Source organism: Streptomyces sp. NPDC085927 (assembly GCF_044540975.1).
Lineage (GTDB): Bacteria > Actinomycetota > Actinomycetes > Streptomycetales > Streptomycetaceae > Streptomyces > Streptomyces hirsutus.
Genome location: NZ_JBITSN010000014.1, coordinates 57,672 through 112,136, shown reverse-complemented (window position 1 = coordinate 112,136; position 54,465 = coordinate 57,672). Strand labels below are relative to the sequence as shown.

Annotated in this window: 53 protein-coding genes, 2 tRNA genes, 1 pseudogene and 1 riboswitch (2 of these 57 running past the window's edge); of the genes and pseudogenes, 19 read left to right on the top strand and 37 right to left on the bottom strand. The window is 71.2% G+C overall.

Annotated features, from left to right (window positions below; all coding sequences use genetic code 11):
- Together ACIF80_RS29225 and ACIF80_RS29220 are read right to left on the bottom strand one after the other, a co-directional pair.
- On the bottom strand, nucleotides 1-321 hold the 5' portion of the coding sequence (locus ACIF80_RS29225) for a hypothetical protein (RefSeq protein ID WP_399810124.1). The gene continues 30 nt to the left of window position 1, outside the view; the window shows 321 of its 351 coding nt (coding positions 1-321); its start codon is at nucleotides 319-321; its stop codon lies beyond the left edge, outside the window.
- Nucleotides 322-591: 270 nt separating this feature from the next.
- Entirely contained in the window at nucleotides 592-1,746 is a 1,155-nt protein-coding gene (locus tag ACIF80_RS29220) for a peptidoglycan-binding protein (protein WP_399810122.1), read from the bottom strand.
- 210 nt (nucleotides 1,747-1,956) lie between these two features.
- On the opposite strand from ACIF80_RS29220, the gene ACIF80_RS29215 reads away from it, so the two are divergent.
- Nucleotides 1,957-2,256, top strand: a complete 300-nt coding sequence (locus ACIF80_RS29215) for a hypothetical protein (RefSeq protein ID WP_399810120.1) — start codon at nucleotides 1,957-1,959, stop codon at nucleotides 2,254-2,256.
- A gap of 21 nt (nucleotides 2,257-2,277) precedes the next feature.
- On the opposite strand, the gene ACIF80_RS29210 is transcribed toward ACIF80_RS29215, so the two are convergent.
- Together ACIF80_RS29210 and ACIF80_RS29205 are read right to left on the bottom strand one after the other, a co-directional pair.
- Nucleotides 2,278-3,771, bottom strand: coding sequence for an MFS transporter (locus ACIF80_RS29210; protein ID WP_399810118.1), 1,494 nt, complete (start codon nucleotides 3,769-3,771; stop codon nucleotides 2,278-2,280).
- 93 nt (nucleotides 3,772-3,864) lie between these two features.
- The gene (locus tag ACIF80_RS29205; RefSeq protein ID WP_399810116.1) at nucleotides 3,865-5,250 is read right to left on the bottom strand and encodes a DUF445 domain-containing protein; all 1,386 of its coding nucleotides are present in this window, start codon (nucleotides 5,248-5,250) and stop codon (nucleotides 3,865-3,867) included.
- Between the two features lie 477 nt (nucleotides 5,251-5,727).
- Between ACIF80_RS29205 and ACIF80_RS29200 the strand changes: the two genes are divergently transcribed.
- Complete coding sequence (locus ACIF80_RS29200) at nucleotides 5,728-7,104, top strand: SGNH/GDSL hydrolase family protein (protein ID WP_399810114.1); 1,377 nt, start codon at nucleotides 5,728-5,730, stop codon at nucleotides 7,102-7,104.
- Between the two features lie 41 nt (nucleotides 7,105-7,145).
- Here ACIF80_RS29200 and ACIF80_RS29195 read toward each other — a convergent pair whose 3' ends face one another.
- The 4 genes and pseudogenes from ACIF80_RS29195 to ACIF80_RS29180 form a co-directional block, all read right to left on the bottom strand.
- Nucleotides 7,146-8,003 (bottom strand): DUF1707 domain-containing protein, encoded by an 858-nt coding sequence (locus ACIF80_RS29195; RefSeq protein ID WP_399810113.1) that lies wholly within the window; start codon nucleotides 8,001-8,003, stop codon nucleotides 7,146-7,148.
- A gap of 189 nt (nucleotides 8,004-8,192) precedes the next feature.
- Nucleotides 8,193-9,143, bottom strand: a pseudogene (locus ACIF80_RS29190) (ATP-binding cassette domain-containing protein); the annotation flags it as partial.
- Between the two features lie 89 nt (nucleotides 9,144-9,232).
- The gene (locus tag ACIF80_RS29185; protein WP_399810112.1) at nucleotides 9,233-10,123 is read right to left on the bottom strand and encodes an ABC transporter permease; all 891 of its coding nucleotides are present in this window, start codon (nucleotides 10,121-10,123) and stop codon (nucleotides 9,233-9,235) included.
- A gap of 19 nt (nucleotides 10,124-10,142) precedes the next feature.
- Nucleotides 10,143-10,928: an ABC transporter permease gene (locus tag ACIF80_RS29180; RefSeq protein ID WP_399810263.1), complete on the bottom strand. Its 786-nt coding sequence runs from the start codon at nucleotides 10,926-10,928 to the stop codon at nucleotides 10,143-10,145.
- A 409-nt stretch (nucleotides 10,929-11,337) separates the two neighbouring features.
- Here ACIF80_RS29180 and ACIF80_RS29175 point away from each other — a divergent pair, with 409 nt between their 5' ends.
- Nucleotides 11,338-13,680 (top strand): transglycosylase domain-containing protein, encoded by a 2,343-nt coding sequence (locus tag ACIF80_RS29175; RefSeq protein ID WP_399810110.1) that lies wholly within the window; start codon nucleotides 11,338-11,340, stop codon nucleotides 13,678-13,680.
- Between the two features lie 48 nt (nucleotides 13,681-13,728).
- On the opposite strand, the gene sugE is transcribed toward ACIF80_RS29175, so the two are convergent.
- The 3 genes from sugE to ACIF80_RS29160 all read right to left on the bottom strand — a co-directional run bounded on the left by sugE (nucleotide 13,729) and on the right by ACIF80_RS29160 (nucleotide 15,084).
- Nucleotides 13,729-14,049: a quaternary ammonium compound efflux SMR transporter SugE gene (gene sugE, locus ACIF80_RS29170; protein ID WP_055597119.1), complete on the bottom strand. Its 321-nt coding sequence runs from the start codon at nucleotides 14,047-14,049 to the stop codon at nucleotides 13,729-13,731.
- A gap of 57 nt (nucleotides 14,050-14,106) precedes the next feature.
- Nucleotides 14,107-14,166, bottom strand: a riboswitch (guanidine-III (ykkC-III) riboswitch).
- A 99-nt stretch (nucleotides 14,167-14,265) separates the two neighbouring features.
- Nucleotides 14,266-14,622 (bottom strand): co-chaperone GroES, encoded by a 357-nt coding sequence (locus ACIF80_RS29165; protein ID WP_055597118.1) that lies wholly within the window; start codon nucleotides 14,620-14,622, stop codon nucleotides 14,266-14,268.
- 132 nt (nucleotides 14,623-14,754) lie between these two features.
- On the bottom strand, nucleotides 14,755-15,084 hold the full coding sequence (locus ACIF80_RS29160; RefSeq protein ID WP_399810261.1) for a DUF3618 domain-containing protein: 330 nt from the start codon (nucleotides 15,082-15,084) through the stop codon (nucleotides 14,755-14,757).
- A 153-nt stretch (nucleotides 15,085-15,237) separates the two neighbouring features.
- Between ACIF80_RS29160 and bcp the strand changes: the two genes are divergently transcribed.
- Entirely contained in the window at nucleotides 15,238-15,705 is a 468-nt protein-coding gene (gene bcp / locus ACIF80_RS29155) for a thioredoxin-dependent thiol peroxidase (protein ID WP_399810108.1), read from the top strand.
- A gap of 170 nt (nucleotides 15,706-15,875) precedes the next feature.
- A tRNA-Leu gene (locus tag ACIF80_RS29150) sits at nucleotides 15,876-15,959 on the top strand.
- 52 nt (nucleotides 15,960-16,011) lie between these two features.
- Here ACIF80_RS29150 and rdgB read toward each other — a convergent pair.
- The 4 genes from rdgB to ACIF80_RS29130 all read right to left on the bottom strand — a co-directional run bounded on the left by rdgB (nucleotide 16,012) and on the right by ACIF80_RS29130 (nucleotide 18,339).
- The gene (gene rdgB / locus ACIF80_RS29145) at nucleotides 16,012-16,614 is read right to left on the bottom strand and encodes an RdgB/HAM1 family non-canonical purine NTP pyrophosphatase (protein ID WP_399810107.1); all 603 of its coding nucleotides are present in this window, start codon (nucleotides 16,612-16,614) and stop codon (nucleotides 16,012-16,014) included.
- 70 nt (nucleotides 16,615-16,684) lie between these two features.
- Nucleotides 16,685-17,083: a hypothetical protein gene (locus ACIF80_RS29140; RefSeq protein WP_399810105.1), complete on the bottom strand. Its 399-nt coding sequence runs from the start codon at nucleotides 17,081-17,083 to the stop codon at nucleotides 16,685-16,687.
- A 143-nt stretch (nucleotides 17,084-17,226) separates the two neighbouring features.
- Nucleotides 17,227-17,964 carry a ribonuclease PH gene (gene rph / locus ACIF80_RS29135; protein ID WP_399810103.1) on the bottom strand — a complete coding sequence of 246 codons (738 nt, stop codon included), beginning with the start codon at nucleotides 17,962-17,964 and terminating at the stop codon, nucleotides 17,227-17,229.
- Between the two features lie 141 nt (nucleotides 17,965-18,105).
- Nucleotides 18,106-18,339: a glucose PTS transporter subunit EIIB gene (locus tag ACIF80_RS29130; RefSeq protein WP_399810102.1), complete on the bottom strand. Its 234-nt coding sequence runs from the start codon at nucleotides 18,337-18,339 to the stop codon at nucleotides 18,106-18,108.
- Between the two features lie 222 nt (nucleotides 18,340-18,561).
- On the opposite strand from ACIF80_RS29130, the gene ACIF80_RS29125 reads away from it, so the two are divergent.
- Both ACIF80_RS29125 and ACIF80_RS29120 read left to right on the top strand, forming a co-directional pair.
- Nucleotides 18,562-19,869 carry a PTS transporter subunit EIIC gene (locus ACIF80_RS29125; protein WP_399810100.1) on the top strand — a complete coding sequence of 436 codons (1,308 nt, stop codon included), beginning with the start codon at nucleotides 18,562-18,564 and terminating at the stop codon, nucleotides 19,867-19,869.
- A gap of 308 nt (nucleotides 19,870-20,177) precedes the next feature.
- Nucleotides 20,178-21,428, top strand: coding sequence for a PTS transporter subunit EIIC (locus tag ACIF80_RS29120; RefSeq protein WP_399810099.1), 1,251 nt, complete (start codon nucleotides 20,178-20,180; stop codon nucleotides 21,426-21,428).
- Nucleotides 21,429-21,582: 154 nt separating this feature from the next.
- Here the strand turns inward: ACIF80_RS29120 and ACIF80_RS29115 are convergent, their stop codons facing one another.
- Nucleotides 21,583-22,335, bottom strand: coding sequence for an MBL fold metallo-hydrolase (locus ACIF80_RS29115; RefSeq protein WP_399810097.1), 753 nt, complete (start codon nucleotides 22,333-22,335; stop codon nucleotides 21,583-21,585).
- A 203-nt stretch (nucleotides 22,336-22,538) separates the two neighbouring features.
- Between ACIF80_RS29115 and ACIF80_RS29110 the strand changes: the two genes are divergently transcribed.
- Complete coding sequence (locus tag ACIF80_RS29110) at nucleotides 22,539-23,027, top strand: type II toxin-antitoxin system PemK/MazF family toxin (protein ID WP_399810095.1); 489 nt, start codon at nucleotides 22,539-22,541, stop codon at nucleotides 23,025-23,027.
- 106 nt (nucleotides 23,028-23,133) lie between these two features.
- Here the strand turns inward: ACIF80_RS29110 and ACIF80_RS29105 are convergent, their stop codons facing one another.
- The 7 genes from ACIF80_RS29105 to clpS all read right to left on the bottom strand — a co-directional run bounded on the left by ACIF80_RS29105 (nucleotide 23,134) and on the right by clpS (nucleotide 28,257).
- Entirely contained in the window at nucleotides 23,134-24,084 is a 951-nt protein-coding gene (locus tag ACIF80_RS29105; RefSeq protein WP_399810093.1) for a PLP-dependent cysteine synthase family protein, read from the bottom strand.
- A 5-nt stretch (nucleotides 24,085-24,089) separates the two neighbouring features.
- Nucleotides 24,090-24,431, bottom strand: a complete 342-nt coding sequence (locus ACIF80_RS29100; protein WP_399810092.1) for a MoaD/ThiS family protein — start codon at nucleotides 24,429-24,431, stop codon at nucleotides 24,090-24,092.
- A 124-nt stretch (nucleotides 24,432-24,555) separates the two neighbouring features.
- Nucleotides 24,556-24,651, bottom strand: a complete 96-nt coding sequence (locus ACIF80_RS29095) for a putative leader peptide (RefSeq protein WP_324618299.1) — start codon at nucleotides 24,649-24,651, stop codon at nucleotides 24,556-24,558.
- A 164-nt stretch (nucleotides 24,652-24,815) separates the two neighbouring features.
- Nucleotides 24,816-25,238, bottom strand: a complete 423-nt coding sequence (locus tag ACIF80_RS29090; protein ID WP_388439585.1) for a Mov34/MPN/PAD-1 family protein — start codon at nucleotides 25,236-25,238, stop codon at nucleotides 24,816-24,818.
- A gap of 84 nt (nucleotides 25,239-25,322) precedes the next feature.
- On the bottom strand, nucleotides 25,323-26,750 hold the full coding sequence (locus ACIF80_RS29085; protein WP_399810089.1) for an amino acid permease: 1,428 nt from the start codon (nucleotides 26,748-26,750) through the stop codon (nucleotides 25,323-25,325).
- 502 nt (nucleotides 26,751-27,252) lie between these two features.
- Nucleotides 27,253-27,855 (bottom strand): DUF2017 domain-containing protein, encoded by a 603-nt coding sequence (locus tag ACIF80_RS29080; RefSeq protein WP_399810088.1) that lies wholly within the window; start codon nucleotides 27,853-27,855, stop codon nucleotides 27,253-27,255.
- 84 nt (nucleotides 27,856-27,939) lie between these two features.
- Nucleotides 27,940-28,257 carry an ATP-dependent Clp protease adapter ClpS gene (clpS, locus tag ACIF80_RS29075; protein ID WP_399810086.1) on the bottom strand — a complete coding sequence of 106 codons (318 nt, stop codon included), beginning with the start codon at nucleotides 28,255-28,257 and terminating at the stop codon, nucleotides 27,940-27,942.
- Between the two features lie 99 nt (nucleotides 28,258-28,356).
- Here clpS and ACIF80_RS29070 point away from each other — a divergent pair, with 99 nt between their 5' ends.
- Both ACIF80_RS29070 and ACIF80_RS29065 read left to right on the top strand, forming a co-directional pair.
- The gene (locus ACIF80_RS29070) at nucleotides 28,357-29,709 is read left to right on the top strand and encodes a nicotinate phosphoribosyltransferase (RefSeq protein ID WP_399810085.1); all 1,353 of its coding nucleotides are present in this window, start codon (nucleotides 28,357-28,359) and stop codon (nucleotides 29,707-29,709) included.
- A 104-nt stretch (nucleotides 29,710-29,813) separates the two neighbouring features.
- On the top strand, nucleotides 29,814-30,401 hold the full coding sequence (locus tag ACIF80_RS29065) for a nicotinamidase (RefSeq protein ID WP_399810084.1): 588 nt from the start codon (nucleotides 29,814-29,816) through the stop codon (nucleotides 30,399-30,401).
- A 60-nt stretch (nucleotides 30,402-30,461) separates the two neighbouring features.
- Here the strand turns inward: ACIF80_RS29065 and ACIF80_RS29060 are convergent, their stop codons facing one another.
- Both ACIF80_RS29060 and ACIF80_RS29055 read right to left on the bottom strand, forming a co-directional pair.
- Nucleotides 30,462-30,824 carry a hypothetical protein gene (locus ACIF80_RS29060; protein ID WP_399810082.1) on the bottom strand — a complete coding sequence of 121 codons (363 nt, stop codon included), beginning with the start codon at nucleotides 30,822-30,824 and terminating at the stop codon, nucleotides 30,462-30,464.
- 123 nt (nucleotides 30,825-30,947) lie between these two features.
- Nucleotides 30,948-33,320: an immune inhibitor A domain-containing protein gene (locus tag ACIF80_RS29055; RefSeq protein WP_399810080.1), complete on the bottom strand. Its 2,373-nt coding sequence runs from the start codon at nucleotides 33,318-33,320 to the stop codon at nucleotides 30,948-30,950.
- A 379-nt stretch (nucleotides 33,321-33,699) separates the two neighbouring features.
- On the opposite strand from ACIF80_RS29055, the gene ACIF80_RS29050 reads away from it, so the two are divergent.
- Nucleotides 33,700-33,990, top strand: coding sequence for a hypothetical protein (locus ACIF80_RS29050; protein WP_399810078.1), 291 nt, complete (start codon nucleotides 33,700-33,702; stop codon nucleotides 33,988-33,990).
- Between the two features lie 52 nt (nucleotides 33,991-34,042).
- Here ACIF80_RS29050 and ACIF80_RS29045 read toward each other — a convergent pair whose 3' ends face one another.
- Nucleotides 34,043-34,774, bottom strand: coding sequence for an RDD family protein (locus ACIF80_RS29045; protein WP_399810076.1), 732 nt, complete (start codon nucleotides 34,772-34,774; stop codon nucleotides 34,043-34,045).
- 146 nt (nucleotides 34,775-34,920) lie between these two features.
- Nucleotides 34,921-36,537 (bottom strand): RDD family protein, encoded by a 1,617-nt coding sequence (locus ACIF80_RS29040; protein ID WP_399810075.1) that lies wholly within the window; start codon nucleotides 36,535-36,537, stop codon nucleotides 34,921-34,923.
- A gap of 227 nt (nucleotides 36,538-36,764) precedes the next feature.
- Between ACIF80_RS29040 and ACIF80_RS29035 the strand changes: the two genes are divergently transcribed.
- Nucleotides 36,765-37,175 (top strand): SsgA family sporulation/cell division regulator, encoded by a 411-nt coding sequence (locus ACIF80_RS29035; RefSeq protein ID WP_399810074.1) that lies wholly within the window; start codon nucleotides 36,765-36,767, stop codon nucleotides 37,173-37,175.
- Nucleotides 37,176-37,204: 29 nt separating this feature from the next.
- Here the strand turns inward: ACIF80_RS29035 and ACIF80_RS29030 are convergent, their stop codons facing one another.
- Complete coding sequence (locus tag ACIF80_RS29030) at nucleotides 37,205-38,620, bottom strand: FAD-binding oxidoreductase (RefSeq protein ID WP_399810073.1); 1,416 nt, start codon at nucleotides 38,618-38,620, stop codon at nucleotides 37,205-37,207.
- 116 nt (nucleotides 38,621-38,736) lie between these two features.
- On the opposite strand from ACIF80_RS29030, the gene ACIF80_RS29025 reads away from it, so the two are divergent.
- Nucleotides 38,737-40,260 (top strand): tetratricopeptide repeat protein, encoded by a 1,524-nt coding sequence (locus ACIF80_RS29025; RefSeq protein ID WP_399810072.1) that lies wholly within the window; start codon nucleotides 38,737-38,739, stop codon nucleotides 40,258-40,260.
- Between the two features lie 78 nt (nucleotides 40,261-40,338).
- On the opposite strand, the gene hppD is transcribed toward ACIF80_RS29025, so the two are convergent.
- Entirely contained in the window at nucleotides 40,339-41,487 is a 1,149-nt protein-coding gene (gene hppD, locus ACIF80_RS29020) for a 4-hydroxyphenylpyruvate dioxygenase (protein WP_399810071.1), read from the bottom strand.
- A 131-nt stretch (nucleotides 41,488-41,618) separates the two neighbouring features.
- Between hppD and ACIF80_RS29015 the strand changes: the two genes are divergently transcribed.
- The 5 genes from ACIF80_RS29015 (at nucleotide 41,619) to ACIF80_RS28995 (ending at nucleotide 46,013) form a co-directional block, all read left to right on the top strand.
- Nucleotides 41,619-42,119 (top strand): Lrp/AsnC family transcriptional regulator, encoded by a 501-nt coding sequence (locus ACIF80_RS29015; RefSeq protein ID WP_399810070.1) that lies wholly within the window; start codon nucleotides 41,619-41,621, stop codon nucleotides 42,117-42,119.
- A 76-nt stretch (nucleotides 42,120-42,195) separates the two neighbouring features.
- A complete protein-coding gene (locus ACIF80_RS29010; protein WP_399810069.1) occupies nucleotides 42,196-42,843 on the top strand; it encodes an ABC transporter permease in 648 nt (215 codons plus the stop codon).
- Nucleotides 42,836-44,140 (top strand): ABC transporter ATP-binding protein, encoded by a 1,305-nt coding sequence (locus ACIF80_RS29005; RefSeq protein WP_399810067.1) that lies wholly within the window; start codon nucleotides 42,836-42,838, stop codon nucleotides 44,138-44,140. Before ACIF80_RS29010 ends, ACIF80_RS29005 begins: the two co-directional genes overlap by 8 nt.
- A complete protein-coding gene (locus ACIF80_RS29000) occupies nucleotides 44,137-45,048 on the top strand; it encodes an ABC transporter permease (RefSeq protein WP_399810065.1) in 912 nt (303 codons plus the stop codon). The genes ACIF80_RS29005 and ACIF80_RS29000 overlap by 4 nt, the downstream gene beginning before the upstream one ends.
- The gene (locus tag ACIF80_RS28995; protein ID WP_399810063.1) at nucleotides 45,045-46,013 is read left to right on the top strand and encodes a glycine betaine ABC transporter substrate-binding protein; all 969 of its coding nucleotides are present in this window, start codon (nucleotides 45,045-45,047) and stop codon (nucleotides 46,011-46,013) included. Before ACIF80_RS29000 ends, ACIF80_RS28995 begins: the two co-directional genes overlap by 4 nt.
- A 31-nt stretch (nucleotides 46,014-46,044) precedes the next feature.
- Here ACIF80_RS28995 and ACIF80_RS28990 read toward each other — a convergent pair whose 3' ends face one another.
- The 6 genes from ACIF80_RS28990 to ACIF80_RS28965 form a co-directional block, all read right to left on the bottom strand.
- Nucleotides 46,045-46,836, bottom strand: coding sequence for a S16 family serine protease (locus ACIF80_RS28990; RefSeq protein WP_399810061.1), 792 nt, complete (start codon nucleotides 46,834-46,836; stop codon nucleotides 46,045-46,047).
- 79 nt (nucleotides 46,837-46,915) lie between these two features.
- Nucleotides 46,916-47,554, bottom strand: coding sequence for an IclR family transcriptional regulator (locus ACIF80_RS28985; RefSeq protein WP_055593937.1), 639 nt, complete (start codon nucleotides 47,552-47,554; stop codon nucleotides 46,916-46,918).
- Between the two features lie 284 nt (nucleotides 47,555-47,838).
- Nucleotides 47,839-49,629 (bottom strand): DEAD/DEAH box helicase, encoded by a 1,791-nt coding sequence (locus ACIF80_RS28980; protein ID WP_399810059.1) that lies wholly within the window; start codon nucleotides 49,627-49,629, stop codon nucleotides 47,839-47,841.
- Nucleotides 49,630-49,810: 181 nt separating this feature from the next.
- Complete coding sequence (locus ACIF80_RS28975; RefSeq protein WP_399810057.1) at nucleotides 49,811-50,182, bottom strand: type II toxin-antitoxin system death-on-curing family toxin; 372 nt, start codon at nucleotides 50,180-50,182, stop codon at nucleotides 49,811-49,813.
- Complete coding sequence (locus ACIF80_RS28970) at nucleotides 50,179-50,376, bottom strand: hypothetical protein (protein ID WP_055572601.1); 198 nt, start codon at nucleotides 50,374-50,376, stop codon at nucleotides 50,179-50,181. The genes ACIF80_RS28975 and ACIF80_RS28970 overlap by 4 nt, the downstream gene beginning before the upstream one ends.
- A 32-nt stretch (nucleotides 50,377-50,408) precedes the next feature.
- Nucleotides 50,409-51,896, bottom strand: a complete 1,488-nt coding sequence (locus ACIF80_RS28965; RefSeq protein WP_399810054.1) for an MFS transporter — start codon at nucleotides 51,894-51,896, stop codon at nucleotides 50,409-50,411.
- A 232-nt stretch (nucleotides 51,897-52,128) separates the two neighbouring features.
- Between ACIF80_RS28965 and ACIF80_RS28960 the strand changes: the two genes are divergently transcribed.
- Nucleotides 52,129-52,200, top strand: a tRNA-Cys gene (locus tag ACIF80_RS28960).
- A 20-nt stretch (nucleotides 52,201-52,220) separates the two neighbouring features.
- On the opposite strand, the gene ACIF80_RS28955 is transcribed toward ACIF80_RS28960, so the two are convergent.
- Together ACIF80_RS28955 and ACIF80_RS28950 are read right to left on the bottom strand one after the other, a co-directional pair.
- Entirely contained in the window at nucleotides 52,221-53,444 is a 1,224-nt protein-coding gene (locus ACIF80_RS28955) for an SUKH-4 family immunity protein (protein ID WP_399810053.1), read from the bottom strand.
- Between the two features lie 354 nt (nucleotides 53,445-53,798).
- Nucleotides 53,799-54,465, bottom strand: partial view of a xanthine dehydrogenase family protein molybdopterin-binding subunit gene (locus ACIF80_RS28950; RefSeq protein WP_399810051.1) — the final stretch only. It continues 1,676 nt past the right edge of the window; only the last 667 of its 2,343 coding nucleotides appear in the window; the start codon falls outside the window, past its right edge; its stop codon occupies nucleotides 53,799-53,801.

Below are 54,465 nucleotides of genomic sequence, written 5' to 3'. Positions count from 1 at the left end.
GTCCGTGCCGGTGAAGGTGAAGGTGAACTGTTCCCGGACGCCGGAGCTGCAGGCGGACTTCGTGCGGTAGGCGCCGTTGCCGGCGTTGATGCGGACCACGGCGCACTTGCCGTCCATACGGGTGTCCTCGAGCCAGCCGTACACCTTCACACCGTCGCCCGAACAGCTCAGGGTCCAGTGGGCCTTCGCCCCGCTGATCACCGGGGAGGCGGAGGACGGGCAGGTGGCCGCGCTCGCCGGGCCGGCGGCGCCGACGGCCAGTCCTCCGGCGAGGACGACGGCGGACACGAGGGAGGCGAGGGTGGTGCGGGCAGCAGGCATGGGTGACCCCTTCAGGGTGGAGTGCTGACAGGAAGCGGACCGGCGGGAGGCCCCGGACGTGTCACCCGCCGACGGGGGCGGGCTGTCCGGGAGTGCCGGTCGCAGAACCAGGATCACCGACGGGACCGGGCAGGAGAAGACGTTTCCGACCGCTTGCCGAGGTGCATCGATGCACCCTGCCTGACTCCGCCTTGACCTGCCGTTATGCCCTGATGCAGGAAGGCTGCACGGCATGTGCCGCAGGGGCCGGCACCACGCGTTCCGCTCTTCTCACGCGGACGCGGACGCAGGCGCGGACACGAGTACGGACGCGGAGGGCGGCGGGCTTTCGGGCCGCTGGTACGCCGGGGCTCCGGTGGGTGGGAGCTGCGCCGCCAGCAGGGCCAGCCAGGTGTCCACGTCCACCCTGCCGGTCACGGGCAGGTCCTGTGTGCGCTGGAAGAACCTCAGGTCCTCGGCGGTCACCGCGGTGAACTCCCCCGACACCACCGTGCCGCCCTGGCCCACGTTGTTCAGAAGCTCCTGGGCGGCCCGTACCTCGTGGGTCCCGGATCCGGGCTTGACCTCCTTCACCAGCTCCGGCCAGGTGTGCTTGCCGACCTTGCCGTCGGGCGACAGGCCTCTCTTCCGCTGGAAGGCCATGACGGCGTCCCGGGTGCCCTCCCCGAAGAAGCCGTCCGCTCTCACCTCGTAGCCGTGCGCGGTCAGCAGGTTCTGCAGGGCCCGGGCAGGGGTGAACTGGTCCTGCTCGCCCATGACCAGCAGGGGCCACTGGCGCGGCACCTCACTCGCGGCCACGGGGCCCCCACCACCGGCGGTGCCGTCGGTCGTGGCGGCCCGGCGGTCCTGGACGGCGAAGCGTTCGTGCACGAGCATTCCGGCGGCGAACGCCACCACCACCGCGGCCCACACCAGTACGTGCAGGTGCCACCGGAAGCGAGGGCGGCCGGCACCGCTGCCGCGTCCCCCGCCCGGCCCGTGCGGGGCGACGGGGCCGGAGGGGTCGGCGGAGTCGACGGAGTCGGCGGGACCGGCGGTCGCACGGGAACCGACGGGCTCACCCGATCCGTCCGTGACATCGGTCGCGGCGGTGGGTTCCCCTCCGCCGCCGACGGTTCGCCGGCCGCTGTTCTCCCGCAGCGCCGCCCGGCACAGCGTCCGTGCCCGGTCCAGCTCCGCGGCCGGAGCGCGCAATTGGGCGTGCAGGGCCTCCACCACCCTCAAGGGGGCGGTCGACGTGTGCTTCGGATTCAGGTAGCGCGAGAGCGTCGTCTGGTCGACGCCCAGCCGCGCGGCCAGCGCCTGCTGCGTCGGCCGTGCGCCGCCGGACGAACCGCCGGCCTCTTCCCACCAGCGTCGGAGCAACCTCGCCAACCGCTCCCCGGCCCCTTGCTCCTGGCCCCGGCCCCCTTGTTCCTGCGCCATGTGCGTGTCTCTCCCCGTCGTCCTGTGGAACAGCCGGCCTCCGCACCGCCCGTCTCACGGCATAACGACATAACAGCAGGTCAGGCACGCGCATCACTGCTGCATCGGAGGCATCGGAGGCGTCGGGGGAGCATGGAGGCGCTCCGGGGCCGGGCGGAGCGGTGCCGGAGCGCTCGTCCCTTCGGATTCCGGCTGTGGAAAGCTCCTCGCGTGCCCACCTGGATGACACCGCGCCGCTTGGGCGCCACCGCCGCCCTGTACGCCGTGTTCGTCGGCGGCTGGTACCTCGGCCAGCCCCTCCCCTACGTCGGCTGCGGCTCACCCGAACCGGTGACCGCCTCCGAGGTGACGATCGCGGAGCCCGGCGACGTCACCGAGGACTTCGCCAGGAGCTTCCACTCCGCCTCCCAGACCCTCACCGCGGAGATCGTCGCCATCGACGGCGTCGTGCCGTGCGACGCGACACCCGACCCCCGTCTCCTGGCCTGGCTGACCGGCGACTGGCGCTGACCCGCGGCGGGGCCGGCCGTTTCACCCGCGCGTGCTCTCCGCCTTCGGTTCCGTGGCGGAGAGCGGGGTGGCGATGTCCTCCAGCGAACGGCGTTCCGCGTTCACCGCCAGGAACGCCGCCACCACACCGGCCGCGCACATCAGCCCGGCGCCGATCTGGAAGGCCAGGACCGTCTCGCCGACCACGCCGGACTCGGTCAGTTCGGCGAAGATCAGCGGGCCGCTGATACCGCCGGCGGCGGTGCCGACGGCGTAGAAGAAGGCGATGGCCATGGCGCGGGTCTCCATCGGGAAGATCTCGGAGACGGTCAGGTACGCGCTGGAGGCTCCCGCCGACGCGAAGAACAGCACCACGCACCAGCAGGCGGTCATGGTCGTGGCCGTGAGCGAGCCGTTGTCGAAGAGCCAGGCCGTGCCGAAGAGCAGGATGCCCGACAGCAGATACGTGCCCGAGATCATGATCCGGCGGCCGACCGTGTCGAAGAACTTGCCCAGGAACAGCGGGCCCAGGAAGTTGCCCGCGGCGATGACGGCGAAGTAGTAGCCGGTACTGCCGGTCGGCACGTCGAAGAAGGTGATGAGAATGGCGCCGAAGCCGAAGGTGATGGCGTTGTAGAGGAAGGCCTGGCCGATGAAGAGGGAGAGGCCGAGGATCGCGCGGCGCGGGTAGCGGCCGAAGACGGTCTTGGCGATCAGGCCGAAGCCGATGCTCTTGCGCTGGTGGATGGTGATCTCACCGGCGGGCGGTGGCAGCGGTTCCCCCTTCTCCTCCTCGATCTCCCGTTCGACGGACGACACGAGCGCGTCGGCCTTCTCGCCCTGGCCGTGGATGAACTGCCAGCGTGGGCTCTCCGGAACGTGCCGGCGGACCAGGAGGACGACCAGGCCGAGGACGACGCCGAGGGCGAAGCTGAGCCGCCAGCCGAGGTCCTTGGGGAAGATGTCGGTGTCCAGCATCACGATGGACAGCAGGGCGCCGCCGATCGCGCCGAGCCAGTAGCTGCCGTTGATGATGAGGTCGACCCGGCCCCGGTAGCGGGACGGGATCAGCTCGTCGATCGCGGAGTTGATGGCCGCGTACTCGCCGCCGATACCGAAGCCGGTGAGGAACCGGAAGAGGAAGAACCACCAGGTCTCGAAGGAGAGGGCGGTCAGCGCGGTCGCCCCCAGATAGACCATCAGCGTCGCCATGAACAGCTTCCGGCGGCCGTAACGGTCGGTCAGCCAGCCGAAGAACAGGGCCCCGGAGCACGCGCCCGCCACGTACAGGGCGGCGGCGAGACCCGTGATCTGGGCGGAGGTGATGTCCAGGCCGCTGCCTTCCTCGGCGATGCGGCCGGCGACGTTGCCGACGATCGTGACTTCCAGTCCGTCCAGGATCCAGACGGTGCCCAGGCCGATCACGATCATCCAGTGCCACCGTGACCAGGGCAGCCGGTCCAGACGGGCCGGGACGGCGGTGGTGACGGTTCCGGTGGAGGCGGCCACTGAGGCCGGCGACGATTCCCCTGTCATGGCTCCCTCTCCGTCGGGCGAATGCCTCCCTTGTGCCCTGGGCCGGGAGGAACACGCCCGCCGTTCCGGGAGGCAGGGCCCGCCGGGCGGGCCCTACGCGCCCAGCATGCGGGAGACCGTGTAGATCAGCAGCCCGGCGAGAGAGCCGACGACCGTGCCGTTGATGCGGATGAACTGGAGGTCGCGGCCGATGTTGGCCTCGATCTTCTTCGTCGTGTGCTCGGCGTCCCAGCCCGCCACGGTGTCCGTGATCAGGGAGGTGATCTCCCCCCGGTAGGTGGTGACGACGTACACCGCGGCGCTCTCCAGCCAGCCGTCGACCTTGCCCTGCAGCCTGGCGTCGGCCGACATGCGCGCGCCCAGTGACAGCAGCGAGGCGCGGACGCGCAGCCGCAGCTCGCTGCGCTCGTCCTCCGCCGCGGAGACGATCATGGATCGCACGGCCGTCCAGACGGACGCGATCAGGTCCTGGACCTCGTCGCGGCCGATGATCTCGCTCTTGAGGCGTTCGATCCGGGCGCGGGTCTCGGTGTCGGACTGGAGGTCGGAGGCGAAGTCGGTGAGGAAGCGGTCCAGGGCGCCGCGCGCGGGGTGGGCGGGCATGTCGCGCATCTCGGTGACGAAGCGCAGCAGCTCCTTGTAGACGCGGTCGCCGATCTTCCGGTCCACGAACCGCGGGGTCCAGCCGGGAGCGCCGCCCTGCACGGCGTCCATCACGGAGTCGCCGTGCGTCACGAGCCAGTCGTGGGCGCGGGTGAGGATGACGTCGACGGCCTTCTTGTGACCGCCGTCGGCGACGATCTTCTCCAGCATCTTGCCCATGCCGGGCGCGATCTCCTGGGCGTCCGCGCGGCGGGTGATCGCCTCGCCGACCACCGCCTGGACGTCGGAGTCGCGCAGGACGGTCAGCGCGCCGCGCAGGGCGGCCGACAACTCGGCGGTGACCCGGTCGGCGTGCTCGGGCACCGCCAGCCAGGCGCCGAGCCGGCTGCCGATGCCGACGGAGCGCAGCCGCCCGCGGACGACGTCCTCGGAGAGGAAGTTCTCGCCGACGAAGTCGCCCAGGGAGACGCCGAGCTGGTCCTTCTTGGTGGGAATGATCGCGGTGTGCGGGATGCGCAGGCCCAGCGGGTAGCGGAACAGGGCGGTCACGGCGAACCAGTCGGCGAGCGCGCCGACCATGCCCGCCTCCGCCGCCGCGGCGACGTAGCCCGCCCAGGCGCCGGCGCCCGCGTGGGACGCCCACTCGGCGAGGACGTACACCACGGCGACGAACAGCAGCAGCCCGGTGGCGATGAGCTTCATCTGGCGCACTCCGCGCCGCTTCTCCTCGTCCGCCGGACTGAACGTCGTCATCGTGCGGTGCGTGACACCGCCGGCGCGGGCCTGCGTACGCGGGCGCGGGCCGTCCCCACCTCCGTCTCCCGTGGCCGCGGTGCCCTCCGTGTCCGCGGTGTCCGTGGCGTCCGCCTCACTCATCCGCCCGATCCGTTCATTCGTTCCGTCCCGCTCCATCCGCTCCGCCCGTTCGGTGATCCCTCACACATTGTCCCTTCCTGACCGACTCCCGGAACGGAACAGGAGTTCCCGGCGTCTGTCCAATGGACGGCCCGACAGCTCCCCGATGAGCGCCCCGGCAGGGGAACCGGAGGGGGATTCCGCCCGGGGAGCAGGAGGAAAGCGGGAGGAGACCGGGGGGAATCAGGGGAAAATCAGGGGAAAATCAGGGCAATCCGCGGCGCGGGGCCGGGGTGGACCTCAGGGGGAAACCAGAGGGAAGTCAGGGGTGAAGCCGGGTGACTGCCCGCGCGATCCCAGTGGAATCCCGGCGAAGTCGCAGTGGGGTCACGGCCGGGCCCCGGCGGGGTCCTGTCGGACCGCCGTCCGTCCATGCCGCATCATGGGCTCATCCGTACGGAGTCTCGGACTCCGACCGTCCGAGGAGAACAGAACAGCATGACCGGGGGACGTGACGGGGGCGCGGGGGCGTCCACCGCGAAGTACCGCGCCCTGCTCGCCGCGGTGATCGCCGCGATCGTGGCGGTGTCCGCGGCCATATACGTCGGCGTGTCGTCCGACCTGTACGGCGACGGCACCAGAGAGCGTGACACCCTCGCCGACGGCCGCGACGGACGCCGGAACCCGGCCGCACCGGCCTCCACCGGCACCTGGGTCTCCTCCTGGTCGGCCTCCCCGGTCGGCGGCGAGCCCGGCACCGAGATGACCGGCCTCGCGGACCGCTCGCTGCGCAACGTCGTGCACACCAGCGTCGGCGGCACCGCCGCCCGGATCACCCTGTCCAACCTCTACGGCCAGTCCCCGCTCACCATCAGCCACGCCTCGATCGCCCTGTCCGCGGGCCGGGGCGACGCGGCGGCCCTCGCCGGCACCATGCGGCAGGTCACCTTCAAGGGGCGGACCACCGTCGTCGTCCCGGCCGGGGGCCAGGTGACGAGCGACGCCGTACGCCTCACCGTCCCGCACGACGGAGACGTGCTGGTCACCACGTACTCCCCCACCGGCTCCGGACCGGTCACCCGCCACACGTACGCACGCCAGACCTCGTACGCCGCCGTCGGCGAGCACACCGAGGACACGACCGGCACCGTGTACACCGAGGAGAGCGCCTTCTGGCGCTACCTGACCGGGCTGGACGTGCTGAGCAGGGACTCGGAGGGCACCGTCGTCGCCCTCGGCGACTCGCTCACCGACGGCAGCACCTCCACCGTCGGCGCCAACAACCGCTGGCCGGACATCCTGTCCGACCGGCTGCGCGAAGCGGCCGCGGCAGGACGGGACGTACCGCGCTACAGCGTCGTCAACGGCGGCATCAGCGGCAACCGCGTCCTCGCCGACGGCCTCGGCCGCCCCGCGGAGAACCCCAGCGCCCTGAACCGCTTCGACCGTGACGTCCTCGGCCGGACGAACGTCAAGGTCCTCGTCGTCGACCTCGGCATCAACGACATCCTGCGCGACCCGGACCTCGCCGACCCCGACGCGATCGTCGGCGGCCTGAAGACCCTCGTCGACCGGGCCCACGCCCGCGGGCTGAAGGTCGTCGGCGCGACCCTGATGCCGTTCGGCGGCCACCGCGGATACACCGACGCGCGCGAGACGGTGCGGCAGCGGATCAACGCGGAGATCCGCGCGGGGCGCGTCTTCGACGCCGTCGTCGACTTCGACCGGGCCCTGCGCGACCCGTACGACCCGCGCCGGCTGCGCTCCCTCTACGACTCGGGCGACCATCTGCACCCGAGCGACCGGGGGTACACGCGGATGGCCGAGACCCTCGACCTGGACGACCTGAAGGGCGGGGCGCCGGCGCAGCTGTAGGGAAGGGAGCGGCCGGCCGGCGGCCTGGCCAGTGGTTCCGGTCAGCGGTCCCGGTCGTGGCGGCGTTCGCCCTGCTCCTCGGCCCGTCGGCCGTGCGGGGACTCGAAGCCGAAGGAACCGTGACCGAAGCCGCCGTGGCCGTGGCCGAGGGCGGCCTGGCCGGACGAGGAGGCGCCCAGCTCATGGCGGTCCGCGTCGTCGTCCGCTCCCTCCCCGCGACGGTTCGCCCTGCGCTCCAGCTTCTCGCGGCGGCGCTCCTCGCGGAGCCGCTGCTTCTCCGCCCGGGGCAGCTTGCGCCTGACGCCGACACCGCCCCAGAAGGCGAAGCCCGAGACGACCACGCGCGGGGCGCCCGGCTCGCCCGGCACGCCCTCCTCACGGTGGTCGAAGCCGCCCATGACGCCGATGCCGCGGACGACGACCTCGACACCCGGCGGGACGATGACATCGATGCCGCCCATGATCGCGAACGCGTTGATCACGATCTCGCGGTCCGCGAAGTCCGCCTCGCGCAGATCGATCTCGCCGCCGCCCCAGAAGGCGAAGCAGGTGAACTTCCGCGGCGCCGTCCACCGGCCCTTGCGCTGGAACCCCGACATCACGGCGACGGCCCACGTCGACGGCGCGTCACCACCGACGCCCACCCGGCTCGCCCAATCGTCGCCCGGCTCGGGGGACTTCGTCAGGGAGACGACGGGAACGGACACGCCGGAGGCGGGCAGGTCGCGGGTGATCGGCTCGAGTTCCCGGTAGGTCCGCGCCTTGTACGTCGCGTCCAGCCGCTCCTCGAACTCCTCCATGTCCAGGCGCCCCTCGGCGACGGCGTCCCGCAGAACGGCGGCGACGCGCTCGCGGTCGGCATCGGAGGCGCGGAGGTCCGGGACTGCGTCGTCGGTCATACCCAGCAGCCTACGAGGTCCCCCTGCCGAGGGCTACGAGACCACCCGCCCGACGCCCTCGTCCCGGCCCTCCGGGGCGTCCCCGGCGACGGCCCCCCTCCCCTCCGCCCGCACCGTTCGCCCCACCCGTCCTGCCCGTCCTGCCTGCCCCGCCCGTCCTGCCTGCCCCGCCCGTCCTGCCTGCTCCACCCGTCCTGCCTGCTCCGCGTACATCTTCGCGATCACGGCCTCGATGTCCGGCTCCCGCACCGAAAGGTCCACCAGCGGGTACTCCGCCGCGATCCGCGCCACCAGCGGGGCCGCCGACTCCGCCGCCGGGAACGCCAGCCACTGCCTCGGCCCCTCCACCCGCACCACCCGCGCGGGCGCCGGCGCGTCGATGGGCGGCATCTCCCGTTCCAGGTCCACCACCAGCGTGCGTTCGCTCTCCCCCGCCCGGTGCAGGCCGGTGAGCGGACCGTCGTACATCAGGCGGCCGTGGTCGATGACCATCACACGCGAGCACAACTGCTCGATGTCCTGCAGGTCGTGCGTGGTCAGCAGCACCGTCGTGGCCCGCTCGGTGTTCAGCTCCCGCAGGAAGTCCCGCACCCTGGTCTTGGAGACGACGTCCAGACCGATGGTCGGCTCGTCCAGGTACAGCACCTCCGGATCGTGCAGCAGCGCCGCCGCGATGTCGCCGCGCATCCGCTGCCCCAGGGAGAGCTGCCGCACCGGCGTGTCCAGCAGGTCGCCCAGGTCGAGCAGTTCGACGAGCCGGTCCAGGTTCGCGCGATAACGGGCGTCGGGGATCCGGTACATGCGGTGCATCAGCCGGTACGAGTCGAGCAGCGGCAGATCCCACCACAGCGTCGTCCGCTGCCCGAACACCACCCCGATACGGTGCGCCAGCCGCATCCGCTCCCGGGTGGGGTCGATGCCGGCCACCCGCAGCCGGCCACCGCTGGGGGTGAGAATCCCGGTCAGCATCTTGATCGTGGTCGACTTGCCCGCGCCGTTCGGCCCGATGTAGCCGACCATCTCCCCGCGGGCCACGGAGAACGAGAGCGAGTCCACGGCCCGCACCCGCCGCCGCTCCCGCTTCAGGAACCCGGTCTTCTTCCGCACGTCGAAGACCTTCTCCACCCCTTCGAGGAGGATGAACTCCCGCTCGTCGCGGCCGGCCCCGCCGCCCTCGCTGCCGTTGCCGCTGCCGTCACTCCCGGCAGGTGCGCTGTCGTCGCCCACGGTCAACTCCCTGTACTCCGATACGAACGAAGCCCCGCCCGCCACGCCAGCCCCGCCAGCGCGCAGCACACCGCCGCCACCGGCGGTGCCATGAACGCCGCCCACTGCGGCAGGTCCAGCGGATACGGCCGCCCCAGCACGTAGGACGCGGGCACCCAGTTGACGAAGGCGAGCGGCAGCACGAACGTCACGCCGCGCACCAGTTCCTGCGCGAACACCACCGGCGGATACTGCAGCATCGTCTGACCGCCGTAGGTGAACGCGTTCTGCACCTCGGACGCGTCCTGCGCGACGAACTGGAAGGCCGCTCCCGCCACGAACACCGCGCAGAAGATCGCCGCGCCGCTGACCACCGTCACCGGCATCAGCAGCAGCTTCGGCACGGTCCAGACGATGTCCAGCGAGGCGACGGCCCAGCCGAGGACCAGCAGCCCCTGCAGCAGGCGCCCGACGCGGCGCAGCGCGAAGCGGTCCGCGGCGACCTGCGCGAGCACCGGCACCGGCCGCACCAGCAGCGTGTCGAGCGTGCCGTCCCGCACCCGGCGCCCCAGCCGGTCCATCGAGCCCAGCGTCAGGTCCGCGATGCCGAACGACACGATGGACAGGCCGTACAGGAAGGCCACCTCGGCCAGGGCGTGGCCGGCCAGCACGTCGACGTGCGAGAACATCAGCGCGATGCCGACGAAGTCAAGGCCGGTCACCACCACCCCGCCGATGGTCGTCAGTACGAACGACGTCCGGTACACCATGGTCGAGCGGATCCACATCCCCGCGATCAGCCCGTACGCGCGCACCCCCTGCACCAGCCCGGACCTCCGACCGGCCCCCCGATCGTCCCTCCGACCGGACCCCTCCCCGGCCCGGCCACCGGCCCGCCCGGCGATCTCAGCCACGCCGGGTCGCCCTCCGCCCTCAGCCACCCTGGACCACCACCCGCCGCGTCGCCGCCGACTGCAGCAGCCGCCCCGCCGTCAGCAGCGCCACCGCCCAGGCGCCCTGGAGCGCGAAGACCCGCAGCGCGCTCGTCTCCCCCATCAGGACGTCGGCCGGCCCCTGGAGCAGCGCCGCCCAGGGCAGCATCCGTACGACCTCGCCGAACGCGCCCGGGAACACGTTCAGCGGCAGCACCATGCCCGAGCAGAGCATCCCCACGATCATCAGCATCTGCATCGCCCCCGCACCGTCCATCAGCCAGAACGCGCTCAGCGCCACCAGGTAGCGGATCGCGTAACTGACCACCATCGCGAGCAGCACCGTCGTCAGGAAGGCGGCCCAGGTCGGCGGATCGTCCGGCAGCGCCACCGGGAAGACCGTCACCCCGAACAGGAAGGGGATCACACCCCGCCCCAGCAGCTGGAACACCGCCCGGCCCAGATCCTGCGCCAGCCACCACCCCTGCAGGTCGGCGGGCCGGTACAGGTCGATCGCGATGGCACCCGTACGGATCCGCTCCATCAGCTCGACCTCGAAGCCGCCGCCCTGGATGGCCAGCGTCGCGTACAGCGCCTGCCCCAGCCACACGTACGTGACCGCCTGCGCCTGCCCGTATCCCCCGAGGTCCGGCCGCTCGTTCCACAGCGCCAGATAGGTGTACACGAGGATCAGGCCGAAGACGGTGTTGGTGAACACCCCGGCCGCCGTCGCCGCCCGGTACGTCGCGTACCGCCGGAAGCCGCCCACCGCGACCACCCCGTACAACCGGGCCGACGACCGGACCGACGACCAGGCCGACAACCGGGCCGAGTCTCCCCCCACAACCCGCCTCCGGTTCCCGCCGCGCCCGGCGTCGCTCTCCTCCGGCGTCCTCGCCGACGTCCAACCGCATGAACCTAGTACCGGCAGCCGAGGCCCTGCCAGGCATTTTCCGGCTGCCGAGGGCCATACGTGTGAGAAGCCGTACAGCGGGCCGACACGCGTCGCCGACGGGAACGGGCCCGCCGGATGCGACAGTCTTCTCCAAGGGGACGCACGACGCGTACACGCACGCACCACGTGTACCGGCCGAATCAGCCGTAACAGCTGAACCGGCCGTAACAGGTGTAACGGCAGTAACGGCCGCAATGGCCGTACCCTCAGAAAAAAGGCGAAACAGGAGTCCGTGCACGACATGAGCGACGAGCCGCAGCCCCAGCAGCCCGCCGAGGGCAAGCGCAAGCGCACCGGATGGCGCCGGATCGTCCCCACCTGGCGGACGACGCTGGGCGCCTTCCTCCTCGGCGCACTCCTGCTCACCGGTGGTTTCTTCCTCGGCTACCACCTCGTGCACATCCCGTCCGCCAACGCCCTCGCGATCAAGCAGGCCAACGTCTACCTGTACGCCGACGGCTCCGTCATCGCCCGGGACGGCGAGGTCAACCGGGAGAACGTCGGCCTCGGCCGGATCTCCAAGGACGCGCAGCACGCCGTCCTCGCCGCCGAGGACCGCGACTTCTACACCGAGTCCGCCGTCGACCCCCAGGCCATGGTCCGCGCCGCCTGGAACACCGCCACCGGCAAGGGCAAGCAGTCCGGCTCCACCATCACCCAGCAGTACGTGAAGAACTACTACCTCCAGCAGGAGCAGACCGTCACCCGCAAGGTGAAGGAGTTCTTCATCGCGATCAAGCTGGACCGCGAGCAGACCAAGGACAAGATCCTCGAGGGCTACCTCAACACCAGCTACTTCGGCCGCAACGCCTACGGCATCCAGGCCGCCGCGCAGGCCTACTACGGCATGGACGCCCAGGACCTCGACGCCGGCCGCGCCGCCTACCTCGCCGCCCTGGTCAACGCCCCCAGCCAGTACGACGTCGTCTCCCACCCGGAGAACCGCCCCGCGGCCGAGGCCCGCTGGAACTACGTCCTGGACGGCATGGTCGAGAAGGGCTGGCTGAGCGAGACCCGGCGCGCCGGCCTGAAGTTCCCCCCGCCCAAGGAGAGCACCAACTCCACCGGCATGTCCGGCCAGCGCGGCTACATCGTGCGGACCATGAAGGACCACCTCATCCAGAACAAGATCGTGGGCGAGGAGGAACTCGACGCGGGCGGCTACCGCATCACCACCACCCTCCAGAAGGACAAGCAGAACGCCTTCGTCGACGCCGTCAACGACAACCTGATGGACCGGCTCGACCAGAAGCAACGCAAGGTCGACACGTACGTCCGCGCGGGCGGCACCGCCGTCGAACCGAAGACCGGCAAGGTCCGCGCCATGTACAACGGCATCGACTACGTCAAGCAGTACACCCCCAACGCCACCCGCCGGGACTACCAGGTCGGCTCCATCTTCAAGCCGTTCGTGTTCGCCGCCGCCGTCGAGAACGGGTCCAGCACCCAGGACGGCCTCCCCATCACCCCCAACACCGTCTACGACGGCACCAACAAACGCCCCGTCCAGGGCTGGCCCGGCGGCCTCTACGACCCCGCCAACGAGGACGACCGCTCGTACGGCGACATCACCGTCCGCGAGGCCACCGACAAGTCCGTCAACGCCGTCTACGCCCAGATGGCGGTCGACGTCGGCTCCGACAAGGTCCAGCAGACCGCCATCGACCTCGGCCTCCCCTCCACCACACCCGAACTGACCCCCTCCCCCTCCATCGCCCTCGGCGTGGCCACCGCCAGCACCCTGGACATGGCCGAGGCGTACGCGACCCTCGCCAACCACGGCGTGCACAGCGACCCCGTCCTGATCGAGAAGATCACCAAGGACGGAAAGGAAACCGTGCCGCTGCCCGAACACAAGAGCCAACGAGCGGTCAGCCGCGAAGCCGCCGACACCACCACCGCCGTCCTGCGCGGCGTCGTCCAGAACGGCACCGCGGCCGCCGCCCTGGGCGCGGGCCGCCCCGCCGCCGGCAAGACCGGCACCGCGGAGGAGGACAAGGCCGCCTGGTTCGCCGGCTACACCCCCGAACTCGCCACCGTCGTCGCGGTCATGGGCCAGAACCCGGACACCGCCGCACAGGAGAAGCTGTACGGCGCGATGGGCCTGCCCCGCATCAACGGCGGCGGGCCCCCCGCCGAGATCTGGGCCCAGTTCACCCGGGAGGCACTGCAGGGCGAGCCCGTCAGTGACTTCGACCTCGAACTGCAGGCGGACGCCGAACGGACCGCGCCGCCGACCGCCGGCACCGGTTCCCGTCCCCCCACGACCACCCCGGGCGACGGCACACCCACCGCCCCCGGACCGGACGAGAACACGAGCCGGAACCCGGGCCCGGACGACAGCACCGGCGAGGGCCGCACCGGAGGCGGGGCCAACGAAGGCACCGGCGGCGACACCACCACCGGCGGCACGGACGACGACGCCTCCACCGGCGGCACCACGGACGGAACCACCGGCGGCGGCACCACCGGCGGCACGGGCAGCGGCGGAACCGGAGGGAGCGGCACGACCGACGGGGAGAACCCCGGCACGGGCAGCCGCGGCGGCCTCGCCGGCTTCATCCCACGCCCCCGCGGAGAGTGACCGCGGGGGCGTGACCGCTGGGCGTGACCGCGCTCAGCGATCAGCCACTCAATGCCCCGACGTCGCCTTCAGCCCCACCACGGCGACCACCAGCAGGCACACGAAGAAGATCCGGGCGGCGTTCACCGGCTCCCCCAGCACCACCATGCCCAGCACCGCCGCCCCGGCGGCACCGATCCCCACCCACACGCCGTACGCCGTACCGATCGGCAGCGTCTTCGCCGCGTACGACAGCAGCACCATGCTCGCCACGATGCCGGCACCGGTGAGCACGCTGGGAACCAGCCGGGTGAAACCCTCGGTGTACTTCATCCCGATCGCCCAGCCGACCTCGAGCAGACCGGCAACGATCAACAGAACCCACGCCACGACAGGCACCTCCGGAACACACGTCGACGATTCGTCGAATCGTCGGATCCAAACGGGAGTGCGTCGTCTTTGCCTCACCCCGGTACGGCGCGTCTCGTCGGGGCCCAGTGGGTCCCCCCACTCTAAAGCCCTGGCCAGGACGGCCGGAAGGGCTGGTGACCATGGTCACCAGCCCTTCCGGCCACCACCACGGCAACGCCGCGACGGCCCACGGGTCTACAGGTACAGGCCCGTCGAGTCCTCCGACCCCTCGAAGCGGTCCGCGGCCACGGCGTGCAGATCACGCTCCCGCATCAGCACGTACGCGGTGCCCCGCACCTCGACCTCCGCACGGTCCTCCGGGTCGTACAGCACCCGGTCACCCGTCTCCACCGTCCGGACGTTCTGCCCCACCGCGACGACCTCGGCCCAGGCCAGCCGGCGGCCGACCGCCGCCGTCGCGGGAATCAGGATGCCGCCCCCGGACCGCCGCTCGCCCTCACTCGCGTCCTGCCGCACCAGTACGCGGTCGTGCAGCATCCGGATGGGCAGCTTGTCGTGCCGGGGGTCGTGCTCGTTCTTCTTCGCGCTCACGCCTGAAACCTACCTGCCTTGGCCACGGCCGTACGCGATCGGGTCCACGTACGCCCCGGCCCGAGTACGAGTCCTGGTACGAGTCCTGGTACGGAGACGGATACGAGTATGGATACGGGTCCGAGTTACGGATCAGCGCCTGCGCCGACGCGACCCCAGAGCCAGCAGCCCCACCACACCCACCAGCACCACCGCGGCCGGCACGACCCGCTCCAGCCGCGGCGCGCCGTTCAGGTCCACGAACTGCGCCTTGACGTCACTCACCACACGATTCACGCCGACATACGCCCTGCCGAGCGTGTGATCGATGTGGGAGGCGACCCTGGCCTTCGCGTCCCCGACGACCGTCTTCGGATGCACCCGCACGCCGATCTCGTCCAGGGTCTCGGCCAGCACCGCGCGCCGGCGCTTGATGTCCGCCTCGATCTCCGCCGGGGTTCTGGTGTCCGCCGTGTCCGCCACCGTGTCGCCTCCGAAATCCGCTGAAACCATAAAAGCCGTACCTGTGCCGGACAGTCTGTCAGCTTCACGCCGCGCTGCACGGTCAGGGCACCCGGTTACCCTCGATCCCGGCACCCGATCCCCCCAGCGTGTACGTACGAGGAGACCAGACCGATGAGCGAACGCCTCGAGCCCGGAGCCACGGCCCCCGCCTTCACCCTGCCCGACGCCGACGGCAACGAGGTGTCCCTGGCCGACCACAAGGGCCGCAAGGTCATCGTCTACTTCTACCCGGCGGCACTCACCCCCGGCTGCACCAAGCAGGCCTGCGACTTCACCGACAACCTCGACCTGCTGACCGGCGCGGGCTACGACGTCATCGGCATCTCCCCCGACAAGCCCGAGAAGCTCGCCACGTTCCGCGAGAAGGAGTCCCTGAAGGTCACCCTCCTCGCTGACCCCGACAAGCAGGTCCTGGAGGCGTACGGCGCCTTCGGCGAGAAGAAGCTGTACGGCAAGACCGTCGTCGGCGTGATCCGCTCCACGATCGTCGTCGACGAGGAGGGCAAGGTCGAACGCGCCCTCTACAACGTCAAGGCCACGGGCCACGTGGCCAAGATCATCAAGGATCTGGGCGTCTGACCCGAAGCACCCCCGAACGGCCCGTACCGGCAACCCGGTACGGGCCGTTCCGCATGACGACCGGCGCGAGAACTTGTGGTTGCTGTGCCCCAACTGCCATGCGATCACCAGCACGTGGTGCAGGGGAGGCGCCAGGCGGTGCACGACCCCCGGTACGATGACAGGCACCAGCGGCGGTGGCGCAACGGCGACGCGGCAGACTTAGGATCTGTGGCCCTTGATCGGGCTTGAGGGTTCGAATCCCTTCCGCCGCACACTAACGGCCTGCGAATCGAAGGATGATGCGCAGGCCGTCGTCATGCGCACTCACCCCAGCAGCTCCCGCACCGCCGGTACCAGCGCGCGGAAGGCCTTGCCTCGGTGACTGATGGCGTTCTTCTCCGCCGCCGAAAGCTCGGCGCAGGTGCGGGTTTCGCCGTCCGGCTGGAGGATCGGGTCGTAGCCGAAGCCGCCGGTGCCGGCCGGGGTGTGGCGCAGGGTGCCCTTCAGCCGGCCTTCGACGACGCGTTCCGTGCCGTCGGGGAGGGCCAGGGCGGCGGCGCAGGCGAAGTGGGCGCCGCGGTGGGTGTCGGCGATGTCGGAGAGCTGGGCCAGGAGCAGGTCGAGGTTGGCCCGGTCGTCGCCGTGGCGGCCCGCCCAGCGGGCGGAGAAGATGCCGGGGGCGCCGCCGAGGACGTCGACGCAGAGGCCGGAGTCATCGGCGACGGCGGGGTGGCCGGTGGCGCGGGCGAGGGCGTGGGCCTTGAGGAGGGCGTTCTCGGCGAAGGTGGTGCCGGTTTCCTTGACGTCGGGGACGTCGGGGTAGGCGTCGGCGCCGACGAGTTCGTGGGGCAGTCCGGCTTCGGCGAGGATCGACCGCAGTTCGGTGATCTTTCCGGCGTTGCGGGTGGCGAGGATCAGGCGGGTCATGGGGTCCAGTATTCCTGGCCCCGTTCCTGGCCCCGTCCCGCCGACCGCTCCCCGCCGTGTCCTGAGGGTCCTACGGGGTGCAGACCTTCGTCAGTTCGCCGGCCGCGTCGGTGACGGGGCTGAGGTCGGGGGTGGTGTCGCCGTTCTCGACGGAGGTGCGGACGTTGCCGACGGCCTTGTCCAGGTCGTCGACGGCCTTGCCGACGTCGGCGTTGTCGGTCTGGTCGCCTATCTCGCCGAGGTTCTGGTCGATGGAGTCGAGGGACTCCTCGAGCTGGGTGGCGTCGTTGGAGGCGTTCTCGACGGCCTGCTGGAGTTCGGTGACGCTGTCGGCGATGGCGTCGGCGGTCCGGACGCAGTCGAGCGCCTTGTCGACGGCACCGCAGCCGGTGGTGAGTCCGGCGGTGAGGGCGACTGCCGCCAGTGTGGCGGCGACGGCTGTGGTGCGGCGTCGGCGGCTCGCGGCCATGGAACGGTCCCTCCCTGTGGGGCCGGGTGGCCCTCGTCGCTGGCCGGGTGTGCGGAGTCGGTCCGTCCGTACGCCCGTACCTCTACAGACGCGGGGGTGGCCGGCGCGGTTGCCCGCGTCGGCCACGTCCTTTGGTACGTCCTTTACCTTTCGAGGACGCTATCAAGTGCGGTGCGCTGCGCGGTAGTCAGTTCGGCACAGCCGGCGAGGGCGAGGTCGAGGAGGGTGTTCAGTTCGGTCCGGTCGAAGGGCGCGGCCTCGGCGGTGCCCTGGACTTCGACGAAGCGGCCGTCGCCGGTGCAGATGACGTTCATGTCGGTGTCGGCGCGGACGTCCTCCTCGTAGCAGAGGTCGAGGAGGGGGACGCCGCCGACGATGCCGACGGAGACGGCGCTGACGGTGCCGGTGAGGGGCTGGCGGCTGGCGCGGATGAGCTTGTTGTCCCTGGACCAGTTGATGGCGTCGGCGAGGGCGACGTAGGCGCCGGTGATGGCGGCGGTGCGGGTGCCGCCGTCGGCCTGGAGGACGTCGCAGTCGAGGACGATGGTGTTCTCGCCGAGTTGCTTGTAGTCGATGACGGCGCGCAGGGACCGGCCGATGAGGCGGCTGATCTCGTGGGTGCGTCCGCCGATGCGGCCCCGGACGGATTCGCGGTCGCCGCGCGTGTTGGTGGCGCGGGGGAGCATCGAGTACTCGGCGGTCACCCAGCCCTCGCCGCTGCCCTTGCGCCAGCGGGGGACGCCCTCGGTGACGGAGGCGGTGCAGAGGACCTTGGTGTCGCCGAAGGAGACGAGGACGGAGCCTTCGGCGTGCTTGCTCCAGCCGCGTTCGATGGTGACCGGGCGGAGTTGTTCGGGGGTGCGGCCGTCGATTCGAGACATGGTGTCGAGCCTAGCCGTATACGGGAGGGGCCCCTTCCCCGTGCGGCGGGTGCGCTGCCGCCGGGAAGGGGCCCTCGGGTGCCGGGAGTTCCCGGTGCCGTGGATCTCCGGATGCTCCGGGTGTTCAGGAGGTTCCGGTGGTCACATCATGTCTTCGATCTCGGCCGCGAGGGGGTCGGCGTCGGTGCCGATGACGACCTGGACGGCGGTGCCCATCTTGACGACGCCGTGGGCGCCGGCGGACTTCAGTGCGGCGTCGTCGACCTTGGAGGGGTCGATGACTTCGGTGCGGAGGCGGGTGATGCAGCCTTCGATCTCTTCGATGTTGTCGATGCCGCCGAGCCCGGCAACGATCTTCTCAGCCTTGGTGGCCATGTTCGCTCTCCCTGATCCGAACCGCTTTTGTCGCAGTAACCCACAGTTGGCCCATCTTCGCGAGCGGTCGTGCCGTCTGTGCCGAAGGATGGCGTCACGACAGCGGAACCGTCTCCAACTGGTCTACACCACCGGGGGGACCGTCGCCAAACCCTTCCGTCGAACCCTCCCGGCAGACCTCCTCGTGAGCTTCCCAGTCAGCCTCCCAGTGAAGGGGACCGGATGAGTACGCAGAGTTCCGCCGGCGCCGGTCCCGAGGCCGGTCCCCTGCGTGAGCGCCGGCAGCGTCTGTTCCAGGGTCTGCAGAAGATGGGCCGCAGTCTGCAGCTGCCGATCGCGGTGCTGCCGGCGGCGGGCATCCTCAACCGGCTGGGCCAGCCGGACGTGTTCGGGGACGACGGTCTGGGCTGGACGAACGTCTCCAAGGTGATGGTGGGCGCGGGCGGTGCGCTGCTGGACGGTTCGCTGGGGCTGCCGCTGCTGTTCTGCGTCGGTGTGGCCATCGGCATGGCGAAGAAGGCGGACGGGTCGACGGCGCTGGCGGCGGTGGTGGGGTTCCTCGTCTACTACACGGTGCTGCGTCAGTTCCCGCTGGACTGCCCGGAGGGCTCGAAGGCGGTTCCGAATGTCGGCTGTCAGGTGACGGACGGGACGGTGACGGTTTTCGAGTACCAGAATCCCGGGGTGTTCGGCGGCATCGTCATCGGTCTGATGGCGGCGTCCTTCTGGCAGCGGTTCCACCGGACGAAGCTGGTGGACTGGCTGGGCTTCTTCAACGGCCGGCGGCTCGTGCCGATCATCATGGCGTTCGCTGCGATCGTGTTCGCCGCCCTGTGTCTGTGGATCTGGCCGCCGATCGGTGCGGCGCTGGAGAGTTTCAGTGACTGGATGGTGGGTCTGGGCGCGTGGGGTGCGGGCGTGTTCGGCGTCGCGAACCGGGCGCTGCTGGTGGTGGGGCTGCACCAGTTCCTGAACGTGCCGGTGTGGTTCCAGTTCGGCAGTTACACCAAGCCGGACGGGACGGTGGTGCACGGTGACATCAACATGTTCCTGGCGGGCGACCCGGACGCCGGGCAGTTCCTCTCCGGGTTCTTCCCGATCATGATGTTCGCGCTGCCGGCGGCGGCGCTGGCGATCACGCACTGCGCGAAGCCGGCGCGCCGCAAGGAGGTCGGCGGCCTGATGCTGTCGGTGGCGCTGACGTCGTTCGTCACCGGTATCACGGAGCCGCTCGAGTACTCGTTCCTGTTCGTCGCGCCGGCGCTGTACGTGGTGCACGCGGTGCTGACGGGTGTGTCGATGGCGGTGACGTGGGGGCTGGGGGTGCACGACGGGTTCAGCTTCTCGGCGGGGCTGATCGACTACGTCATCAACTGGAACCTGGCGACCAGGCCGTGGGCGATCATCCCGATCGGGCTGTGTTTCGCGGTGGTGTACTACGTGATCTTCCGGTTCGCGATCACGAAGTTCGATCTGAGGACTCCGGGCCGGGAGCCGGAGGAGGAGGTGGAGGACACCACCAAGGCCTGACCGCGGTGCCGCCCGCTGGAGCCGCGCGGGCGGAGGCGCCGCCTGCGGAGGTGCCGCCCGCGGAGGTGCCGCCTGCGGGCATCGCGTTTCCGGGCGTCGTCTCCTAGTCTGGAACCGGTCGTCCAAGCCCTCGGACCGTGGTCCGGGGGCCTTTCGGTGCGCCCGGAGGACCGGGGAGGAACAGCCGCGGGGCAGGCACGGAGTGTAGTCCTCCGGTTGCGGAATCCGAGGGTTCCTTATATCGCCTTCATCATGCTAGAAACAGGTCTACACCACTCAGTGGTGTAGACCACCACGATGGAGGAAGTATGAGCACCGCCACCGCCTCGGCGGCTCCCGCAAAGAAGCGGGGATCCGGCCTGTTCCAGGGCCTGCAAAAGGTGGGTCGCAGTCTCCAGCTCCCGATCGCCGTGCTGCCGGCGGCGGGCATTCTGGTGCGGCTCGGCCAGCCCGACGTGTTCGGCGCCGACGGGTTCGGCTGGGACAAGGTCGCGGCCGTGTTCGCCACCGCGGGCGGCGCGATCTTCGACAACCTGCCGCTGCTGTTCTGCATCGGTGTGGCCATCGGCTTCGCCAAGAAGTCCGACGGCTCCACGGCGCTCGCCGCCCTGGTCGGCTTCCTGGTCTACAGCAACGTCCTGAAGGCGTTCCCCGTCACCGAGGCGAAGGTGCAGGCCGGCGAGGACATAGCCGCGACCTACAACAACCCCGGTGTGCTCGGCGGCATCCTGATGGGTCTGCTGGCGGCGGTGCTCTGGCAGCGCTACCACCGCAAGAAGCTGGTGGACTGGCTCGGCTTCTTCAACGGCCGCCGGCTCGTGCCGATCATCATGGCGTTCGTCGGCACCGCGATGGGTGTCTTCTTCGGCCTGGTCTGGGAGCCGATCGGTGACGGCATCTCGGCGGTCGGCGAGTGGATCACCGGGCTCGGCGCGGTCGGCGCGGGTCTGTTCGGCCTGATCAACCGCGCGCTGATCCCGATCGGCATGCACCAGTTCGTGAACACCGTCTCCTGGTTCCAGATCGGCGACTTCACCAACGCCGCGGGCGAGGTCGTGCACGGTGACCTGAACCGCTTCTTCGCGGGTGACCCGGACGCCGGAATGTTCATGTCGGGCTTCTTCCCGATCATGATGTTCGGTCTGCCGGCCGCCGCGATCGCCATCGCGCACGCCGCCCGCCCGGAGCGCCGCAAGGCCGTGATGGGCATGATGGTCTCCCTCGCGCTGACCTCCTTCGTGACCGGTGTGACCGAGCCCATCGAGTTCGCGTTCATGTTCATCGCCCCGGCGCTGTACGTGATCCACGCGGTGCTCACCGCCCTGTCCATGGCGATCACCTGGGCGCTCGGGGTGCACGCGGGCTTCACCTTCTCCGCGGGCGCCATCGACTACGGGCTCAACTGGAACCTGGCGACCAGGCCATGGCTGATCATCCCCATCGGTCTGGTGTTCGCGGCGGTCTACTACGTGCTCTTCCGCTTCGCCATCGTCAAGTTCAACCTGCCGACCCCGGGCCGTGAGCCCGAGGAGGAGGTCGAGGACACCACCAAGGCGTGAGCGGTCCTCGTCGTCCCACGGCGACAGCGTGACCGAGGCCCCGGAGCCGTCGAGGACGACGGTTCCGGGGCCTCGGTGCGTGCGGGCACGGGTGTGTGCGGGCGCGGATGTGTGCGCGGGTCTGCGGACCTGCGGGCGGGCGGGGTACGGGTGGTCAGATCACGTACGTCACGCCGGGCGCCGCCAGTTCCACCGGCCCGTCGTAGACCGCGCGCGCGTCGGCGAGGTTGACCTGCGGGTCGGTCCACGGGGCGATGTGGGTGAGGACCAGCCGGCGGGCGCGGGCGCGGGCCGCCGACTCACCCGCCTCGCGTCCGTTGAGATGCAGGTCGGGGATGTTCTCCTTGCCGGCGGTGAAGGCGGCCTCGCACAGGAACAGGTCGGTGTCGTGGGCGAGTTCGTCGAGCGCCGTGCTCACTCCGGTGTCGCCGGAGTACGTCAGCGACTTCCCTCCGTGCTCGAGACGGATGGCATACGCCTCCACCGGGTGCGCGACGCGTTCGGTGTGCACGACGAACGGGCCGAGCTCGAAGGTGGACGGCTTGACCGTGTGGAAGTCGAAGACCTCGCTCATGGAGGAGGCCGAGGGGGTGTCGGCGTAGGCCGTGGTCAGCCGGTGCTCCGTGCCCTCGGGTCCGTAGACCGGGAGCGGGTCGCAGCGGCCTCCGTCGTGCCGGTAGTAGCGCACCACGAAGTACGCGCACATGTCGATGCAGTGGTCGGCGTGCAGGTGGCTGAGGAAGATCGCGTCCAGGTCGTAGAGACCGCAGTGTCGCTGCAACTCGCCCAGGGCGCCGTTGCCCATGTCGAGAAGCAGCCGGAAGCCGTCGGCCTCGACGAGGTAGCTCGAACAGGCCGATTCCACGGACGGGAACGACCCCGAGCAGCCGACGACGGTGAGCTTCATGAAGCAGAAACCTCCGCTGGCGGGGGAGTGAAAACGGGGGTCGTGCGGTCCGTCGAGCGTAAGGCGCAAAACCTTTGGTCGCTCCTCCGCCAAGGGCTGTTGTGGGGGAACTCACCTGTGCTGTCACCGGTTCGGCTGGAAGCGGATCACGCGGGGCGTGCGAGAGGGCGCACGGCCGCGGCCCACGCCGGTACGGTCGGGTCATGAACACGTCGTGGTGGCTCGCACTCGTCGCGGTGGTACTGCTCGCGCTGGTCGCCGCACTCGTCGACGGATGGGGCCGGGGGCACCGTCCCCGCGTCCGGAGTGCGCCGGCCGGAGCGGGGACCGGCACGGACGACGGGGGCGGCCGGCCCCGGCCCGCGGAGATCTGGTGGGCGGACGTGCCCTACGAGGATGTGCCGCGGGCGGGGAACGGGGTGCCGGCGGAGGGCGGGGCGTCGAAGGACCGGCCGTGCCTGGTGCTGGCGGTGCGCGGGGAGCGGGCGACGGTCGCGAAGATCACGACACGCTTCCGGGACGGACGCGCCGGGGTGATCCCCCTGCCGCCGGGGTCCGTCGGGGACGCCCGGGGCCGGGCGAGTTTCCTGGAGACCGACGAGCTGCGCGAGGTCCCGGTACGGGAGTTCCGGCGCAGGGTGGGGCCCGTCGACCCGGCGGTGTGGAACCGGATCCGGTATCTGGCGGAGTGATCACGTCGGAACATGTGGCGGAACACGGGCCGGAGGACGGCGAAGGGGCCGGAGTGGATCTCCGGCCCCTTCGTGTTCTGCCCTTGTGTCCGTCCTGCCCCGCGGGTCACGCCCAGAGCTGGCCCTGGAGCGTTTCGATGGCCTCTTCCGTCGTGGCGGCGGTGTAGACACCGGTCGACAGGTACTTCCAGCCGCCGTCGGCGACGACGAAGACGACGTCGGCCGCCTCCCCCGCCTGGAGCGCCTTCTTCGCGACGCCGATCGCGGCGTGCAGGGCGGCCCCGGTGGAGACACCGGCGAAGATGCCTTCCTGCTGGAGGAGTTCACGGGTCCGGGTGACGGCGTCGGCGGAGCCGACCGAGAACCGGGTGGTGAGGACGGAGGCGTCGTACAGCTCGGGGACGAAGCCCTCGTCGAGGTTGCGCAGCCCGTAGACGAGGTCGTCGTAGCGGGGTTCGGCGGCGACGATCTTCACGTCGGGCTTGTGCTCGCGCAGGTAGCGGCCGACGCCCATGAGGGTGCCGGTGGTGCCGAGGCCGGCCACGAAGTGCGTGATCGAGGGCAGGTCGGCGAGGATCTCCGGGCCGGTGGTCGCGTAGTGGGCGCCCGCGTTGTCCGGGTTGCCGTACTGGTAGAGCATCACCCAGTCCGGGTGCTCGGCGCCGATCTCCTTGGCGACCCGCACGGCGGTGTTGGAGCCGCCGGCGGCCGGGGAGGAGATGATCTCCGCCCCCCACATGGACAGCAGGTCGCGCCGTTCCTGCGAGGTGTTCTCGGGCATCACGCACACCATGCGGTAGCCCTTGAGCTTGGCGGCCATGGCCAGGGAGATGCCGGTGTTGCCGGACGTCGGCTCCAGGATGGTGCAGCCCGGGGTCAGCCGGCCGTCCTTCTCCGCCTGTTCGATCATGAACAGGGCCGGACGGTCCTTGATCGAGCCGGTCGGGTTGCGGTCCTCGAGCTTCGCCCAGAGACGGACGTCGGCGGACGGCGAGAGCCGCGGCAGGCGCACCAGGGGGGTGTTGCCCACCGCGGCCAGGGGGGAGTCGTAGCGCATCCGGATCAGGCCATTCCCGCCCGCCGCCCGGCCGCCACCCCAGCCGGACGCGGCTTCGCCGCGACAGATCCACCTGCCACGGCCGGCAGGATCGTGACGCTGTCGCCGTCGGTCAGCTTGGTGTTGATGCCGTCGAGGAAGCGGACGTCCTCGTCGTTGAGGTAGACGTTGACGAAGCGGCGCAGCTGGTCGCCCTTGGTGTCGTCGATGAGGCGGGCCTGGATGCCCGCGTGCCGGGTCTCGAGGTCGGCGAAGAGCTCGGTGAGGGTGTTTCCGGTACCCTCCACCGCCTTCTGACCGTCGGTGTACTGGCGGAGGATGGTGGGGATCCGGACCTCGATGGCCATGGCGTGGGACTCCTGTCGGTGTTGTCGTCTGGTCGGTGGGCGCGCGGCGGCGCGGGCGGTGCGTGGGGGTGCGTACGCGGTGAAGCCGCCGGGGCTCACGGGCCGTACGGCGGGAGGCTCGGTGTCAACAGATGGCGCTGGCGAGTCTGCACAGGTCGACGTGCAGCCGCGCCACGAGCAGCTTGCCCGGCGTCCTGTCGCTCACGTCATGGAGAACCATGGGCTCATCGTATCGATTCCCGATGGCGGGATCCGAGTGTCGTCTCACACTTCGGAAGACGGACGACCGGTATGTGGGAACGGGCAGGTGGGGGCTCCGCCGGGTACTGCTCGAACGGGCTCCGGGAGGGGCCGGGAAAGGGCCGGAAGAGGGCGGGGAAGGGATCAGTACGCCTCGACGACCTTGATCTCCTCCTCGGTGACCTCGCCGTCCACGATCCGGAACGAGCGGAACTGGAAGTCGCCGAGGCCGTCGGTGTCGGCGGTGGAGACCAGGACGTAGTGGGCGCCGGGCTCGCTCGCGAGGGCGATGTCGGTGCGGGAGGGGTGGGCCTCGGTCGCGGTGTGGGAGTGGTAGACGATCACCGGCTCCTCGTCGTTGTCGTCCATCTCGCGGTACAGCTTGAGCAGGTCCTTCGAGTCGAACTCGTAGAACGTGGGCGAGCGGGCCGCGTTCAGCATGGGGATGAAGCGCTCGGGGCGGCCGGAGCCCACCGGGCCCGCCACCACGCCGCACGCCTCGTCGGGGTGGTCCTCGCGCGCGTGGGCGACGATCCGGTCGTACAGCTCCTGGGTGATGGTCAGCATGGGGCTCAGGATAAGCATGCGGGCCGCTCCGTACCGAGGGGTGGTACGGAGCGGCCCGCATGCCGGACAGGGAGTGGGTGCGCCCTAGCCGTCGATCTTCTCGAGATCCGGCTCACGACGCCGGACGACCTGCGGGTTCCGGTCCTTGAGGACCACCCAGCCGACCCCCAGGGCGGCGGCCCAGCCGGCCATCACGTAGAGGCAGATCCTCGCGTCCGCGTCGATCGCGATGAGGACGGTGACGAAGAGCAGGAACGCGATGGCGATGTAGGAGCACAGCGAGCCGCCCGGGGCGGGGAAGGAGGAAGCGGGGAGCCTTCCCGCGACGACCTGCCGGCGGTAGAGGACGTGGCTGATGAGGATCATCAGCCACGTCCAGATGCCGGCCGCGGTGGCGATGGAGGTGACGTAGCCGAAGGCCTTCTCCGGGACGACGTAGTTCAGGACGACGCCGATGCCCATGAAGACCACGGAGGTGGCGATGCCGAGCGCCGGGGTCTTGGTGGAGGACAGCCGCCGGTAGATGCCCGGGGCCTCGCCGTTGTCCGCGAGGGTGCGCAGCATGCGGCCCGTGGAGTACATCCCGGAGTTGCAGGAGGACAGGGCGGCGGTCAGGACGACGAAGTTGACGATGCCGGCGCCGGCCGGGATGCCGATGACCGCGAACGCCTTCACGAAGGGGCTGGCGCCGCCGGCGAACTCGGTCCACTCGACCACGCACAGGATGACGGTCAGGGCACCGACGTAGAACAGGGCGATGCGCCAGGGCAGGGTGTTGATCGCCTTGGGGAGGGTCTTCTCCGGGTTCTGGGACTCGCCGGCCGTGACGCCGACGAGTTCGACGGCGAGGTAGGCGAACATGACGCCCTGGAGGGTCATCAGGGACGAGCCGATGCCCTTGGGGAAGAAGCCGTCGACGGCCCAGAGGTTGGAGACGGACGCGGTGTCCCCGGCGGCGCTGAAGCCGAAGGTGAGGACGCCCAGGCCGATCACGATCATGCCGATGATCGCGGTGACCTTGACCATCGAGAACCAGAACTCGATCTCGCCGAACAGCTTGACCGAGATCAGGTTCGCCCCGAAGAGGAGGACCAGGAAGACCAGGGCGGTGACCCACTGCGGGATCTGCGGGAACCAGTAGTTGATGTAGATCGCGGCGGCCGTGAGTTCGGCCATGCCGGTGACGATCCACATCAGCCAGTAGGTCCAGCCGGTGAAGTAGCCGAAGAACGGGCCGAGGAACTCCCGCGAGTACTCGGCGAAGGAGCCCGAGACCGGGCGGTAGAGCAGGAGCTCACCGAGCGCCCGCATGATGAAGAAGATGATCACGCCGGCGAGGGCGTACATCACGATCAGGCTGGGTCCGGCCTTGGCGATGTTCGCCCCGGCCCCCAGGAAGAGGCCGACGCCGATGGCGCCGCCGATCGCGATCATCTGGACCTGACGGCTGTTGAGGCCGCGCTCGTACCCTTCTCCGGGTACGGACTCCGTGTCGACCTGCGGTGAGGCCATGTGTGCCGCGCCTTTCTCCATGCCGATCCGGGCCGCTGGCCGGCCCCGGATCGGGTCTCGATCCCCCCGGACTGATGGAGCTGAGCGTGTCCGCTCGTGCCTGGCCGGCGGTCGCCGGCTCGGTGGCGCACCCGGCGAGTACACGGGTGGTGTTCGCCGGGCGATCGTGCAGATTTATCACGGCCGCCATAGTGATCAATCGGGCCGCGCGTGGCGCACGCCACAAGGAGAAGGGGGCAAAGCGTGACCGAAAAGCCCATAGGCGGCGGGCGCGGTCACAGGATTGTCACGCGGATTTGAGTGTCCTCTGAGCGAACACTTCACCGGAATTGTCCGGACATTCCCACCGGATGTCCGGATGTACGGCATGGATGACGCGAGCCGCGCGACCGTGTGGCCGCGCGGCTGCGTGGTGGGACTGCGGAGGGCGGCCGGTCGGCGCACGGGCGGGCCGCCGCGCGGTCGGGCGGCCGCACGAGAGCACGGTGCGGGCCGCGTGGGGTTACGGCATCAGCGTGGAGACGAGGGTCTCCTGGAGGCCGCCGAGCCACAGGTACGCCATCACCATGGGCTTGCGCGGGTCCTCGTCCGGGAGACGGAAGAGGAGATCGGTGTCGTCCTCGTCGTCGATCTCCAGCCGGGACCCGATCGCCAGCCGCAGGTCGTTGAGCGCGCCGAGCCACTGCCGGGACTCCTCGGCGGAGAGCTTGAGCACCGCCCCTCCCCCGCCGGCCTCGGTGAGCCCGTCCAGGGAGCGGATCACCGCGAGGGCGTTCTCGCGCTTGCCGGCCCGCAGGTCGTTCTCGGTGAAGCGGCGGAACTCCGCGGAGTGCGCGCGCTGTTCCTCGGCGTCCTTGGCCGAGGTAGGCGTCTCGGGGCCGCCGTAGGCGTCCGGGAAGAGCCGGCGCAGCACGGGGTCGGCGGGCGGTTCGCTCGGGCCCTCGGCGAAGAGTTCGGCGAGCGGGTCACCGGAGGCCTCCGCGGCCGGGCCGGGACCGATCAGCTCCATGAGCTGCACGGCGAGGGACCGGATGATGGAGATCTCGACGTCGTCGAGGGCGACGGCCGCGCCGCCGCCGGGGAGCGGTTCGAAGTGTCCTGACATGGAGGCGATTCGCTACTTCCGGTCCTGCGGGCGGGGGCGGGTCACGGGCGGGCTGCTGTTCGGTTTTCCGGTCCTGTCGGCGGGCTACTTCCGGTCCTGCTGGAGAGTGGCCCACAGGCCGTAGCCGTGCATGGCCTGGACGTCGCGTTCCATTTCCTCGCGGGTGCCGCTGGAGACGACGGCCCGGCCCTTGTGGTGGACATCGAGCATGAGCTTGGTGGCCTTGTCCTTGGAGTAGCCGAAGTACGTCTGGAAGACGTACGTCACGTAGCTCATGAGGTTGACCGGGTCGTTGTGGACGAGGGTGATCCAGGGGACGTCGGACTCGGGCACGGCGAAAACCTCTTCCGCCGACTCGGTGCGTTCGATCTCCAGGGGTGCGGGTGACGTCACACAGCCCATGCTGCCACCGGAAGGGGCCGGGAGTACAAACCGGCGTACGCGGCCGGGGGACACCGCACCGAAATCGTCAGAACGACGAAAAGGGGGTAGCATCCTCGTATGAACACAGCGGACCTTGGGCTGCCGGTGACTGTTCCGTCGACGGCACTCTTCACCGACCACTACGAACTGACGATGCTGCAGGCCGCCCTGAGCGGGGGCACCGCCGACCGGCGCAGCGTGTTCGAGGTCTTCACCCGGCGCCTGCCGGACGGCCGCCGCTACGGCGTGGTGGCCGGCACCGGGCGGGTCCTGGACGCGGTGGAGAACTTCCGTTTCGACGGCCCCCTCCTCGATTTCCTGCGCGAGAAGGACGTCGTCGACGGGCCGACCCTCGACTGGCTGGCCGACTACCGCTTCACCGGGGACATCTGGGGCTACCCGGAGGGCGAGGTGTACTTCCCGGGCTCACCGATCATGCGGGTCGAGGGCAGCTTCGCGGAGTGCGTGCTGCTGGAGACGGTGATCCTGTCGATCCTCAACCACGATTCGGCGATCGCCGCGGCGGCCTCCCGGATGTCCTCCGCCGCCGGGGACCGGCCGCTGATCGAGATGGGCGCCCGGCGCACCCACGAGCTGGCCGCGGTGGCCGCCTCCCGGGCCGCCTACGTGGGCGGCTTCACCTCCACCTCCGACCTGGCGGCCGGTTTCCGCTACAACATCCCGACCGTGGGCACCTCCGCCCACGCCTTCACCCTGGTGCACGACAACGAGCGGGACGCCTTCCGCGCGCAGGTGGACTCCCTCGGCGCCGGTACGACGCTCCTCGTGGACACCTACGACGTGACCGAGGCGGTCCGTACGGCCGTCGAGGTCGCCGGCCCCTCCCTGGGCTCGGTCCGGATCGACTCCGGCGACCTGCTCCTGGTCGCGCACCGGGTGCGGCAGCAGCTGGACGAGCTGGGCGCCACCGGCACGAAGATCACCGTGACCTCGGACCTCGACGAGTACGCCATCGCCTCGCTGGCCGCCGCACCGGTGGACGCGTACGGCGTCGGCACCCAGCTGGTGACCGGCTCCGGGCACCCGACGGCCTCCATGGTCTACAAGCTGGTCGCCCGTGCCGAGTCCGCCGACGCCGGGGCGCCGCTGGTGCCCGTGGCGAAACGGTCCTCCGGCGGCAAGACCTCCATCGGCGGCCGCAAGTGGGCCGCGCGGCGGCTGGACGAGCACGGTGTCGCCGAGGCCGAGGTGATCGGCACCGGGCAGGTGCCCGAGGAGCTGGCCGACCGGCAGCTGCTGGTGGAGCTGGTCAAGGGCGGCGAGGTGACCGCGACCGCGCGCGAGCCGCTGGACCGGCTCCGCGAACGGCACGCCGCGGCCCGCGCCGGCCTGCCGCTGTCCGCGACCCAGCTGTCCCGCGGGGAACCCGTCATCCCGACGGAGTACCTGCACCTGGGCTCGGGTAGCTAACGGCTGTCCCGCGAGCCCCCGTCCCTGATCCCTCTGTCCGTGACCCCTCTGTCCCGCGTTCCGCAGCCGACCCCCGACCGACCCCCAGCCGAAGGAATCCGACCATGCGCCGCGCCTTGATCGTCGTTGACGTGCAGAACGACTTCTGCGAGGGAGGCAGCCTCGCCGTGTCCGGCGGTGCGGATGTGGCCGCCGCCATCACCGAGCTGATCGCACGGGTGCCGGGCGGGTACCGGCACGTGGTGGCCACCCGCGACCACCACATCGCCCCCGGCGGCCACTTCGCCGACAACCCCGACTTCGTCCGCTCCTGGCCCGCGCACTGCGTCGCCGGGACGGAGGGCGTCGGCTTCCACCCGAACTTCGCCCCCGCGGTCGCCTCCGGCGCGGTCGACGCCGTCTTCGACAAGGGGGCGTACTCGGCGGCGTACAGCGGCTTCGAGGGGACCGAGGAGAACGGCGTGACGCTGGCCGACTGGCTGCGCGCCCGCGAGATCGACGAGGTGGACGTGGTGGGCATCGCCACCGACCACTGCGTCCGGGCGACCGCCCTGGACGCCGCCCGTGAGGGCTTCCGCACCCAGGTCCTGCTGGACCTCACCGCGGGGGTGGCCGCACAGACCACCGAGCGGGCACTCGACGAGCTGCGCGGGGCGGGTGTGGAGCTCTCGGGGAAGCCGGTCGTGCAGTGAGGGCGCCCCGCCGGGGCGCGGGTGCGCCGGCCTGGCGGGGGCCGGCCGGGCGCGCGCCGGTCAGGCGGGGGCCGCGGGGCGTCTGAGCAGGGCGCGGATCGGGTGCCACAGCTCGACCACCAGGTCGCCGGGACCGGACGGGCCGGGGCCGGGCAGGACCGTGCTGTCGGGGGCCGTGCGCCATATGAGGCCGTCGGGGTGGTGCAGCACCGCGGTGATCTCGTCGGGGCTCGGCGGAGCCGTGTTGCCCCGCAGGTAGACGGCCCGCAGGCCCAGGTTGCGCAGCCTCGTCAGGGCGCGCGCCCTGTTGCCCGCGTGCACGAGGACGCGCACCGAGCCGGGGCCGGCGGCGGCGGGGCTGGGCAGGTTCAGTGCCACCACCACGGTGCCGTTCGGCAGCTTGCTGAAGCCTCCTGCGGCCATGGAATTCATACCCCCGTCGGACCAGGTGTCAATAAGAGCGTCACAGGACGCACCTAAACACGGAACGGCGGCAACCCGCCAGTGGGTCGCCGCCGATCACGTTTTGACCTGGTAAGACGCGGTTTACTTCGTTGCGCGGCTTACTTCGAGGTGGATCGTCGAGCCGTCCTTGGCCTCCTTGACGATCTTGATCTTCGTGTTGGTGTCAGTGATCTTGACGCCGCCGCCCGGGTTCGCCTCGTCGTAGTAGGTGTGGGCGCGGTCGTTGAAGACCGGCACACCCTTCGAGGAGGGGATCCTGGTCGCGACGCCGTTCTTGTGCAGCGTGATGCCGTCCGTGCGGAAGGTGCTGAAGGTCGAGTCGTACGTCTGGATGCGGTTGCGCATCAGCGTGCCGTCGGACCACTTCAGCGCGGCCGGGTGCGAGTCGACCGGCAGGACCAGACCCGTGCCCGGGTGGCTGCTGGTGTTGTTGTCCGCCTGCGAGGTGTCCCACTTCCAGATCAACAGGCCGTTCTGGTACGGGAAGTGCTCCACCCAGTCCGGACGGCTGTTCGCGAAGCCGAAGTTGTACGGCCCGACCTTGAGGGTCTTGTCGTACGACACGTACTGGCGGTTCTCGGCGATGTAGTACTGCGCGTAGTCGTTGGTGAACGACGCGCCGATGCGGGAGAAGCCGTTGGCCGTCCAGGCGGCGTCGGCGGTCTCGGCGTTGTCCGTGAACAGCGCGGTGCCGTCCGCGGTGACCGAGATCCGGTCGGCCGCGAAGCCCTTCATCGCCAGACCGCCGTCGGTCTGGTAGCGGAAGCGCAGGTCGATCTTCTGGCCGGCGTAGGCGTCCAGCGGGTAGGCCAGCGGCTTGTAGCCGTCGACCGTGCCGTGCAGGGCGGGCTTGTCGCTGCCGTCGCGCGGGATCGGCCGGCCGTCCACCGTGCCGTCCAGGGCGGTCCAGTTGGCGCCGCCGTCGGTCGAGGCCTCGGCGTAGAGGAAGTCGTACTCGGACTCGATCTCGTACCAGCCGTCGAGCGTCAGCTCGGCGCTCGAGGCGCCGGTGAGGTCCACGGAACGGGTCAGCGTGTTGCGCAGGTCGTCGCCGCTGCCGCTCCACCACTGGGTCTCGCCCTCGGCGGGGACCACGACCTCGGTGGTGACCGCCTTCTCGGGCAGTTCGACCACGAGGGCCTGCTTGTCCTTGGTGTTGTACTCGGCGTAGCCCAGCTTGTGCTTGGACTTCGTCGCGGCCTTGGCCGTGTCGTAGTCCAGCCAGCCCAGCTGGAGCTTGTCCCAGGCGGTCATGTCGCCGGGCAGGTCGCCGATCTCGTTCTTCCCGGTGCCGAGCCAGGAACCGGAGGACATCAAGGTCCAGAAGCCGGTGGAGTTCTCGCCGCCGGCGGTGTCGTAGTGGTCCGGCAGGCCGAGGTCGTGGCCGTACTCGTGGGCGTAGACGCCCAGTCCGCCGTTCTCCGGCTGGATGGTGTAGTCGCCGACCCAGATGCCGGTGTCGCCGATGGCCGCGCCGCCGAGCTTGTTGTGCTCGGGGCCGGTGGCGCCGGCGTCGCTGCCGAAGGCGTACCAGCGGTGGGCCCAGATCGCGTCCTCGCCCTGGGCACCGCCGCCGGCGGACTCGTCCTCACCGGCGTGCACGATCTGGAAGTGGTCGATGTAGCCGTCGGGCTCGTTGAAGTCGCCGTCGCCGTCGAAGTCGTAGCGGTCCCACTCGTCGAACTTCGCGGCGTCCGCCTTGATCTCGGCGTCGGTGGCTCCCGCGGCCTTCTGCTGGGCGACCCACGCGTTCAGACCGTCGCTGACGACGTTCCACACGCTCGAGCAGGTGCTCTGGCCGCAGGCGTTGTTGCCGTAACGGGCCTCGTTGTAGGGGACCTTCACCCAGTCGGAGACCTCGCCCTCGACGGAGTAGCGGCCCGAGGACTGTTTCTCGTAGTACGTCTTGACCGACTCGACACCCTTGCCGGTGCCGAAGTACATGTCCTCGAAGTGCTCCTGGTCGTAGTCCGCCTGCCACGCGGTGGAGTTGTCCACGCTGCGGTCCGGCTCGGCGATCTGGTTGTGCAGCGGGCCGGGGGTGCCGCCGTAGCGGCTGTCTATCTCGTCGCCGAACTCGACCAGGATCGTGAAGATCTTGTCGGTCTTCTCGCGGCCGAGCTCGACGTACTTGCCGGCGCCGTTCTTGCCCTTGCCCTTGCCCTTGAGCTCGACGACCTTCGAACCGCCCCGGTCCTTGACCGAGGACTCGCCGGATATGACCTGCTTCAGGGCCTCCTGGCGCTGGGCGTCCTGCGTCTTGGAGAGCGGGCCCTCGAGGTCGTGCTCGACGTGGTTGTGCTCCGCCGGGTCCTGCCGGTCCACACCGGCCGGCCGGTCGGCCCCTCCGGCCGTGTCGGCCTGGGCCACGGTGAACGCAGAGCAGGTGGCGGTGACCGCCGCGAGTGCCACGCCTGTCGCGGCCGCTCTGAACGTCCAGGGTCTACTGGTCACTTGAGATCCCCTCTGGCGTGCGTGTGCGCGAAGGTGAGGTCCGGGTGACGGATAGTCGCGCACACGTGATCAACGCGTGTAGTCAAGTGACCACATTTGACTAGAGGTTCAGCAGAAAAAACAGACCTTGACTTGAACAGTTCAAGTGGATTATGCGGAGACAGGGTTCGTTTTACGGACACGGGAGGACTGTTTACGGACATGGGGGGCCTGTTTCACCGTCGAGATGACTCCGTGCGCCCCCTGTGCACCAGTCCTGTCGGTTAGGTCACGCTTACTGTGCGTTCCGCTCGGGCACGCTCGCGGTTAGAGTCGCTTGGCGGCACACCGTTGAGCCGGTGGAACGCCAGGCCGACAGCCCCCGACTCACGAGGACACGATGGCCATGCCCCGTCCGACTGTCGCTCAGTTCGCCTACGGTTCGTGCACCGTGGTCTTCTCCACCTTCGCCCTGCTGCTGTTGTCACAGACGAGTTCGGGCGTGGGCATCGCGCTCGTCGTCGTCGCGGCGCTCGCTCTCGGGCTGCTGGTGGCCATGACGGCGCCTCAGTCGAAACCCCGCCCCGCCCCGGTGCTGCGGTCACTGCCGCAGGAGCCGGTCCGGGCGACCCTCCCCTCGCCGGCGACCGTGCCGGCCCGCGAAGCCGTGCGGGAGCGGGCGGTTTCCTGACACCGGCCGGCCGCGGGCGTCCTTCACCGGGGGCCCGCCGGCCGGCCCCGTGTCACCCGGTGCTGACCACGACCGTCTTGGCGGCCTTGTCGTGCAGGCCCTGCTTGTAGGGCTTGTCGAAGAAGCTCCAGCCGCCCGCGATCACGGTCCACACGCAGGCGCAGCAGAACGCGAACGGAATCCACAGCACGGCGGCGCGCATCAGTGACGTCTGCACGGAGGGCGTCGAGCCGTCGGACAGGTCGGCCACCCGCAGCTTCAGCCACTTCTTGCCGAGGGTCTGCCCGGTGCGGGAGGTCAGGACGGTGTCGTAGGCGATGTAGAGGACCGCGGCGACGAGGGACTGGGTGAAGGACTTGCCCACGTTGACCTCGTCGCCGCTCACGTCGTACTCGCTCACGCCGAACGGCCAGGTGAGCAGCCAGACGACAAAACCCACCAGGATCATGTCGATGATCCGGGCGAGGGTGCGCCTGCCGCTGTCGGCGAGGGGCGGCATCCCGGCGAGGGGGTCGCCGGGGCCGGGACCGTACGGGCTGCCGCCGCCACCCCCGTAGGGGTCGCCGCCTCCTCCTCCGTACGGGCCACCGGTGCCACCGCCGTACGGACCGCCACCGCCGCCACCACTGCCGTAGGGGTCACCGCCCCCGCTTCCGTACGGACCGCCGCCGTAAGGGCCGCCGCCTTGCTGCGGCGGGGGCTGGCCGCCGGGCGGGGGGTGCTTCTTGAACGGGTCGTCGTCCGGCGGCTGCTGACCGGAGCCGGGGGGCGGTTCGGTACTCATGGCCCGAGTCGACCGCGAACCCCCCGGCCGCGCATCCGGCGAGCCGCCGTCCGGAGTACCGGCGCCGCGGCCCGCCCGCGCAGCCGGTCCGAAAGGGTGAGTCCCCGTCCGTTCCCGTGTGGTTCCCCGTGGTTCCGGCCGGGTGGTCAGCCCGCCACGAACGTGTGCGCGGCCTTGTCGTGCCAGCACTGCCGCCACGGCTTGTCGAACAGGCACCACAGGACGCCCACCACACCGATGACGAGCACTCCCGGGATGCTGTAGACCAGCCAGCGGCGCAGGGCCGCGCCGAACCCGGGCGCGTCGTGCCCCTCGATGTCCCGCACCTCGAGACCCAGCAGCTTCTTGCCCAGGGTGCGGCCCCACTTGGCGGTGGGCAGCACCTCGCAGAGGACACCGCCGAGGAGGAGGACGGCGAGGACGATGCCCAGGTACACCGACGTGGTGCCGTCGAGCAGCCACACCGTGACGGTCCTGCCGGACAGTCTGGCCGCTTCGATCTTCTCGTCGACGTGGTCCGCCGCCGCGATGCCCAGCGGTACGGCGGCCAGGGCGGTGATGCCGCCGAGGACGACGGTGTCCAGCAGCCGCGCCGTCAGCCGCTTGCCGAGCCCCGCGGGGCGGGCCGAGGCCTGACGCCTGGCGGCGGCCTGGAAGACGTCCTCGACCGGCGGCTTCCACGGCGCGACCGGCGCCTCCTCCCCGTCCGCGAGCCGGTGCACCTGCTGCGCCCAGGACGACTGGCCGCCACCGTGACCGCTCGTCAGCGGCCGGGAGGCGGAAGCGGGGGCGGGAGCGGGGGCGGGCATGGGGGCGGGCGCGGGCATGGGGACGGGGGCGGGCGCGGGCTCCGGTGCGGCGGACTGGGGCGGGACGGCCGGGGCCGCGGAGGCCTGCTGCGGCCCGGACACCGGTGCCGCGGCCGGACTGCTCCCGCTGCCCGCCTGCCCGGAGGCCGTACGTGCGGCACGGGCGGCGGCGGCCTTCCCGGCCCCGAACCCGGGACGCCCGGACGACCCGGGTGATCCGGACGACGCGGAACCGGAGGAGGCCGCGCCGGAACCCTGGCGTGGGCCGACGGCGCGGAAGGTCATGGTGCCCTCGTCCGCGATCGCGCTGTCGGAGGCCGCGGCGGGCGCGGAGGGCTCAAGGGCTCCGGCGGAACCGCTGTCCGCGCTCGGCGGCTTGGCCGTCGGCGGGCGGAACACGAACGTGTTGCCCGCGGGCGCCGCACCGGCATCCGCACCGTCCGGGCCCGTGGGCTCGCCGCCCGCCGGGCCGGACGCGTGCGCCACTCTCGGGTCCGCTCCCCAGGAGACCCGGCGGTCCTGGTCGCCGCCGAAACCGGTCTGGTGGGAACGGTCGGCACCCCATGCCGAGGCGGGCTCGGGCCGGCTGCCGTGCTGGGAGTCGGCCGGCAGGGGAGACGGGGAGAAGGGAGAGGACGGAGACGGGACCTGGGAGGGCGAAGGCGAAGGGGGCGAGGACGAGGACGACGGTGAGGGCCCGTCGACCGGGTCCTCGTCGAAGAAGTGCGGGCCGGTCTCCTCGACGGTGGGCACCGCCGGGGCGGAACCGGAGGAACCGGCACCGGCGGACGCCGACGGCGCGAGCGGCGCGCCGCCGCCGTCCGGCGCCGGACGGCTGGTGCCCGGTACCCAGGCGGCACCGTTCCAGTACCGGACGTATCCGGGAATGGACGGGTCCGGGTAAAAGCCTTCGCGCGGCGTGTCGTCGCCGGGGGCCGGGGTTGGGGCGCTCATGTCCGTCGTCCCGTATCTGCTCGCGGGTGGGTCGGGGGCACCACATTTATCAGACGGGTGCGAGAACCAGGGTGTGTCCGGCCGGACACACCCCTTTCGAGCACCGATGTGGTACCGCGAAAAAACTTTCGCGGACCCGCGTAATGCTCCCGGCCCCTCCCCCTCTCCCCTGGGACGGCCCCTCGCGGGCACCTGTACGAGAGTTCACGAGAGAGAGGACCTGCGCCATGGGCATCGTGGTGGAGCGCGAAGTGGAACTGCGGCTCATCCTGTCGCCGGAGCGGGACGTCCCGGTGTCGGCCCGGCTCGGCTACCGCACCGACGACCCCTACGCCGTGCACATCACCTTCCACATCGACTCCGGGCAGCCGGTGCACTGGACGTTCGCCCGCGAACTGCTGATCGAAGGCGTGTTCCGGCCGTGCGGGCACGGTGATGTGCGGGTGTGGCCGTCGAGGGCGGAGGGGCGCGGCGTCGTCCTGGTGGCGCTGAGCTCGCCCGACGGGGACGCCCTGCTGGAGGTGCCGACGGCGCAGGTGTCGTCGTGGCTGGAGCGGACGCTGCGGGTGGTTCCGCCGGGCAGCGAGAGCGGGCGGCTCGGGCTGGACGACGGACTGGCCGCGCTGCTCGCCCCGTGAGGGCACGGGGTGCGCGCCGGGGCGGCGGGTCAGAAGAGCTTGCCCGGGTTCAGGAGGTTCAGCGGGTCGAAGACCTGTTTGACGGCCCGCTGCATCTCCATGCCCACCGGGCCGATCTCGCGGGCCAGCCATTCCTTCTTCAGTACGCCGACGCCGTGTTCGCCGGTGATGGTGCCGCCGAGTTCCAGGCCGAGGGCCATGATCTCGTCGAAGGACTCGCGGGCCCGGCGGGACTCGTCGGGGTCCTGGGCGTCGAAGCAGACGGTCGGGTGGGTGTTGCCGTCCCCCGCGTGGGCGACGACACCGATGGTGAGCCGGTACTTCTCCGCGATCCGCTCGACGCCGTCGATGAGTTCGCCGAGCCGGGAGCGGGGCACGCACACGTCGTCGATCATCGTGGTGCCCTTGACCGCCTCCAGGGCGACCAGGGACAGGCGCCGGGCCTGGAGCAGCAGTTCGGACTCGGCGGCGTCCTCGGCCGGTACGACCTGGGTGGCGCCGGCCGCCTCGCACAGCGCGCCGAGGGCGGTGAGGTCGGCGGCGGGGTCGGTGGTGTCGAACGCGGCGAGCAGCAGGGCCTCGGTGCTCTCCGGCAGTCCCATCCGGGTCATGTCGTTGACGGCCTTGACCGTCGTACGGTCCATGAGCTCGAGGAGTGAGGGGACGTGCCCGCCGGCCATGATGCGGCACACGGCCTCGCAGGCGGCGGCGCCGGAGGCGAACTCGGCGGCCAGCACCAGCTGCTCGGGCGGTTTGGGCCGCAGGGCGAGGGTCGCGCGCACGACGACGCCCAGGGAGCCCTCGGAGCCGACGAACAGGCGGGTCAGGTCGTATCCGGCGACGCCCTTGGCGGTGCGGCGGCCGGTGGACATCAGGCGGCCGTCGGCGAGGACCACGTCGAGGCCGAGCACGTACTCGGCGGTGACGCCGTACTTCACGCAGCACAGCCCGCCGGAGGCGGTGCCGATGTTGCCGCCGATGGTGCAGGTCTCCCAGCTGGAGGGGTCGGGCGGATAGTAGAGGCCGTGTTCGCCGACGGCACGGGAGAGGGTGGCGTTGACGACGCCGGGTTCGACGACGGCGACCCGGTCGACGGGGTTGATCTCCAGGATGGCGTCCATCCTGGTCAGGGAGAGCACGATGCATCCGTCGGTCGCGTTGGCGGCGCCGGACAGACCGGTGCGGGCGCCCTGCGGGACGACGGGGACGCGCAGGGCGGTGGCGGTGCGCATGACGTGCTGCACCTGTTCGGCCGTGCGGGGCAGGACGACCACCGCCGGGGCGCCGGCCGGGCAGAAACTCGCCATGTCGTTGGCGTAGGAGGCCGTGACGTCGGGGTCGGTGAGCACCGCCTCGGAGGGCAGGCCGTCGAGCAGCCGGCCGACGAGAGGTCCGGCCGCCACCGTGTCTTCATCGCTTCGCGCTTCGATACGGCTCACGATCACAGCGTGACACCTGGGGCCATCGGTGTGAACCCCACGTACGTCACCCGGTCGTAAGCCGTCGCGAACCGGGGTGTGGTTCGTCGTATCGACGGATGATGTGACGCACAGTGTGCGCCATGGACGACAAGCCGCAGGAGACCGGGAGCGGGGACGAGACCCGTCGGCAGGACGAGCCCCGTGAACAGGGCGAAACCCGTGGACAGGACGGGACCCGTGGACAGGACGGCGCCCCGGAGCGGGGGAAGGCCCCTGGACGGGCGGGTCGCGGGCGCCGGGTGCGGCTCGGTTCGGCCGCCGCCGGGTGTGCCGTGCTCGGCGGGGTGCTGGTGCTGCTGCCGTGGGAGCGCGGGGCGGACGGGCCGCCGGAGCCGGCAGCCGGGGCGCGGGCGCAGGCGGCGGTGGCCGGCGGGGTGCCGGCGTCGCTGCCCGATCTGGAGGCGCTGGTCGAGGAGCGGGAGCGGCATCTGAAGGAGCACCCGAAGGACGCGGAGGCCTGGGCGGTGCTCGGAGCGGCCCGGGTGGAGCAGGGGCGGCGGCTGGGGGACCCCGCGCGGTACTCGCGGGCCGAGCAGGCGCTGCGCACCTCGCTGAAGGTGCGGCCGCGGGGCAACGCCGCGGCGCTGCGCGGGCTGGCGGCGCTGGCGAACGCGCGCCGCGACCATCCCGCCGCCCTCGAGTGGGGCGAGCGGGCGCGGAAGCTGGAGCCGAAGCGGTGGACGACGTATCCCCCGCTGGTCGAGGCGTACGCCGGGCTCGGTGACGGCGAGGCGGCGGGGAGGACGCTGGACCGGCTGAAGGCGTTGCGGTCGGATCCGGCCGTGATGGCGCTGGCGGCGGCCGTGGACCGGGACAAGGGCCGGCAGGAGGACGCGGCGGCCCAGCTCGCCGGCGCCGCCGCGGCGGCCGGGGAACCGGCCGAGCGGGCGGCGTACCTGGAGCAGGCCGGGCAGCTGGCCTGGGAGCGCGGCGACCGGGAGGACGCCCTGGGGCACTTCCGGGAGGCGGTGCGCATCGACCCGGACCAGTGGGCGGCGCAGGCGGGGCAGGGCAGGGCGCTGGCCGCGCTCGGCCGGACCACGGAGGCGCTCGACGCCTACCGGGCGGCGCTGGCCCGGCAGCCGCTGCCGGAGTACGAGCTGGAACTGGGCGAGCTGTACGAGTCCCTGGGGCTGCGGCAGGCCGCCCGGGTCCACTACGACCTGCTGCGCTCCCGGGTGCGGAAGGCGGCCGCCCACGGGGCCGACGTGGATCTCGTCCTGGGCCGGTTCGAGGCGGACCACGGGGACCCGGAGGCGGCGGTGCGGCGGCTGCGGACGGAGTGGAAGCGGCAGCCGTCGGCGGCGGTGGCCGACGCGCTGGGCTGGGCGCTGCACCGGTCGGGGCGGTCCGGGGAGGCGCTGGAGTTCGCGGTGCGGGCCACGGAGGAGACGCACGGCGGCGGGGTGCGCAGCGCGCTGCACTCCTTCCACCGGGGCATGATCGAACTCGAGCTGGAGAGGCACGGGCCCGCGCGGCGGCATCTGCGGGAGTCCCTGCGGATCAACCCGTACTTCTCCCCGCTCCGGGTGCCGCGGGCGAAGGCGGCACTGGAACGGCTGGGCGAGCCGCCGGTCGGGGACGGGCCGCCGGACTGGTCGTGAGGAGAGCCGGCGAGGGCCGGACGCGGGAGGGTGTCCCCGCGTCCGGCCCTCGCCGGCATCGGTCCCGCCGTCATCCGGTCACAGGTTGCCGCGGCGTTCCTGCTCCCGCTCGATCGCCTCGAAGAGGGCCTTGAAGTTGCCCTTGCCGAAGCCCATGGAGCCGTGCCGCTCGATGATCTCGAAGAACACGGTCGGCCGGTCCTGGACCGGCTTGGTGAAGATCTGCAGCAGGTAGCCGTCCTCGTCCCGGTCGACGAGGATCTTCAGTTCGCGCAGGGTCTCGACCGGCACCCGGGTCTCGCCGGCCCACTCGCCGAGGGTGTCGTAGTACGAGTCCGGGGTGTCCAGGAAGCTCACGCCGGCCGCGCGCATCTGGCGGACCGTGTGCACGATGTCGTTGCTGTTGAGCGCGATGTGCTGGACGCCGGCGCCGCCGTAGAACTCGAGGTACTCGTCGATCTGGGACTTCTTCTTGGCGACGGCCGGCTCGTTGATCGGGAACTTGACCTTGAGGGTGCCGTCGGCGACCACCTTCGACATCAGCGCGCTGTACTCGGTGGCGATGTCGTCGCCCACGAACTCCTTCATGTTCGTGAAGCCCATGACCTTGTTGTAGAACGCGACCCACTCGTTCATCCGGCCGAGTTCGACGTTGCCGACGCAGTGGTCGATGGCCTGGAAGGACCGCTGGGCGGGCGGCTCGACGATCGGGTCGGCGGCGGCGAAGCCGGGCAGGTAGGGCCCGTCGTAGCCGGTGCGCTCGACGAGGGTGTGCCGGGTCTCGCCGTACGTGGCGATCGCGGCGAGGACGACGGTGCCGTGCTCGTCCTTCAGCTCGTACGGCTCGGCGAGCGGGCGGGCGCCGTGCTCGACGGCGTAGGCGAACGCGGCACGCGCGTCCGGGACCTCGAGGGCGAGGTCGACGACGCCGTCGCCGTGGGCGGCCACGTGCTCGGCGAGGAAGGCGCCCTGTTCGGTGGACTGCTTGATCACCGAGGTGAGGACGAAGCGGGCGGAGCCGCTCTCCAGGACGTAGCTCGCGGTCTCGCGGCTGCCGTTCTCCGGTCCGGAGTAGGCGACCAGCTTCATGCCGAAGGCGGTGGAGTAGTAGTGCGCCGCCTGCTTGGCGTTGCCCACGGCGAAGACGACCGCGTCCATTCCCTTGACCGGGAAGGGATCGGCCTGCCGGGCGGTCGGGTCGGGAGCGTGGTGTGTGGTCTGCGTCATAGGTGCAGGGTGGGCCAGCTCTGCAAGGTGCGCAATAGTTCGCTTGTTCACTGGGCATGGTGTCCAGTGGCCTGCCGCGATCGGCGGGCTTTCTGTACAGGATGACCAGGCGACGAGGAGCGGAGGCCGGCATGGCGATCGATCGGCTGGACGGCCGGATCATCCTGCTCCTCGCGCGCGAGCCCCGGATCGGGGTGCTGGAGATGTCCCGGCGGCTGGGGGTGGCGCGGGGGACGGTGCAGGCGCGGCTGGACCGTCTTCAGTCGAACGGAGTCATCCGCGGCTTCGGTCCCCAGGTGGATCCGGCGGCCCTCGGCTACCCGGTCACGGCGTTCGCGACGCTGGAGATCCGGCAGGGCCAAGGGGCCGATGTCCGGGCGCACTTGACGACCGTTCCGGAGGTCCTGGAACTGCACACCACGACCGGCAGCGGGGACATGCTGTGCCGGCTCGTGGCCCGCTCCAACGCCGATCTCCAACGGGTGATCGACCGTGTCGTCGGTTTTGATGGCATCGTCCGGGCCGCCACGGCGATCGTGATGGAGAACCCCGTTCCGCTGCGGATCATCCCGCTGGTGGAGCAGGCCGCGCTCCTCGAACCGCCGGGCGGGGCCCCGGACGGACCGGACTGAGCCGGACCGGCCCGACCGGGCGGGCGTGGCCGGCCGGACCGACCGGGCGGGCGTGGCCGAGCTGGGGTGAGCGGACGTGAACTTCTGGGAGTACCTGGGCAACCGCCACCAGCAGCTGCTCGTCGACACGTACCAGCACGCGAGCGTGGTCTTCCAGTGCATGGTGGCGGCGACCGTGATCGGCGTGCTGATCGGGGTGTCGACGTACCGCAGCGACTGGGCGGGCAGCCTGGCCACGACCACCACCTCCACCCTGCTGACCATCCCGTCGCTGGCCATGATCGGTCTGCTGATCCCGGTCGTGGGACTCGGGGTGCCGCCGACGGTGATCGCGCTGACGCTGTACGGGCTGCTGCCGATCGTGCGGAACTCGATCGTCGGCCTGCGCGGGGTCGATCCCGCGCTGGTGGACGCGGCCACCGGTATCGGCATGTCGCGGGTGGCCCGGCTGGCCCGGGTGGAACTGCCGCTGGCCTGGCCGCCGATCCTCACCGGGATCCGGGTCTCCACGCAGATGCTGATGGGCATCGCGGCCATCGCCGCGTACGCCTCCGGCCCCGGCCTGGGCAACCTGATCTTCCGCGGGCTCGCCTCGCTGGGCAGCAGCAACGCCCTCAACCAGGTGCTCGCGGGCACCCTCCTGATCGTCCTCCTCGCGCTGCTGTTCGACGCCGCGTACGTCCTGATCGGGCGGCTGACCATCTCCAGGGGGATCCGTGCCTGAGTCACCCGCCCCGGGGACGCCCGGCGCGACCGGCGCACCCGGCGACACCGCCGGGTCCGCCGGAACCACCGGTGCGACCGGCGCCACCATCGAGCTGGAGAGCCTCACCAAGCGGTACCCGGGCAATCCGCAGCCGGCCGTGGACAGCGTCGACATGGAGATCAGGGCGGGCGAGACGGTCATCCTCGTCGGCCCGTCCGGCTGCGGGAAGTCGACCACGCTGAAGATGATCAACCGGCTGATCGAGCCGAGCGGCGGCCGCATCCGCATCGGCGGCGAGGACGTCACCGACATGGACCCGGTGAAGCTGCGCCGCCGGGTCGGGTACGCGATCCAGTCCAGCGGACTGTTCCCGCACATGACGGTGGCCCAGAACATCGCGCTGGTGCCGAAGATGCTGCGCTGGCCGGCGGCCCGGGTGCGGGCGCGGGTGGAGGAGATGCTGGACCTGGTCGGGCTGGACCCGGGCGAGTTCCACGGCCGCTACCCGCGCCGGCTCTCCGGCGGGCAGCAGCAGCGGGTGGGCGTGGCGCGGGCGCTGGCGGCGGATCCGCCGGTGCTGCTGATGGACGAGCCGTTCGGGGCGGTGGACCCCATCACCCGCGACCACCTCCAGAACGAGCTGATCCGGCTGCAGCACGCACTGCACAAGACGATCGTCTTCGTCACCCACGACTTCGACGAGGCGATCAAGCTCGGCGACCGGATCGCCGTCCTGCGCGAGCGCTCGCACATCGCCCAGTTCGACACCCCGGAGGCGATCCTCACCAACCCGGCGGACGACTTCGTGTCCGGCTTCGTCGGCGCCGGGGCCGCGCTGAAGCGGCTGAACCTCACCCGCGTACGGGACGTGGGGATCACCGACTATCCGACGGTGACCGTCGACGACCCGCTCCAGCGGATCTTCGACCTGCTCCGCTCCAGCGGCTCCAACGAGATCCTGCTGCTCGACCGGCGCCGCCGCCCCTACAAGTGGCTCCGGCGCGGCGACCTGATGCGGGCCAAGGGCTCACTGGCCCGCGCGGGCACCCTGGTGCACGACACGGTGACCCGGGACGCCACCCTGCGGGACGCGCTGGAGGCGGTGCTCACCGACAGCTCCGGGCGGGTGGCGGTCACCGGCGGGCGCGGCGTGTACGAGGGCGTCGTCGACGTGGAGACGCTGATGAACTCCGTCCACGAACTGCTGGAGGCCGACCGGCTGGAGGCGATGGAGGCCCAGCACGAACTGGAGGGGCACCGGGCCCCCCGGACGCACGCCGAGCAGGAGGGCGCGGGCGGGGTGGCGGACGCGTGAGCGCCTCTTCCCGGTGGCGGAGGCCCGGCGAGCGGCGGCCCTCCGACGCACACGAGGCCGGAGGGCTCGCCTTCCGTGGCGAGGACGAGGACCAGGACCGGGACGAGGGCGACAGCGGGGAGGGGGCGACGCGGAGGGCCGCCGGATCCATGTCCCCGGCCGCGGCCGCCTCCCCCGTGACGTGGCGGAAGCTGACGCTCCTGCCCGTGGTGCTGATCGTCCTCCTGTTCGCGACCTGGCTGTGGTTCACGCAGGCCGACCTGGACGCGCTGTCCCGGAACGCGCTCTCCGACGGACGGGTGACCAAGGCGCTGTGGCAGCACATCGAACTGACCGTGATCTCGACGTTCTTCGTACTGATCATCGCGATCCCGCTGGGCATCCTGCTGACCCGGCCCAGGTTCCGCAAGGCCTCCCCCGCCGTGCTGACGTTCGCCAACACGGGTCAGGCGACGCCCGCGATCGGTCTGCTCGCGCTGCTGGTGATCTGGCTGGGCATCGGCCGCAGGGCCGCCCTCATCGGCATCATCGCCTACGCCGTGCTGCCGGTGCTCTCCAACACCATCGCGGGCCTGCGGGCCAACGACCCGACGCTGCTGGAGGCGGCGCGCGGCATCGGCATGTCCCCGCTGGGCGTGCTGGCCCGCGTGGAACTGCCCCTGGCCGTCCCCCTCATCCTCGCCGGGGTGCGTACGGCACTCGTGCTGAACGTCGGCACGGCCACGCTCGCGACCTTCGGCGGGGGCGGCGGACTGGGCGTGCTGATCACCACCGGCATCACCAGCCAGCGGATGCCGGTACTGGTGCTGGGCTCGGTGCTCACCGTCGCCCTGGCCCTGCTGGTGGACTGGCTGGCCTCGCTGGCCGAGCTGCTGCTGCGGCCACGAGGGCTGGAGACGGGCGCATGAGGCGCCGCCCGTGCCTGCTGCTCGCCGGAATGCTGCTGGTGGGGCTCTCCTCCTGCGGACTGACCAGCGGCTCCCCCATGGTCGACGACGTGGAACCGGGCTCGATCGGGAAGGGCAGACCCCTCGAGGGCGCGAAGCTCACCGTCACCTCCAAGGAGTTCACCGAGCAGCTGATCCTGGGCGCGATCATGGGCATCGCCTTCCAGGCGGCGGGCGCCGAGGTCGTCGACCGCACCGGCATCCAGGGCTCCGTCGGCTCCCGGGAGGCGGTCGTGGGCGGGGACGCGGACGCCGCGTACGAGTACACCGGCACGGCGTGGATCACCTACCAGGGCAACAGCACACCCCTCCCCGACCCGCGCGAGCAGTGGGAGGCGGTGCGCGAGGCCGACCGGAAGAACGGGGTGACCTGGCTGGAGCCGTCGAAGCTGAACAACACCTACGCCCTGGCCATGAACCGGTCCAACTTCAAGAAGTACGGCACGAGGACGCTGTCGGAGGTGGCCGCGCTGGCGAAGTCCGACCCGGCCGCGGTGACCCTGTGCGTGGAGGGCGAGTTCGCCAACCGGGCGGACGGGCTGCCGGGCCTGGAGAAGGCCTACGGCATGAACGTGGCCGCGGGGAACGTCACGCAGATGGACACCGGGATCATCTACACCCAGACGGCCAAGGGCGCCTGCACCTACGGCGAGGTGTTCACCACCGACGGCCGGATCAAGTCCATGGACCTGGTGGTGATGGAGGACGACAGGAAGTTCTTCCCCAACTACAACGCGGCGCCGGTGGTCAACACCGAGACCCTGAAGGAGTGGCCGGCGATCACCGGGGTCCTGGACCCGGTCTCGGCGAAGCTGGACAACGAGGTGGCGCGGACCCTGAACGCCAAGGTGGACGTGGACGGCGAGGACCCCCACCAGGTGGCGCTGGACTGGATGGTGGACGAGGGGTTCGTCAGGGAGAAGTGAAGCGGTGCGGCGTGCGGCCGTGCCGGGCGGTTCAGCAGCTCGGGACCTTGCCCGCGTCCTTCTCCAGGTCGACCAGGGCGTCGACGGTGCCCTCGAGGGTGGTGACCGGGATCAGGCGCAGGCCGTCGGGGAGTTCCGCCCGCGCCTCGGCGCACTCGGCCTCGGGGACCAGGAAGACGGTGGCGCCGTCCCGCCGGGCGGCCTGTGTCTTCAGCGGCACCCCGCCCACGGCGCCGATCCTGCCCTCGGCGTCGATCGTCCCCGTACCGGCGATGACCCGGCCGCCGGTGAGGTCGCCGCCGCTGTCGTCGCCGTTCAGCTTGTCGACGATGCCGAGGGAGAAGAGCAGGCCGGCGCTGGGGCCGCCGACGTCGGCGAGCTTCAGGTCGACCTCGATGCCCTTGCCGTCCAGGTCCAGGTAGCCCAGCGCGGCCAGGGTCGCCTCCTCCTGCGAGGCGCGCATCTGTTCCTCGTTGTACTGCTCGATCTCCTTGAGGTTGTCCCCGGTGGGGTAGACCGAGTCGCGGGGCATGACGGCCTGGTCGGTGCCGAACCAGGCGTCGACGACGTCCGGGAGGCTCACCCGGGTGTCGGGGGAGGTCGCCTCGATCGTCGTCATCCGCAGCTGACCGGTGGTCTCACGGGTCTTCGCGCCGGAGATGGTGATGACCTGCGTGCCCTTGTTCCTGCCGAGCACGTCGGCCGTCAGCCCCGGCTGCGCCACCGAGAACGGCAGCGGCGCGAACACCGCCGTGGCCAGCAGGGCGACGACGGGAACGGCACAGACGGCCAGGGTCTGGGGGCGCGTGAGGCGAGAGAGCACGGGGTCAATCTAACGTGACGCCCCGGCCCCGCCCCGGCCGCCCGAGGACGGGACCCGGCCGCCCCTTCGGCACCGGCCGTCAGCGCAGCGCCTCCGCGACCTCGCGGGCCGCGTCCATGACGCGGGGGCCGACCCGTTCGGGGACCACGTCGGCCAGCATCACCACGCCGACGCTGCCCTCGACGCCGGTGACCCCGAGCAGGGGCGCCGCCGCTCCGCACGCGCCGGCTTCCAGTTCGCCGTGGGTGAGGGTGTATCCGGGGTCGCGCGGCCGCTGCCGGGCCGCGATGATCGCCCGGCCGGCGGCGCCCCGTTCCAGCGGATGCCGGAACCCGGCCCGGTAGGCCACGTGGTAGTCCGTCCACGACGGTTCCACCACGGCGACGGCCAGCGCTTCGGCCCCGTCCACCAGCGTCAGGTGCGCGGTCGCGCCGATGTCCTCCGCCAGCGACCGCAGGGCCGGCATCGCGGCCTCCCGTACCAGCGGATGCACCTGGCGGCCCAGCCGCAGCACCCCGAGGCCGACCCGGGCCCGTCCGCCGAGGTCCCGGCGTATGAGCGCGTGCTGTTCCAGGGTGGCGAGCAACCGGTACACCACAGTCCGGTTCACGCCCAGTTTGTGGGAAAGCTCGGTGACGGTCAGACCGTGGTCCGTGTCGGCCAGCAGTTTGAGGACCCGCAGTCCCCGGTCGAGCGTCTGAGAGGTCTCCGCGGTCACGACGCCCACTCCTTCGGGGTCAGGTCGGCGGCCCCTCACGGCGTGTGCGTCACCGAGTCCCGTCGGTGACGCACTCCAGAGGCCGCCGATCGGCCGGCGGCCCGGCTGTGTCCCGGGCGCAGTCGCTTCACGGCTGCGCTCCGCGGCGGCGCTGCCACGGGGCGTGTGCGTAGCGGGACAGTAGCGAGCCGGTCCGGTCAGCGGAAGGCTCCGTCCAGAATCCGGGCACCGACGACCGGGAAGTGGCACCATTTGACGCGATATGCACAGAGAGTGAAGGAAGTTCACCGCATGCGGGTGGCCCACTCCTGCACCTTGGCGATCCGCTGGCGCAGCTGCCCCGGTGTGGCCTCGGCGGCGGGCGGCCCGCCGCAGACGCGGCGCAGCTCGGTGTGGATGACGCCGTGCGGTTTGCCGCTCTGGTGGACGTAGGCGCCGACCATGTTGTTGAGCTGCCGGCGCAGTTCCATCATCTCCTTGTGGGAGACCACGGGACGCCGCTCGGCGGGCAGTTCGAGCAGGTCTGCCTCGGTGTCCGGCTTCTTGCGGCTGTGCGCGATCTGCCGGGCCTGCCGCTTCTGCAGCAGCAGCTCCACCTGGTCGGGTTCGAGGAGCCCCGGGATGCCCAGGTAGTCCTGCTCCTCCTCGCTGCCGGGGTGGGCCTGCATGCCGAAGTCGGCGCCGTTGTAGGTGACCCGGTCGAAGACGGCGTCGGACTCCAGCGCCTCGAAGGGCAGCATCTCCTCGCCGGTGTCCTCGTCCTGCTCCCGGTTCGCCTCGTCCATCTCCTGCTCGGACTCGGCGTACGGGTCCTCCTCGCCCTCCTTCTTGGGCTTGTCGAGGACGTGGTCGCGCTCACGCTCCATCTCGTTGGCGAAGGTGAGCAGGTCGGGCACGGTCGGCAGGAACACGGAGGCGGTCTCGCCGCGCCGCCTCGACCGCACGAACCGGCCGACGGCCTGGGCGAAGAACAGCGGGGTGGAGATGGTGGTCGCGTACACGCCGACGGCCAGGCGCGGCACGTCGACGCCCTCGGACACCATGCGGACGGCGACCATCCACCGGTCGTCGCTGCCGCTGAACTCGTCGATGCGTTTCGAGGCGCCGGTGTCGTCGGACAGGACGACGGTGGCCTTGCTGCCGGTGATCTCGCGGATCAGCTTGGCGTAGGCGCGGGCGGAGTCCTGGTCGGCGGCGATGACGAGGGCCCCGGCGTCCGGGACGGACTTCCTGACCTCGGTCAGCCGCTGGTCGGCGGCACGCAGCACGGACGGCATCCACTCGCCGCGCGGGTCGAGGGCGGTGCGCCAGGCCTGGCTGACCGCGTCCTTGGTCATGGGCTCGCCGAGACGGGCCTCGATCTCGTCGCCGGCCTTGGTGCGCCAGCGCATGTTGCCGCTGTAGGAGAGGAAGATGACGGGACGGACGACGCCGTCGGCGAGCGCGGAGCCGTACCCGTAGGTGTAGTCGGCGGCCGACCGGCGGATGCCGTCGTTGCCCTCCTCGTACGCCACGAACGGGATGGGGTTGGTGTCGGACCGGAACGGCGTACCGGTCAGCGCGAGCCTGCGGGTGGCCGGCTCGAACGCCTCCAGGCAGGCCTCGCCCCAGGACTTGCTGTCACCGGCGTGGTGGATCTCGTCGAGGATGACGAGGGTCTTGCGCTGCTCGGACCGGTTGCGGTGCAGCATGGGGCGCACGCCGACACCGGCGTAGGTGACGGCGACCCCGTGGTAGTCCTTGCCGACCGGGCCCGCGCTGTACTCGGGGTCCAGCTTGATCCCGATCCGGGCGGCGGCCTCGGCCCACTGCTTCTTCAGATGCTCGGTGGGCGCGACGACGGTCACCTGCTGCACGACGTGGTGGTGCAGCAGCCAGGAGGCCAGCGTCAGCGCGAAGGTGGTCTTGCCGGCGCCGGGGGTGGCGACCGCCAGGAAGTCGCGCGGCTGCGTCTGGAGATACCTCTCCATCGCCCCCTGCTGCCAGGCCCGGAGCTTGCCGGCCGTGCCCCAGGGGGCACGGCCGGGAAAGGCCGGGGACAGGTGGTGCGAGGCGGAAGCGGCGGTGGTAGTCACGGTCTCCGTTGTGGGGACGGGGGCGGGTTCGGGCGGCTCGGCCGCGCCGGGAACCCGGCCGCAGGGGCAGCCGGCCGCACCCGGCGGTCGGCGTACGGCAACCGGGCCACCCTATCCGCGCCCCGGCCCGGACGACGCCCGGGCCGGGCGGGGGCACTCGGGGGTGGGACCGACGTCACATTCAGCGCGCGAAACGCGGCAACTGGGACGCGATCTTGGGGACATCCAGCTCCCCCTGACAGACGTCCAGCACGAACCTCTCCGCCTCGTCCACATCGAATTCCGCGTCGAGCGGGTGCCCGTTCATATGGAGAAACACCCAGGTCGCGTACCAGGCGAGGCGCTTGTTCCCGTCGACGAGTGCGTGGTTGCGGGCCAGGGATTCCATCAGCGCGGCGGCTTTCTGCCACACGTCCGGGTAGGCGTCCTGACCGAACACGCTCGACTGCGGACGTGCCAGCGCCGAATCCAGCAGACCGTAGTCGCGCACCGCGTCCTCACCGAGCCGCTTCGCGAGGTTCAACAGCTCGGGCAGCGTGAGGTAGTGCGTCAAGCGAGCCTCCGGTTCAGCTCCGCGCTGGCCTTCAGCACGTGATCGGCAGCCTCGTTGAACAGTCGTGAATGCTCGTTTATGGCCGCGATCACCGCATCGTGCGCGAAGGCCTGCATGCTGCGTCCTTCAGCAGCGGCGCGGTCACGCAGGGCATCGAGCTCTTCCTCGGTGAAACGCACGTTCAGTCCGGACATGCTTCGACGGTACTACTTGGTACCACTTGGTGTCATTGAGATTCCGCCCGCAGCCGCCTCGTCACCCACACCCCCGCCAGTGCCACCGCCGCCATCGGCAGGAACACGGCGACGAAGGCGGCCGGGTGGGAGCCGGTGGCATCCGTGGCCCCGTGGGCGACCGTGCCGCCGCCGAGGGCCGCGAAGGCCGCTCCGCCGGCGGCCAGCAGGAGGACGTTGGAGAGGCCGTCGGAGATCTGGAGGGCGGCGGAGTTGGTGCCCGCCTCCTCGGGGGCGGAGAGCTGGAGCAGCAGGACGCTGGTGGAGGAGATCACCAGGCCCATCCCGAGGCAGCCGAACGCCCAGGCGACGGCCAGGGCCCAGGCGGGGACCGCCTCGATCAGCACGCTCGGGGCCGCCGCGATGGCCCCCGCCACCAGGAGCATCCCGAGGGTCGTCAGCCGCTCCCGGTGCGGTTCCAGGCGGGGCCGCGACTGGATCCAGGAGCCCAGCGCCCAGGTGACGCCGCCCGCCGCGAGGGAGAACCCGGCGAGGGTCGGGCTGAGGCCGCGCTGGGTGACCAGCATCAGCGGGACGAAGGACTCGGCGGCGATGAAGGACCCGGCGGCGACGCCGCGCAGCAGCACCACCGAGGGCAGGCCGCGCGCCGCCCGCCAGGTGCCGCGCGGGAGCAGTCCCCGCACGGCGGGCACCAGCAGCGCCAGGCCCGCCGCGCCGGGCAGCAGGGAGATCCAGCGCAGGTCCTGCGCGGCGTACTGGAGCAGCCCGGCACCGAAGGAGATCGCGAGGGCGAGGCGGATGCGGCGTCCGCCGGAGGGGGCCGGTGCGTCCGCCTCGCCCGCCGGGCCGGACGCCCGGCGGCGTATCTGCGGGAGGGCGAGGGCGAGGGGGAACGCGACGAGGACCGGGATGCCGAGGAACACCCACCGCCAGCCGATGTGTTCGGTCACCGCTCCGGAGGCGAGCGGGCCGACGATCGACGGCACCACCCAGCTCGCCGCGAACGCGGCCATGATCGCCGGACGCAGACGCTCCGGGTAGGCCCGGCCGACGACGACGTACAGCGCGACGATCACCATCCCGCCGCCGAGGCCCTGCACGGCCCGGCCCAGGATGAACAGCCACATCGTGCCCGCCGTCCCGGACAGCAGCAGCCCCGCGGCGAAGGCGGCGATGCCCGTGGTCACCGGCGCGAGCGGCCCGCGCCGGTCGGACCACTGGCCGGAGAGCACCATCGCGAACAGGCTGGTCGTGAAGAACGCCGAGAACGCGAACGCGTACAGCGACACCCCGTCCAGCTCGCGCGCCGCGACCGGCATCGCCGTGCCCACCGCCGTCGCCTCGAAGGCGATCAGCAGCACCACGGAGACGATGCCGATGCTCAGCGCCCGGTAGGGGCCGCTCAGCACGCCGTCGTCCCGCTCGCCACCGGGGGCGGTGGTCCCTGACGGGGCGGTGGGCCCGGGTGGGGCGTCGGAGGTCTTGACGACAGAGGTGTCGCGCGGGTTCGGGGCGGCCATGGGCGTCAGAGTAAGGGTCACAGGGCGCTTTGACGCCTGTCGGGGGTCGGACCGGCACCGGGACCTTGGTCGTACTCCCCCGGCCGCCCGCCCCGGGCGTTCATGAACGGCGTGTGGCAGTCCCGTTGCACCGCACCGGAATACCTTGAGCGCCGCTCCCGCCCCGCCGTACGGTCGGCGTACCGAGTTCGCGGCGGCGGGGTGGCGAAGACCACACCCCGTCCCCGATCCTGGCCGTGTGCCCGAGTGGCTCAGGGATTCGCCTGCAAAGCGAATTACGCGGGTTCGATTCCCGCCACGGCCTCCCCTGCGGGCGGGGTGCTCTCAGAGCACCCCGCCCGCTTCGTCCTGGAACAGCTCCGTCCAGTAGTGCCAGTCGGCGTCGGCCGTGGCGCCCGTCGGGTCGACGGAGGACAGGACCTGAATCATCGTCATGGCCAGCTGGTCGTACGTCTCGCTGGTCAGCGCATGGCCCGACTCCTCGTCGATGGCGTGCTCGCGGTGCAGCAGCCAGAGGGTGAAGGCGAGGGTCGAGATGTCCGTGTTCAGCGGGTACAGGACGGATTCCGGCTCGCTCCAGTTCAGGACCGCGCCGGTGGCGCCGTCGACGACCAGGCTGTTGTCCTCGACCAGATGCCCGAGGCGGACGAGCCGGTCGGCGTGGGCGGGGAGGCGGCCGGCCGGGACCGCGCCGGGGCCGCCGCGGTCGTCGCCGCGGTCCTCGTCGTGGTACTCGGCGAGGGTCCGCAGCGGCAGGTCGGTGTCCAGCTGGAACAGGAAGCCGTCCTCGGGCAGCCCCGTCTCGCGCAGGAAGCGGCGGGTCGGCTCGTGCGTCAGCGTCGCGGGGAAGTCGAGCTCCTCGAAACGGACCACGCCCCGCCGGCCGAACTCCTGGTCGAGCAGGCGGACCGGGAGGTCCAGGGCGAGCCCCGAGGCCGTGCCCGGACCGGCCACCAGGGCCAGCGGGCGGATCAGCGCGGCCATCCGCCACAGCGGTGCCGGCTCGCCGTCCGCCCCCTCCTCGAACACCGCGAGCAGCTGCCGGGAGGCCTCCGCCACCGCCTTCGTGCCCCAGCGGCCCGCGTAGGCGGCGAACTGGCCTCGCAGCCCGGCCAGTTCGTCCGTCGCGGCGGCGAACCGCACCAGGGTCGGCAGCGACGGGGCGAGCGGGCGACGGTCCATCAGGTCGGGCCGGTCGTGGAAGAAGTACGTCGTCGACACCTCGCCGGTGGCGCCGTCGAGCAGGACCGACTCCGTCTCCAGGCCGGCGGGGCCGAGCAGTCCGCCGATGACCAACTGGTCCCGCAGCTCCGCGGAGAGCTCCTCGCCCGGGTCACCGGTCGAGCCGGCGACCGTGCGCAGGCCCTCGCCCCGCAGCTGCGCGAAGCTGAACAGGCCGCTGTCGCAGGGCAGTCCGGGACCGGTCAGCCAGCGGCGCGTGGACGCGTGCGTGATGAACGGATCGAGGTCGTCCTCCGCCAGGATGATCGCCGCCGCGGTACCCGTGGCGTTCATGGCATCCGTGGCAGCGGTGTCGGTCGTGCTCATGGCTCCCCCGTGCATACGTGTGCTCAGTCCCGTGTCCCGTGCTTCGCCGCTCCGGACCGCGTCGCCCCGCCCGGACAGGACGGACCCCGGCCCTCCGAACCCGGCAGCCGTCCCCACCGCTCGGAACACTACGTGCCACCACTGACAACGCCCCGGATCAGGAACGGGCGGGCGACCGGCCGGGACACGGATACGGACGCCCCACCCCACAAGACGCCCGAACACCCCCTGTGCGTTGCCTTCGCACGGGAATCAACATGAACGTTCTCGGCCGCCCGGCCCCGACGGCCGGCATCCGCCGACCGACACATGCCGGTCGGCGGATGCCGGTCGGCGGATGCCGGTCGGCGGAGGTCAGTCGGTGGACCTGACCAGCCGGTCGCGGCCGCTGGTCACCACCGCGGCCTGCGGGCGGATCGGCAGGCGGTTGACCGGACGGCCGGTCGCCGCGCGAACGGCGGCGGCGATGGCCGCCGGCGAGGTCACCACCGGCACCGCGCTGACCGACTTCGCGCCGAACGGCGCGACCACGTCCCGCTCCTCGACCAGCTTCACGATCTCGATGTCGGGCGCGTCCAGAGCGGTCGGCAGGGCGTAGCCGGTGAGGTCGGGGTGCCGGACCAGACCGCGCGGCGTGCGCAGGTTCTCGGTGAGCGCGGCGCCCACGCCCTGGGTCACGCCCGCCTCGATCCGGGCGGCCAGCTGGGCCGGGTTCAGCACCCGCCCCACGTCCTGGGCGACGGCCAGTTCCACGACCCGTACGGAGCCGATCTCGATGTCGACGTCGACCACCGCGCGGATCGCGCAGAAGGACATTCCGACGTAGGCGTCGCCCTGGCCCGACGCGTCCAGGGGCTCCGTGGGATGCGGCCGGCACTGGGCGGTGGCCCACAGCTCCTTGCCCTCCAGGGCCTCGGCCACGGGGGTCGACAGCACGCCGTCGTACGAGGTGATCCGGCCGTCGGTGATCTGGAGCAGTTCGGCGGACATGCCGAACTTGTGGGCCAGGGGCTGGAGGAGC

Bases quoted from the DNA above. Each gene is read 5' to 3' on its own strand.
- ACIF80_RS29220 (WP_399810122.1), bottom strand. From the start codon at position 1,746: ATGGCGCAGGAACAAGGGGGCCGGGGCCAGGAGCAAGGGGCCGGGGAG.
- ACIF80_RS29210 (WP_399810118.1), bottom strand. From the start codon at position 3,771: ATGACAGGGGAATCGTCGCCGGCCTCAGTGGCCGCCTCCACCGGAACC.
- ACIF80_RS29205 (WP_399810116.1), bottom strand. From the start codon at position 5,250: ATGAGTGAGGCGGACGCCACGGACACCGCGGACACGGAGGGCACCGCG.
- ACIF80_RS29200 (WP_399810114.1), top strand. From the start codon at position 5,728: ATGACCGGGGGACGTGACGGGGGCGCGGGGGCGTCCACCGCGAAGTAC.
- ACIF80_RS29195 (WP_399810113.1), bottom strand. From the start codon at position 8,003: ATGACCGACGACGCAGTCCCGGACCTCCGCGCCTCCGATGCCGACCGC.
- ACIF80_RS29175 (WP_399810110.1), top strand. From the start codon at position 11,338: ATGAGCGACGAGCCGCAGCCCCAGCAGCCCGCCGAGGGCAAGCGCAAG.
- bcp (WP_399810108.1), top strand. From the start codon at position 15,238: ATGAGCGAACGCCTCGAGCCCGGAGCCACGGCCCCCGCCTTCACCCTG.
- rdgB (WP_399810107.1), bottom strand. From the start codon at position 16,614: ATGACCCGCCTGATCCTCGCCACCCGCAACGCCGGAAAGATCACCGAA.
- ACIF80_RS29140 (WP_399810105.1), bottom strand. From the start codon at position 17,083: ATGGCCGCGAGCCGCCGACGCCGCACCACAGCCGTCGCCGCCACACTG.
- rph (WP_399810103.1), bottom strand. From the start codon at position 17,964: ATGTCTCGAATCGACGGCCGCACCCCCGAACAACTCCGCCCGGTCACC.
- ACIF80_RS29130 (WP_399810102.1), bottom strand. From the start codon at position 18,339: ATGGCCACCAAGGCTGAGAAGATCGTTGCCGGGCTCGGCGGCATCGAC.
- ACIF80_RS29125 (WP_399810100.1), top strand. From the start codon at position 18,562: ATGAGTACGCAGAGTTCCGCCGGCGCCGGTCCCGAGGCCGGTCCCCTG.
- ACIF80_RS29120 (WP_399810099.1), top strand. From the start codon at position 20,178: ATGAGCACCGCCACCGCCTCGGCGGCTCCCGCAAAGAAGCGGGGATCC.
- ACIF80_RS29115 (WP_399810097.1), bottom strand. From the start codon at position 22,335: ATGAAGCTCACCGTCGTCGGCTGCTCGGGGTCGTTCCCGTCCGTGGAA.
- ACIF80_RS29110 (WP_399810095.1), top strand. From the start codon at position 22,539: ATGAACACGTCGTGGTGGCTCGCACTCGTCGCGGTGGTACTGCTCGCG.
- ACIF80_RS29105 (WP_399810093.1), bottom strand. From the start codon at position 24,084: ATGCGCTACGACTCCCCCCTGGCCGCGGTGGGCAACACCCCCCTGGTG.
- ACIF80_RS29100 (WP_399810092.1), bottom strand. From the start codon at position 24,431: ATGGCCATCGAGGTCCGGATCCCCACCATCCTCCGCCAGTACACCGAC.
- ACIF80_RS29095 (WP_324618299.1), bottom strand. From the start codon at position 24,651: ATGGTTCTCCATGACGTGAGCGACAGGACGCCGGGCAAGCTGCTCGTG.
- ACIF80_RS29090 (WP_388439585.1), bottom strand. From the start codon at position 25,238: ATGCTGACCATCACCCAGGAGCTGTACGACCGGATCGTCGCCCACGCG.
- ACIF80_RS29085 (WP_399810089.1), bottom strand. From the start codon at position 26,750: ATGGCCTCACCGCAGGTCGACACGGAGTCCGTACCCGGAGAAGGGTAC.
- ACIF80_RS29080 (WP_399810088.1), bottom strand. From the start codon at position 27,855: ATGTCAGGACACTTCGAACCGCTCCCCGGCGGCGGCGCGGCCGTCGCC.
- clpS (WP_399810086.1), bottom strand. From the start codon at position 28,257: ATGGGCTGTGTGACGTCACCCGCACCCCTGGAGATCGAACGCACCGAG.
- ACIF80_RS29070 (WP_399810085.1), top strand. From the start codon at position 28,357: ATGAACACAGCGGACCTTGGGCTGCCGGTGACTGTTCCGTCGACGGCA.
- ACIF80_RS29065 (WP_399810084.1), top strand. From the start codon at position 29,814: ATGCGCCGCGCCTTGATCGTCGTTGACGTGCAGAACGACTTCTGCGAG.
- ACIF80_RS29060 (WP_399810082.1), bottom strand. From the start codon at position 30,824: ATGGCCGCAGGAGGCTTCAGCAAGCTGCCGAACGGCACCGTGGTGGTG.
- ACIF80_RS29050 (WP_399810078.1), top strand. From the start codon at position 33,700: ATGGCCATGCCCCGTCCGACTGTCGCTCAGTTCGCCTACGGTTCGTGC.
- ACIF80_RS29045 (WP_399810076.1), bottom strand. From the start codon at position 34,774: ATGAGTACCGAACCGCCCCCCGGCTCCGGTCAGCAGCCGCCGGACGAC.
- ACIF80_RS29040 (WP_399810075.1), bottom strand. From the start codon at position 36,537: ATGAGCGCCCCAACCCCGGCCCCCGGCGACGACACGCCGCGCGAAGGC.
- ACIF80_RS29035 (WP_399810074.1), top strand. From the start codon at position 36,765: ATGGGCATCGTGGTGGAGCGCGAAGTGGAACTGCGGCTCATCCTGTCG.
- ACIF80_RS29025 (WP_399810072.1), top strand. From the start codon at position 38,737: ATGGACGACAAGCCGCAGGAGACCGGGAGCGGGGACGAGACCCGTCGG.
- hppD (WP_399810071.1), bottom strand. From the start codon at position 41,487: ATGACGCAGACCACACACCACGCTCCCGACCCGACCGCCCGGCAGGCC.
- ACIF80_RS29015 (WP_399810070.1), top strand. From the start codon at position 41,619: ATGGCGATCGATCGGCTGGACGGCCGGATCATCCTGCTCCTCGCGCGC.
- ACIF80_RS28995 (WP_399810063.1), top strand. From the start codon at position 45,045: ATGAGGCGCCGCCCGTGCCTGCTGCTCGCCGGAATGCTGCTGGTGGGG.
- ACIF80_RS28970 (WP_055572601.1), bottom strand. From the start codon at position 50,376: ATGTCCGGACTGAACGTGCGTTTCACCGAGGAAGAGCTCGATGCCCTG.
- ACIF80_RS28965 (WP_399810054.1), bottom strand. From the start codon at position 51,896: ATGGCCGCCCCGAACCCGCGCGACACCTCTGTCGTCAAGACCTCCGAC.
- ACIF80_RS28955 (WP_399810053.1), bottom strand. From the start codon at position 53,444: ATGAGCACGACCGACACCGCTGCCACGGATGCCATGAACGCCACGGGT.